This window comes from Flavobacterium pisciphilum (assembly GCF_020905345.1).
Classification (GTDB): domain Bacteria; phylum Bacteroidota; class Bacteroidia; order Flavobacteriales; family Flavobacteriaceae; genus Flavobacterium; species Flavobacterium pisciphilum.
The window spans coordinates 922,744-980,414 of sequence record NZ_JAJJMO010000001.1; the positions used below are offsets into that span (position 1 = coordinate 922,744).

The following is a 57,671-nucleotide window of genomic DNA, read 5'->3' on the forward strand; positions in this document are numbered from 1 at the left end:
GATCAAAACGTTTGGTAGATTATCTATGGGTATTACTTGCTGCAATAGGAATAGCACTTATTGCACCTTGGTCAGGTAACGGAATCGATATTGTTGGAGTTTTATTTGCATTATTAGCAGGTGTCTTCTGGGCTACTTATATTGTATTAGGCGGAAAAGTTTCAAAAGTAATGAAAGATGGTGATGCAGTATCAACCGGAATGTTGTTTGCTTCTATGCTTATTGTTCCTTTTGGAATTATGGAAAATGGATTAAGTAACCTAACACCAACTTATTTAGGAATGGGAATCGCACTTGCTCTATTGTCAAGCGCAATACCGTTTACATTAGAAATGAAAGCACTAGGACAACTTCCTCCACGCACCTTCAGTATTTTAATGAGTTTAGAACCTGCAGCAGCTTCAATTTGTGCTTTTCTATTTTTACAAGAACATCTAAAATTTAGCGAAATAATTGCCGTTGTTTTTGTCGTAATAGCATCAGCTGGATCAACAATGACCGCTAAGAAAGCAATTCAAATCAAGGACTAGAAATCTTCACTACACGTTTTTGAAGCATTCTCCAGCTATTCACTATATCTTTTCTTTGTTAAAGAAACAAACAAAAGGATGCCGTTTCTATCTGGGCTAGACTTAAGAATAACATTCAGGTTTTATGAGACACTTCCTTCGTCAGTGAGACAAGATTGGGGTTGTTTTGTGTAAACGAGTCCTTTGAGCCTTTGCAACTTTGTTCCTTTGAGCCTTTGTTCCTTTGCAACTTAGAACCTTCAAATCTGTATCGAATTACTTTATGAGACACTTCCTTCGTCAGCGAGACAAGATTGTGTTTGCTTTCTGTAAACAAGTCTTTTGTTCCTTTGAGCCTTTGCAACTTTGTTCCTTTGAACCTTTGTTCCTTTGAACCTTTGCAACTTAGACCCTTTGCAACTTAGACCCTTTACAACTTAGAACCTCAGCACCTCAGTAACTTAGAACCTTTGCTACTTAAAACCTTATTTCTTCAAAAAACAAAAAAGCAGCGATTCATAAGAGTCGCTGCTTTTTTACTTTTTTTTAGGAAAGATTCCTAGAATATTCCAATATAATATTGATCTGCACCAGCAGTTACTTTTGCACCTACAGTACCATTAGGGCTTGTAGAATTTACATCATATATATAGATGTTACCTTGTACTCCAACTGGAGTTAATGCAATATAGAATTTTCCGTCTCTTACAACTGAATTTTGGTATTGTTGCAACCATAATCCTTTAGGCACATTTAAATCAACAATTGTGTTTGTTTTAAAGTCTACTCTTGCTAATCCCCATGCAGCAGAATAAGTAGGCTCTCCACTTGGATTAACACCAATCTGAATTTTATCTTCACCTATTTTCTCATAAGGAATATAACCAATTCCGTTACCAGCATAAAACCAACCATTACTAGAAGCATCTCTACCTAATAATCCGCTTACACTATATTTATACGTTTCATTATATTTACCATCTTTAATTTTTACAATGTTTAACTCTTTTCCGTTACTTACCATTTGCATGATTTCACCCTCTTCGTTAAAGTGTTGCGTAGGAGTACGGTAACCATTTGTAGCTCCCTTAACATGTGAAGTACTAATTACAGTAGCGTTAGTTAAACTTGGATAATCAAGGACAAGGGTAAAAGTCTTATCTGTTTCCCCTGCTTTACCAGTTGCAGCATTAAACTTGCTAACAGATGCTCCATAATACAATTTATTTCCAGAAATAACAGGACAGTCAATACGAGAAATGTAATATCCTTCGCTAGCCAAAGTTCCAGGAAGAACTAAATCAATATCTTTTTTAAAGTTAGTACCAAAATTCATTGCTTCTAAGTCAAGAATACCGATAGCAACAGTCATTTTGTGTTTTAAATAATCTTTTTTATCAGCTCCACCATATTCAGCAACAGCAGCGATATTATGTACAGATCCTACTTTATCATTCATTTTTGTAAAACGAACAGCCTTTACTCCTAATGGAATAGAAGAATCAAAAGTAGTTATTTTTGTATAATTATCTCCACCAGTGTACGTTAACTTATCGATAGTACCAATTGTATAATTAAGACTATAAACGATAGAACCATCTGTAGATGTAAATACTCTAGCTGTACGAGATGAAGTCATCGAATATCCTTTTCCTGAATATGAAATTTCACCTTGAGAAAGATCAGTAATACCTTGAAGATAAGTACCCGATATACTACCTGAACCACTAGCAAATGCCAATTGGAAATCTTTTTTTACTCCAGTTGTTGGAGCAACATCCCCATCATTATCGTTATTACTACATGAGCTCAGTAATGCTATAGCAAAAGCTCCTGTTAGTAATGTGCTTTTTAAATTTCTAAATTTGATTTTCATTGCAATTATTTATTTTGAAGTTAATGAATATGTTAATTTGGCATAAAATGCCCTACCTGGTTTTTGCAAACCAAAATTGTCAAATATTTGTTGATCGAATATGTTTTTTGCATCCACACTAATTGTGAATTTATTAGAAGGAAAAGTATATGCAACCCCTATGCTATTAGAAAATTGTGTCGGAATATAGTCTAAGTTCTTACCACCCACATTGGCCCAATTCCTAAGAAATTCATCGACATAACTGATGTTATAATAAATAGAAGCTTTTGATTTTTTTGCAAATAAATCATCCTGATAATAAACTGCATTAATATTGAATTTAAACGAAGGCTCGTTTCTTATTTGCATACGATAAAATAAATATGGAGCACCATTAACATCATACTTCGTATTAAACAAAGCATCAAACTTTGAGACATTAAAAGAAAGATTAAACTTCTTCGCATAATCATAAATAATCTCAGCATCTATACCACGAGACATTACATTCTCAAGATTTTCAAATTGCGAATAAGTAAAACTTCCCGCTCTTATCGACTCTCTAATCATTCCTCTTGTATCTCTATAAAAAAGAGATGCATTTAATCGAATTGAATGCTCATTAAATCTTAATCCACTCCAGTTTACCCCAATATTTGCATTATAACTTGTCTCTGGTTTTAATTCACCAGCGGGAGCAAGTAAATTATCATTAACATTACCAAATAACTCGTTAGGACTAGGTAAGCGCATTGCTTTCTCAGCAGATCCTAACAAAAATAAATTAGGGTTTAACTCATAAGACAAAGTAATACCGTAACCGCTAAAATCAGATTTTTTAGTAAATACCCTCATTTCGTAATTAGGAACACCTGGAGTAATATCTTTTCTATAAGGCTCGTTTGAAGTAGCTTTTTGGAAATAATGTTTGTAAAAAATATTCGTTCTCAATTTTTGAGAAAAAGCGAGATTCTCATAAGTAAACGAAACGATATTTTTTTGTAGATCTCTTGTATTAGTTAATAATTGCATCCCCAAAGGCTCCAATTCATCCGATATACCACGTATAAAATTATTATACATATAATTAGCATATACTGTATTGTTGCTATTGATTTCATACCCAAAATTTGTACGAACGAACAACGTCTTATCAGTATTAATACCTAGTGTTTTAGCACTTGCTACCTCAGCACCACTAGTATACTTTACATAAGTTCCGTCAGGGTACATCAATGGTTTCCCCCTCCAATCATACATAACACCTACCGTATCAATTGCTTGTCTTTTTAAATAAGAATAACTACCATCTAACTTAAACGATAATCCTTTAGTAAATAAATCACTCTTACTATATGTTAATGTTGCTATATTAGAATTACGTCTGGTATGACGATCCCCATACACATTATCCATAGTAATACCATGTTGAACTTCTTTATAATCTCTTGATAAAATACCACCAATCATGAATCTATCAGCCCATTTAACATCAGTAAAACCAACTTCTACCTTAGTACCGTATGACTTATAGGCATCATGAAAACGCTTTGCACGTTGATCGGTTGTCGTCTTACCAGTATAATCCTTGAAAGCAATACTTTTACCCCAAACTTCATAATTGTTATCACTATAATTATAAAAAGCAGAAGCGTCAACTGTAAAACCATTCTCTTTTCTGTAATTACTTGCAATATTCCATTGATGCGTATTAAATGAACCAAGAGAATAAGATGTTACAAGAGAGTTTCTAGTTTTTTTCTTTAAAATAATATTTATCGCCCCACCCAATGCATCTTCAGAAAGATTAGCAGGAACTACTCCTTTATAAACTTCAATACGATCAATTAAAGCTGGTGGAATACTATTTAAAGAATATGAAGAACCAAAATTTGAAGCAGGAATACCATCAATAAAAACCTTTACTGCATTACCTGATAAACCATTAATATTATAATCAATTTTAGATCCTAATCCCCCATCTTGCCTGATACGAACCCCTGCTGAACGATCCAGTAATTCATTGGTTTGTATGGATTGCAAAGCCATCTTTTGAGTCTCGATAACATTTACAGCAAATCCCTTAGTCTCAACCTCTTTTTTCTCAGTCTTAACATTAATTATAACTTCCTTTAAGCCTAAACTTGCTGAAGGCTCAACGATTAGCAAAATCCTTTCGCTACTCCCTTTAAAATGTACATTAATGCTTTTTCTGGTAATTTCGATAGAACTTACTTCAATTTCATAATGTCCATGTGCAAGACCTTTAAACTCAAATTTTCCTTCATCATCAGTAATCATCTGATGATTGGTATTTTTAACAGCAACCGCTGCATAAGTAATTGGAGTTCCGTTTTCTAATTTTAAGATTCCAGAAAGAGTTCCATTTTGTGCTAATAATCCTGATGGTAAAAAAAACAGGCAAAGAAATAATAAACCAAATTTTAGAGATTGTGATAATGTACAATTCTTTTTAAAAACTAATATATTTTCATTAACCGAAGAATTAGTTCTTGTATTTAACCTAAAAACAAAAGCACAACTATTTATTATACAGATGGTTATTATATTTTTGATTGCTATAAAACAATCTATGTAGTTTTTGGAACCCATTACAAAGTAAAATTGGTATTATTAATTCAAGTGCAAACTTACCCCTAGTCAGTCAGGATAAGGGTTTCAAATACGGATTATAACTTACACAAAAAGGATTGTTTTTATTTAGACTCAATACATATATGAAATATATAGCGTATATTTGCACATAATAAAGTAAGAATTTCCATGCAACTTAAAACCACGATAAAAGATAAAAATTATAAACTCTGTGACCAGATGTTTTTTGGAGAAGAAAACCAGACTTATGATCTTATCGAAGAAATCAATACCTATAATGACCCTGAATATGGTACTATAAAAGACAGCCATACATTAGCTGGGCCATTTTTCATAAATTATATTGAGTTAGATTTACTTAAGCCTATCAAAATTGAATATTATACAGATGAACCTGTCATACAAATGTTCTTTTTTATGAAAGGGTGTTCTAATCTCATGCATCATCAAATACACCACTTACCTGCTGGAACAAAACTGGCAAAACTTCCTGCTACTACAGCAGTACTAGAATATCTTTCGATATTAATCCCGCAAGATGCCTATACCACACTTGTTGATTCATTAGATTTAGATTTCGAATTCATCTCGACTTGCTCTAATGAAAATCCTGCAAAGCAAATAAAATATAGCGAAATCATGTCGCCAGAAATTTTAACTGCTGTAAGAGATATTGTTTCTTGCGAAAGAACAGGGCATTTTCGTAGAATGTACATGGAAACAAAAGTTACAGAGTTAGTGTTACTACAACTAGAACAGTTAACGCAAACACTAAATACTTCTATTAACATTCCAAAAATTGACATAGAAAGAATGCATCATGCTAGAGAATTGGTTACACAAAATATTGTTACACCTTGCTCTCTAATTGACCTTGCTCGTAAAGTGGGAACCAATGAATTTAAGTTGAAGAAATACTTTAAAGAACTATTTGGTACAACCGTTTTTGGATACTTAAACGAACTAAAAATGAACGAGGCCAAACAAAAATTATTAAAGGAAGAACTTAATATATATCAAGTAGCCGAATCACTGGGATATAAAACTCCTAATCATTTTAGTACAGCATTCCGTAAATATTTTGGTTATTCGCCTAGTCAAATCAAGAGTCAGGCTAATCAAATAGGCACCAGCTTTGCAAAAGCAAAAGAAGTAATAATTGGTATCTTCTGCCCGCTTTTCACAGAAGTATCAGCCTTAGATGTATTACTTATTTATTAAAAAAACACCAACTCATTCATTTCAATCAAGTTGCATTTCTGAGTTATCTGCTATCTCTTTTCTTTATTTTATTAACAAAGAAAAGGATGTCACTATTATATATAGTAAGTTAGAAATTTAGCAACCAAACCTTTCTATCCTGATTTTTGCCTTTTAGAAAACCCTTACCCTTTTTTAGTAGAAAATAAATTTTCTACTACCCAAGCAGGGCCAATCATTAAAAACTGAAGGTCTTTTAAGAAAGATGGTTTTTTACCTTCAATATTATGTCCATAAAATTGACCAATCCATGCGATAACAAAAACACCAATAGAAAAAATCCATAATGGGAAAACCTGCCCGATATAATAATTCACAACTAGACAAATTGCAGATAAAATAGCAATCTTAAAAGCCATTGCAACTGACAATCGGATATAAAAAACAAGAACAAAAAGCAACACCACCGCAGCCCAATTCTCGATTATTGGAGCATTCAGTTTTAAAGTATTGGCAATAAAACCACTCGGAATACACATCAATAAACCTACAATCGAAAAGTAAATAGCCGGAACACATACATAATGTATTGCTTTGTTCTTCGGATTCTGATGACTTACTGCATATTCTTCAAACCATTGTTCTAACGTTCTCATATTTCAGGCTTTAGGCATACGTAAATCTAATAAAATTTCTTTTTAGTTTATCGATTTAGGAAATTTTATTCAGAAAGGTATTGTTCAGGGAGATTCAAAGAGACTAAGGCTATAAGTTATATAGTAACAAAGACTACTGTTTGTGTGTGAAATAATTACAATTACACCCAATACAATACAATACAATACAATACAATCTCAATCTTGTCTCTGCACAATCTTGTCATTCTGAGGAACGAAGAATCTCTACAATCTATTCCACACAAAGAAAATTATATTGGAGAGTTTCTCGTGGAGATTCCTCCTACGTCGGAAAGACAAGATTGTGCAGAGAAAGACTATACAAACCTAGTTTATGAAAAGTTAACAATTAAATAAATTGTAAGTTTTAACTTTCTTTATTTAAAATATCATATTAACTTAGCCTAATGCAAATACATGAAGGATATCACACATATTATATTTATATAATCACAAATAAAGCAAAAACAGTTTTATATATTGGTGTAACCAATAACTTAAAAATAAGACTAGGACAACATAAAAAAAACATATTAGTCGGTAATAAAACTTTTGCCTCAAAGTATAATGTCCAATTTTTGCTTTACTTCGAAAAATTCACATGGATTCAACTAGCTATTGCAAGAGAAAAAGAAATAAAAGGATGGAAAAGAGATAAAAAAATACAACTTATAAAATCAATCAACCCCGATCTAAATTTCTTAGATTTTCTATTTGAATAATCCAAAAAAACAATTACACCCAATACATTCTCAAACTTACTTCCCTATAAATACAAATTATCAATCACTTAACCAATAGAAACCTCAGCACCTTTCTGATTGTAGTCAAAAATAGTATCCCATAATTCATCAATTGTAACAAGAGCTTTCTCTAATGAGATGACTTCCCATTTTCCGTTTTTTTCTATACCTAGCCCAATACTTTTTAATTTCAACAAAGCATCATTTACATCAAAATCCAGTTCTGTATCTAACTTTGTTTTAAACCAAGATTCAATCTGATTATCGAGTTCTTCAGCTGTCAAAGGATTTTTACTTCTATTCAAAAATACATAAGCTAGAATAGTCTCCTTTAATATTTCTTCTTCTGAAGAGTTCAATAAAGAATAAAACACACCACTATTATTTCCTACATTCTTAAAATAAAGACTATCTGAAAGCATCTTAGAATACTTAATCTTTTTATTTACAAAATTACTGTACTGACGAAATAAGTAAGCAGACAATACTCCTAATGCAATTAAACCTTGATTAAGCGATGTTTTGCTATTTAATAAATCTATCGCTTCTCCCGATTGGTATGCTCCATACATACCTATTAATGCAGGAATAACAGTTGTACTCAATAACGAAACACCTCCAAAAATACCTGGAACCCATAATAATAATTTATCACTAGTCGACATCATAGGAATCGCATTAGGAAAAATCGTTTCGAGGTCATTTTTAGGAACACGCTTAAATATTTTTAAAACTACTGTTCCGGGATCAATAGGTCCTTTTCCTAATTTTACTTTTTTCTCACTAAGATAATCCGCATCATTATAATTTAGATAAATCATAACACGATCATAGTATTCTATCTCTATTTCTTTCTTCCAGAAAATAAATTTAGTTACCGTTTCTTTTGCCTTGTGATGTCCTCTAACATACAATTCATAATCTTTAAAAGCATTAAAATCTATAGCAAGATTCAAACCTATTAAATCCGATTCTTTAAAAGCTTCATCTAAAGTTTCCTTATCAATACGAGTATAATTACCATCGGCTAAAACTGTTTTAAGTGTTTCTTTAAAAACACCAAAGTCACTTTTACCGATAAATCCTTCTCGCTCTTTTGAGCTTAAATCAGGATCAAATAAAGCATAGTTTTGTTTTAGATTACGATTAAGATTAAAAGCTTCATAATGGTAATAATGTTCGATGATATCGAAGAGCTTATTAAAATCATTAACTCTTTTTTTGTCTTCTGGGAAAGAGTTTATTTGTTGCTCGAGTAAGAACTCCTTATTAAAAGGAATATAATGTTCTTGCTTCATATTGTATTCTGGGGGCTAAAATTTATTGATACTTTTGATTCTAAGGCACCAAAGATACAAGGCTTTTATTTAACCTAAAAGATTAGTAAGACAAAGGTTTAAAAGAATTTTGTTCACATAAAAACAATCATACTATTCTCTTTATAACACTAAAAAAGCAACCGTTATCTGATTTTAATGTCAAAAAATAAAAAATGCGCAAAAGTCAAAAGACTATTACGCATTACAAAACAATTAACTCATTACAAGTTAACTAAATAAAATCTTGCTTACTTCAAGAAGTAATCAGCATCAATTAAACGATTTCCTGTATCGTCATAAACTGCATAATTAAAACCACCCTGAATACAGTAAGAACCATACTCTCCTGCTTTGTTCAAGGCAATAAATCCTACCTGAATATCCTTTAGTTCTTTATTTCTGTTCTTGGTTAGCTTAACAATTCTAGCTACTGCTTCTTCGCAAGCGCTTTGAGGTGATTTTCCTTGTCGCATCAGTTCTACAACTAGATGACAACCTGAAATTCTAATTACTTCCTCGCCATGCCCTGTAGCCGTTGCCGCTCCTATTTCATTATCAACATACAAACCTGCTCCAATAATTGGTGAATCTCCAACACGTCCATGCATTTTAAAAGCCATTCCGCTTGTTGTACAGGCTCCCGAAAGATTTCCGTTGGCATCCAGAGCTATCATCCCTATCGTATCGTGATTTTCAATATTAGCAATGGGTTTATACTGACTGTCTTTTAACCATTCTTTCCATTCTTTCTCTGACTCAGCTGTTAATAGGTTTTCTTTTTTAAAACCTTGCTCTAAAGCAAATTGCAAAGCTCCATCTCCAACCAACATCACGTGTGGTGTTTTTTCCATTACTGCTCTTGCTACCGAAATTGGATGTTTTATATATTCTAAACATGCTACAGAGCCAATATTAGCATTTTCATCCATAATGCAAGCATCCAATGTTACACGTCCGTCTCTATCTGGGCGCCCTCCATATCCAACACTTCTTTCTTTTGGATCACCTTCAGGAATTTTAACTCCTGCCTCTACTGCATCTACAGCACTGCCTTTATTTTTTAAAACTTTCCAAGCAGCTTCATTAGCAGGAATCCCAAACTTCCATGTAGAAAGCACAATGGGCTTCTTTACTTTCTTGGATACAATTATTTTTTCTTCTTCAGAATCTGTATTAAAAGATTGCAATGCCACCGCTACCGAAGCGATTGCTGCCGTTTTTATAAAATTTCTACGATTGGAGTTTGTCATATTAAATAAAAATTAAACTACATAAGTGATATAAAGACATTTAAGTTAGACTATCAAAACCTCATGAGAGTCCTACTTTTTATTATTAACCATAAAATACATTTAAACTATAATAAGCAATCTAAAACATTAAAGTCTGTTGCTAAAAACTACGCTTTGTAAAGCAAACTTGTAGCTCCTAATAAAGCTGCTTTTTCATTATCTGTAGAAATAGAAACATCAACATTTCTTCCCGCTTCTTTTATTTTTTTGTTGAAAGACGGCAAGAAAAATTCACTGGCATTTGCAATCTTTCCTCCTATAATAAAACTATCTACTGAGAAATTCTCAAACCACGGACTAACTATTGTAGCCAAATCTTCACCCATTTCTTCAAACACTCTTACCGCCAATGTATCTCCAGCTTTAGCTAGATTAAAAAGTTCTAAACCATTGTTTAGTTTTTTTCCGCTTAAAGCGAAATAACCGGCTATAAGTCCACGTGCAGAAACATAATCTTCAGCTATCCCCTCTTTATATGGAAGATCATATATTTCACCATCTTTTGGTACTAAATCGCCTGTACTAATTGACTCTCCTTTATCAATAAAACAAGCGCCAAGGCCTGTGCCAAGTGTAATTGCCATTACTTTTTTAGAAAGGTTATCTACATCTTTAAAAACTTCCCCTTTTCCAAAACAAACCGCATCATTCTCAAACAAAATCGGGAAATCACTTGAAAGATTAAGTTTATCTTTAAATAAATCTCTAACGTTTAATCCATAAAAGTGTTCGTACTTGGATTGTCCTTTTATCCAACAAACTCCATTTGCATAATCAAACGGACCAGGCATACAAACCGCTAACCCAGTTGTTTTTTCCACCTTCGAACTTTCTATAGAGCTAGTAATTGCTTTTTCCCAAATAGACATAACTTCTTCCACCGGCATATTTGAATCAAATGATTCTTTATGCACAGAAAAGTCAATCACTTTCATACCTACTATATCTATGACTGCTGCGGTAATATGTGTGCCTCCAATGTCTAATCCAACGGCATATTCTTTATTCATTCTTTTATATTTTGAATCATTAAGGGAATTATCAAACAAGAAGATTTAATTCTAGTTCATACTCAACACGTTTTTAAAACGAGTTAGGCGTAATAGATAATTCTCTTAATGATGTATTTTTTAGTTTTTAGTTTTTTTATTTCTTGCAGAAAAATCAGCAGTGTTTTTTATTTAATTCTAGATGTTTTTATCTTTCAAAATTTGTGGATAATGAATACTTGTGTGTACTATCATTTCTCCAAAAAGTGTATTCGCCCAAGCAAACCATTTTCGAGTAAACTTAGTAACATCGTCTTTATGGAAAGACTCATGCATGAATCCTGTATCGGCATTTGTTTTTATCAAATTACTAATACACATTTTTATCTCTTTCTCATCAACACTCGTAATCGCTCTCAACACAATACTCATCGGCCAGATCGTATCTGTTCCAGTGTGTGGTCCTCCAATTCCTTCACCTGCTTTTCCTTTGTAAAAAAACGGATTATTATCAGATAGTACTACTTTTCGTGTATTAAGATAAAGTGAACTATCTGGTGCTATAGCTCCTAAATAAGGCAATGATAATAACGATGGTACGTTGGCATCATCCATCATATGAAAACTTCCATATCCGTTTACTTCAAAAGCAATAATTTTTCCAAATTTAGGGTGTTCTATGATTCCATTTTCTTCTAATCCTTTCTGAACCTGTTCTTGTAATTCTTTTGCTTTAGCAACCAAATCATTGTCTTTTAATGCTGGTAAAGAAAAGATTTCGATAAGATATCCTAGCACCTCTATAGCAAACATATTACTTGGAATCAAATATCCAAACAAAGTACTATCATCACTTGGTCTAAAAGTTGAAACAATTAATCCACATGGTTTTACTGGATAGCCATAACCTGACAATGGAACTCCATCGGTAGCCCAAGCTGTAACTCGCTGGAAGTTATATGGTCCTTTATCATGCATTCTTTGTTGCTCCTTGAATGTTTGCAACACCAAAAGCATCGCTTCTTTCCATTTGCTATCAAACAAGCTTATATCTCCCGTTTCTTTCCAATATCCATGTGCTAATCGGATTGGGTAGCATAAACTGTCTATTTCCCATTTGCGCTCGTGTATACCCGGTTGCATTTTGGTCATATCATTCTTCCACTCACTTACTTGTGCAAAATCTTTATAAAAAGCGTTTGCATAAGGATCTAGCAAAATACATTTTGTTTGGCGGTTGATTACTCCTTTTACCAATTCTGCCAGTTTTTTATCTTCTTTTACAAACGGAATATACGGCCATATTTGTGCTGTACTATCACGTAGCCACATTGCATCAATATCTCCTGTAATTACATATGTATCTGGTTTTCCATCAATGATTTCAAAATCAACTGTAGTATCTAATGTATTTGGGAAACAGTTCTCAAATAACCAAGCTAGTTCTGGATTTGCAATTTGTTTTTTGATTCTTACAATTGCTGCTTCGACCGCTTTACTAGTAAATTTTCTTTCGGTCAATGGCGGTCTTTTGGTAATAAAATCTTTCACAGTAAAATTAAAACCGTCTGATTGAAGTGCAAAAACATCCGTTTGAAGAGCCATTAATCCTGCTGATAAAATTCCTGTATTTTTTATAAATTTTCTACGTGATTGCATAGTATTATTTTGAGGTTGAATAAGAATATGGATAGGCACTTGTCGAAGTTCCTCTTTGTAAATTAGGTTGGTTGCTCATTTCAAAATTTAGTTCACCACCTTTTAACACATCAAAATGGTTAATATAATTTTTCGTATGAGTTGAGTTGTTCCATTTTAATTCCTGAACATATTTGTTGGTTTCTGAATTGTTTGGTGCATTTATAATAAGCTGTTTCCCATTTTCTAACTGCAATGTTACTTTCTTAAATAATGGTGCTCCAAGAACATATTCGTCTGTTCCAGGACAAACTGGATAGAATCCCATTGCCGAGAAAACATACCAAGCCGAAGTTTGCCCATTGTCCTCATCTCCACAATAACCATCTGGAGTTGGTTTATACAAACGATTCATTACTTCTCTTGACCAATATTGTGTTTTCCAAGGCTCACCCGCATAATTATATAAATAAATCATGTGCTGAATAGGCTGATTTCCGTGAGCATATTGCCCCATATTCATAATTTGCATTTCGCGTATTTCATGAATAACTGATCCGTAATAACTGTCATCAAAAATTGGAGGTGTTGTAAAAACAGCATCTAACTTAGCAGTGAATTTTTTCTCACCACCCATTAAATCTATCAAACCATTTATATCATGAAAAACACTCCAGCTGTAATGCCACGCATTTCCTTCGGTAAAAGCATCACCCCATTTAAACGGATTAAAATTTTTAGGAAAGCTTCCGTCTTTGTTTCTACCGCTCATCAAACCAATTTCTGGATTATAAAGATTCTTATAATTCATCATTCGTTTTTCGAATAAACTGATTTCTTTTTCTGGACGATTTAAAGCTTTTGCTAACTTCCAAATAGTAAAATCATCGTATGCATATTCTAATGTTCTAGCAGCATTCTCATTAATTCTTACATCATAAGGAACATAACCTAAAGTATTATAATATTCTACTCCTTTTCTTCCCACAGCATCCATTGGACCTTCATTATTCGCACCGTGTAACAAAGCTTCATACAATTTGTTGATGTCATATCCTCTCAATCCTTTTATATATGCATCAGACACTACTGATGCCGAATTATTTCCAACCATTACATTTCTAAACCCAGGACTTGACCACTCAGGCAAAAAACCACCTTCTTTGTAATCGTTGATCAATCCTTCTTGCATTTCTTTATTTATAGAAGGATACATTAAATTAAGTAAAGGATATAAGGCACGGAAAGTGTCCCAAAATCCTGTTCCTGCATACATATACCCTGGTAATACTTTGCCATTATAAGGACTATAATGTATAATTTTTCCTTTAGCATCTATTTCATATTGCTTTTGTGGAAAGCAAACAGTACGGTATAAACAAGAATAAAAAGTCTTTAACTGTTCTTCACTACCTCCGTCTACAATTAATTTTCCTAGAATTTTATTCCATTCTTGTTTTGATTCAGTTACAGTTTCATCAAAAGTTGCTGTTCCTAATTCATTCTTCAAATTCAATTCTGCCTGCTCTAAACTAATAAATGAAGAAGCAACTCTTACATTTATTTTTTCTCCTCTTTTTGTTTTAAAACCTACTACTGCACCTACATGATTGCCTTTTAACTCTATTTTAGCTTTTTCTAAAACTTTATCATGCCAAGTGTAATTTGTTTCAAATGGTTTATCAAATTGCAGTACAAAATAGTTTTTAAAATTATTCGGGACTCCACCGCTATTACGTGTAGTATATCCTATAATTTTATTCTCTGATGGAATTATTTTAACATAAGAACCTTTATCAAATGCGTCAATTACAATTGACGATTGCTCATTTTCTGGGAATGTAATCTGAAAATGCGCTGCTCTTTCTGTAGCCGTAATCTCTGTTGTAACATCATAATCGGCTAGATAAACACTATAATAATACGGTTTAGAAACCTCCGCTTTATGGCTAAACCAACTGCCTCTTTCGTTTTCTGTAAAAGTTAACTTTCCAGTTACTGGCATAATAGAAAACTGTCCGTAATCATTCATCCAAGGGGAAGGCTGATGTGTTTGTTTGAATCCTCTAATCTTTTCGGCTGTATAAACATACGCCCATCCATCGCCCATTTTTCCTGTTTGCGGTGTCCAGAAATTCATTCCCCAAGGCCTACAAATCGCAGGATAGGTGTTTCCGTTAGAAAGATTAGACAACGATTGTGTCCCCATTAATGGGTTAACATATTCTACAGGATCTAAAGTTTTAACTTGTGCATTTACAAAAACGCAGCATTGTAATAACCCTAAAAAAATTAAACTCTTTATTTTCATAACTTTTATGTAAAATGTATATTGTAATATGTGAAATGTAAAATGTAAACTGTGAGATGTAAACTGCAACTGAATACAGAATACAGACAACCTCCTTAAAGTGGTCTATCAGCTTTGCTTACTCCAAAAGTTGTTGATGGCTTACTTCCCATATACAATTTTAATTCACCTCCTTTTACAATCATATCATGTGTAATATATGATTTTGTATATGGTTTCCCATTATACTCTGCTTTCTGGATATAGATATTTGTTTTACTATTATCTATTGCTTTTAATGTAAATGAAATATCTTCTTTATGATGTATAGTAGCACTATTTACCAATGGACTTCCTAAAACATAAATTCCATTTGCTGGATTTACTGAATAGAATCCCATTGCTGAGAATATATACCAAGCCGACATTTGACCTAAATCTTCGTTTCCGCATAATCCATCTGGTTTTGTAGAATAAAACTTCTCATCGATTTCACGGATTAATTTTGCTGTTTTCCAAGGTTGTCCTGCGTATGCATACAGATATGGAATGTGGTGATTTGGCTCATTACCTTGTGCATATTGCCCTATCAATCCACTAATATCTGGAGAAATCTCTTCTCCTTCTACCTTATCAGTTATTAGAAATAATGAATCCAACTTAGCTAAAAATTTATCTTCACTTCCAAATAATTCTATTAAACCATAAGGATCTTGAGGAACCAGCCAAGTATATTGCCATGCATTTCCTTCTACATAATCATCTTTACGATGTGCAGATGAAAGTGGATTGAAAGGAGTTCTCCAATTTCCGTTTGTTAATTTCCCTCTCATGAATGTTGTTTCTTTATCAAAATAAAGTTTGTACAAATTGGCTCTTTTTGAAAAATACTCATAATCATCGGTCTTGCTCAATGCTTTAGCCATTAATGCGATACAATAATCATCAATAGCATATTCTAAAGCGTTACCAACTGACTCTAACAATTTATCAGCAGGAATATATTCTAATTTTTGAACATAATCCATTCCCTCACGGGTTTGCATTGCTGTTTTTTTGATCGCTTCATAAGCCAATGTTACATCGTAATCTCTATATCCTTTCATGTAGGCATCTACAATTACAGCGATAGAGTGATTTCCATTCATTGTGTTGGTTTCATTCCCCATTAAATGCCAAACTGGTAATCGCCCTTGTTGCTCATAGATTGCCAAAAATGATTTAACAATATCATTGATTTTATCAGGTTGTGTAATAGTGTACAAAGGATGTAATGCTCGGTAAGTATCCCAAAGTGAAAAAGTAGTGTAATTTGTAAAACCTGCTTTTTCATATACTTTTTTGTCTGTTCCTCTATAATCTCCGTTTACATCACTGAAGATTGAAGGTGCAAACATGGTATGATACAGTGCTGTATAAAAAACTTTCGTTGTTTTATCGTCTGCTTTTATTTGAATTTTATTTAATTCTTTATTCCATTTTGAAGTCGCTTCTTTTACTACCGCATTAAAATCCCAATGTGGAATTTCGGCTTTAATATTTGCTGCAGCATTTTCATAACTTACTGGAGAAATTCCCACTTTTACTAAGACTTGTTTGTTCTTTAGCGTTGCAAAATCCAAAACAGCTTTCATTCTCACTGCTTCACCTTCGCTTCCTGCAACTGCTGTCGTGTTATCATACAACGCCATGTTAGCAATTGGTTCTGAAAATTCCATTGTAAAATAAATACGTTGATCAGTAGCCCAACCTGCAGAATATCTATATCCTACTAGTGTATTATCATTTATTTTTTTTATAAACGTTTTTACTGGTTTGTCCCATCCCACACCATCAGCAAGGTCTAACAACACATGTGAATCGGTTGTAGAATTAAATGTGTATTTATGAAAACCAACTCTTTCGCTAGTAGTTAACTCCGCTTTAATTTTATATTTATCAAGAAAAACACTGTAATACCCCGGTTTACTTACTTCATTTTTATGAGAGAAATAAGAACCGTACCCTGTTACCATATCTTCTTTTGTTCCTTTCGTAAGTGGTACTTTTCCCGATACTGGCAATAACAGGATATCATTTAAATCTCCAATTCCAGTACCACTTAAATGCGTATGTGTAAATCCTAATATGGTATTACTTGCATAATTATATCCACTACACCAATCCCAACCTTCAAAAACATTTACTGGTCCTAACTGTACTGCTCCAAAAGGAACATTGGCACCCACAAATACGTGTCCGTGACCTGCAGATCCTATCAATGGATCTACATATTTTGTATAATCTAAATTACTTCCCTTTGTTTTCTTTCCTTGCGAAATTGCAGGTTGGCTAAAAAATATGCTTAAAGCGAAAATTCCGCTAAAAACTATTTTGTTATATTTTGTAATCATTTTTTTTGTTTTAGTTGCTAAGGTTCTGAGGTACTAAGGTTCTGAGATAATTTAAACATGAAAATCTTAGAACCTTAGCAACTTAGTCACTCAGAATCTTATTTGTATTTATTCAAGACATCATATAGAGAAAAAACGTTAATCTCTGGCTTGGTTATTTTACCTTCAAAAGAGATCGTTTTTTCTTCTCCCGACTCCAAGTCAATATAATTATCACTCCATTTTCCTGTATATCCTTTTATAGAAACATAAACATACTTAGCCGTTTTTGAAGCTTTTAAAGTCAATTTATTCCCTTTTACTTCCCAAGTAATTTTTGGATCTTCAAGTTTTAAATCTATTGGACGTTTAAGGTCTATTTTAGGTGTTACATCATCACGATAGGCTTCTTTCATTGCGTACCAAGCTGCTTTTGGCTGACGATCATAATAATCAGTAACACTCCAACTTGCTACTGGCCAACAATCATTAAGTTGCCAAACCAATGTTCCCATATTATAAGGTGCTTTGGAACGATGAATTCCGATAATATTTTTAAGCGAATAATATTGCAAACACTGAGTGAGATAGGTATAATCCTCAACATTCATTTTTTTTATTTTTGTCGAATCAATAAAATATCGATTTAGATAAGAATCTAATTTTATAAACCCTTTCCCTGCTTTTTGGTGCGCTTGTAAAATATCTGAATACAAGTATCGATCTTCTGGTAAAGTAATTTTTTCAATCGAAGAATAATTCGGCATAGCTTGCATTCCGTACTCACTAACAAAACGACCCGTTTTTTTCTGAACAGCCTCGATATCTTCTAATCCCCACCAAGTTCCCCAATAATGGCTATCTCCTTCTGTAAGGCTCTTTTCTTTTGACCAGTGAAATAAAGGTGAAGAACTTATATATGGGCGTTTGTTATCAACTTCTTTTACCCATTTTGGAATACTATCCTGAAACAAGCGAACGTAATCATGCCACAAACGTGTTGAATCTTGTTTTGACATTTTCATACTTTTTTGCCATCCCCAATTCTTGAATGCTTCGTCTGCTTCATTGTTACCACACCATAAAACAATACTTGGATGATGACGTAAGCGCTTTACTTGGTATTGAACTTCTTCTTTTACATTATCAAAAAAAGCTTTATCTCCTGGTACCATTGTTCCGGCAAACATAAAATCCTGCCAAACATTAATACCGTATTTATCGCATAGATCATAAAAATAATCATCTTCATAAATTCCTCCACCCCAAACACGCAGCATATTCATATTAGCATCCTTGGCCATACCAATTACCTTTTCGTACTCTTTTTTGGTAACTCTAGAAAGAAATGCATCCGAAGGAATATAATTAGCTCCTTTCATATACACTGGTTTTCCATCTATTTTAAAATAGAATGATTTACCTAGGCTATCAGGTTGTTGTACCAATTCAATCTTACGATTAAGTACATATGGTTTTTCAGGAGCTTTTTTATCGTAAGCTTCCAATCGTGGTATTTTCCATATCCCACAAGTAGTAAATTTTGGTCCCCAATCCCATCCAAAATGGTATTGCGCTTTACGTACATACGCACGCGGATTATCTGGAATTACAAATGGTAAATCTTTTTTTGCTAATGAGTCAACAACATTTTGTGCCGATTGAAAAACGATTACCAAATCATTACTTCCTGATTTGATGATTTTTTTCACATCTACTCGCCATTGACGGAACATATTATCTGCTTTTAAAACCAGTTGATTGTTCAAGTAGACAGTTGCATAGGTATCTAATCCGTCAAAAACCAGTTCTGTATTTTTTTTATTAAAAGTTGCTGGTGTTACCTGAAAAGTAGTTTTATATTCCCAATCTTTCTTTTCTATCCATTCTAGTTTTTTCTCATTGTCTCTATAAAATGGATCTGGTATTAATTTGTTATTCAACAAATCGGTATGTATTTCACCTGGAACTGTAGCTGGATACCATTTTGCAGTTTTTATTTCGCGGTATTGCCACCCCTTTTGTATATCAATATTTTGAGCACTTACTGCAAAAGAAAAATTTGCAAGACAAATACCGACAAACCAATAAAAGCTTTTTTTACATTTCATTTTTACTGAGTAATAAAATTATTATTTAGGCCTAATTTTTAAGTCTTTTTTGTAAAGAGCAATGAATTATTTATCGTTGGCAGTAGGAGAAGGAAAATTGTTTGTACAACTATTTCCTTCTCTTTTTTAGGTTTTTATATCCCAGAATAAGAGTAACTAACAAAAATATCTAGACATATTTTCCTTTTTACAGCTGCCGAACTTAAACTTGTTTGCACCATCTTTACAATATATTGCAAGAGAAGTTTTTTTATTTTAAGAAATCTATTTATTCAATACAAAAATCTACAACCAATGTCATTAGATTCTTAAGTTATACTGAAAGTAATTCCATTTTTTTCAGCAAAAGCAATTGTGCTGTTTGCGAAAAAAAAGGTACTAAAAAACAATATATTAACCTCTTTATAACAAATGTTTTTTTTTATAAAATCAAAATAGAAACTTAAAAATAAGCCGGGAGATTGCATCCTACCCGACTTATTTTAACTTACCTCACCAAAATTAATTATTGTTTATCCCACCAAATTCTAGTTGTCATTAAATCCAACCCTTGGCGTTGTATTGCTGCTTTATAATTAGCACCATTTGTTATCAATTCCGATTGATCGTATATTAATCTTCTTGGAATTGTACCATTTGTTTCTCCCAAAGGATCATCAACAGGAACTAAAACAGGATATCCAGTTCTTCTGTACTCTGAGAATGCCTCAAAACCATTAAACAATAAGACAATCCATTTTTGAGTTATAATTTGTTCGATTTTTTGTGCCTCTGTACCAGCAGTTTTAAATGGATAAGCAGTAATATAATTACTATATTCTGACGTTGAAACGGCAGGTACTTTATCTCCGAAAATAGTTAAAACTTGCATTGCTGCTTTTACACCATCTTCATAATGTTGCTGTGCTGAACCTGAAACATTCCATCCTTTTACAGCTGCTTCTGCCAATAAAAATTGCACTTCAGCATAAGACATAATTAATGTAGGTGCATCTAAACGCAATACTGTTGAAGTATTTGGGTCTGAGAACAATTTTTTATCTCCACCTGGGAATTCTTTTGCATCATTTGCAAGTCCTTGTTGACTAGCAGGATTATTATCTCCTGAAGCTTCAAGTTTTGCATAAATTCTTAAACGTGGATCATTAGTATTTTTCAATAAATCTATAAAAGTTTTACTGTATTTAATATTAGCTTCTCCTCCATTTAGGTCATTTCTAACCCAAGAAGATGTAATAGGATTTGTTCTAACTCCTTGTGGACTTGGATCATGTTTTAATACTGTACTATCATCATTAGAGCTAAAAACTCCTTTAGCAGCAGCTTTTTCAACAAATTCTTTCGATTTTGCAGGATCTACTTTAGACAAACGCATCGCTACTCTTAACATTAATGAGTTTGCAAACTTCTTCCATTTTGCTACATCACTTTGATAAAATAAATCGGCAGCACCTACAAAAGGTTTACTAGCATCTAATGCATTACCAGCCTCATCCAACTCTTTTAATAAATCATTGTAAATAGCTTGTTGTGTGTCATATCTTGGAGCAAAAACATTTCCGTTATATCCTTTACCAGCTTCAAAATATGGAATCTCTCCATAGGTATCTGTCAGTTTCTGAAACATAAAAACTTTCATGATTCTACAAGCCTGAATCATATTCGAATTTTCTGGAGTGTCTGGTAAAACTGACATCAACTGAAAAATCTGATTCAATCCCTTGCCATATGATTCTCCAAATAAAGAACCTGAATACTCTGATGAGTATGTATATTTTGAACCTGGTCCACCTAATGAAGAAAATTGTTGTACTATTTGAGCAGCATATCCATTGTTCCCTCTTGTGTTAGAATAATCTTGTCCGTCGATATAAATCTCAGCAAGGGTAAACATTGATTTTGGTGCTGGATCTGTTAAAGCATTAGGATTCTTATTCAATTCTTCGAATCCGTTATCGCATGCAGTTAATGTCATTGCACTAACAATTGCGATACAAAATATTTTGATATATTTATTTTTCATCTTTCGATTTTTATTATTAGAATTTGACATTAAGAGTTACTCCATAGTTTCTTGTCAAAGGCATAGATGCTCTCTCAAGTCCTTGCGCATTGCTATTAGAATAATTCGACTCTGGGTCAATATTTGGTGTTTTGCTATAAATTGTCCATAAATTATGAGCAGAAAATGCCAAACTAACAGATTGAAATGGCGAATGTGCTAAATATGATTTCGGTAGGTTATAACTTAAAGATACCGATCTAAGTTTAATAAAGTCTGCATCATAAACAAAGTTTGATGTTACATCGCTATAACTTCTCCAATAATCGTAAGCTGAAACATTTTCATTTACTGGATTTCCTAAAAGATCTTTACCAGATACTGCAATTCCTCCTTCACGACCTTCAAGTGTCTTATCTGATAATCCATAACGTGTTCCTAACTGGTTTGTAGCTGAATAGATTTCACCTCCAAATTTAGCATCTACAAAAACAGAAAGTGTTAAGTTTTTATATGTAAAATCATTTGAAAGTCCCATTGATGTAGGAGCGACTCCCTGTCCAGCAATAATTAAATCACCTCTCATAAACTTACCATCTGAACCAATCACGATGTTTCCTTTAGCGTCTCTCAAATAATCGTATGCTTTGATTACACCAAATGGTTGTCCTTTTTCTAAAACTACTGATGCTCTTGAATCTCTATTCCCTTCTAATGTTTTTGTATTTATTTTATCAGAAAGACTAACTACTTCACTGTTATTGTAAGCAAAGTTATAACCAACGCTCCAACTGAAGTTCTCCGTTTTTACAGCTTTTACATTCACTGCAAACTCCACTCCTTTATTTACAATTTCTCCTACGTTAATTTTCGTAGTTCTATAACCTGAAGATTGTGAAATATCAGCATCAGTAATATCATTAGTTGTTCTTTTTTGATAAAAAGTCAAATCTGTGCTAATTCTATTATTGAAGAAAGTATTTTCGAAACCAAATTCGATTGTACTTACATTATACGGTTTCAAGAATTTATTTGGAACTGTTTCTCCATTAACTCCAAGAATTGGTTGCCCTTGTGCTTCAGTTTGTCCATCTGGCGCAGTATAAGTTAAAGCTAATGCATAAGCATCTGGTAATGCTCCCCCTACGTTACCCCAACCTGCTCTAATTTTACCATATGACAACCACTCTGGTAAAGTGAATAACTCTGAATAAACAAAACTTGTACTTACAGATGGATAAAAAGTACTGTTATTTGCTGGATTTAAAGTTGAGAACCAATCTTCACGACCTGTTACATTTAAATATAAGAAGTTTTTATAGCCTAAATCCGCAGAATAGAAAAGAGAGTTTACTTCACTTTCAGAATACAATTTCTCAGTTTTATCAGGCATTGTATTTCCATAAAAATATTTAAATGGTACAATAAAGTTGTTTCCTTTCATTTTGATACCGCTAAATCTGTTATGCTGACGGTTTCCTCCAATAAAAGCATCCAATGAAAAATCTTTACCTAAATCTCCTTTATATCCTAAATAACCAGAAGCGTTTACCTCTGTACGATTCTCAATTCTATTTTCAAAAGATCCACCCGGATTATAATTAATTCCAGTAGGTTCAATTTCAGTATACTCATAATTAATATCATCAATACCAATTACTGCCTTAGCGTAAATTTTATCTGTAATGTTATAATTTACTTTGGCAGAACCAATAAAACGTTTTCTAAGATCCTCATTTAATGTTTCTTGTGTAGCAAAATATGGATTAGTTTGGTATGTATTTGCTCCAAAATAATCTGCTTCACCTCCATTTGCATCATATCCATTATTTAACCATCTAATATCACTTCCTGGAGTTAAAAATGTAGTAGGAAATGAAGCATTTCTAGGTGAATCATTTAAATAAGGTCTGTTACGACTTTTTTCAGAGATATATTGTGCATTAGTCTCAATACTTATTTTTTCGTTTACAGCTGAATTCAAACTTAAAGCAACATTACTTCTTCCGAATTTTGTACCAGGTAAGATTGACTCATCTTTAGTATTACCAAATGACAATCTGAAATTTGTATTCTCATTTCCTCCTGATATTGCCAAAGTATTACTGAAAGAAAATCCTGTTCTATAAAAATTATCCACATTGTCTTTACCATAAGCTTGGTAAGGTCGCGTTTGCCCATCCAAAGAAAGAGAAGGTGTTCCATCATATTTATCTCCCCAAGCAAAGTAGTAACTATCTCTAAGTTCTTGTAAATTGCCAAATCTTGTTGCAACGCCACCTACTGGTGCTCCTGCTCCATATTGATCTTGCCATTTTAAAAGACTTACTGGAGTATTAAATGTAGAGTTTGTACTAAAATCAACTCCAATTCCTTTTCCTGCTTTACCTTTTTTAGTTGTAATTAAGATAACTCCATTTGAGCCTCTATATCCATAAAGTGCCGATGCAGCACTACCTTTTAATACTGACATAGATGCAATATCATCTGGGTTGAATGAAGACATACCGTCTCCTTTATCTGCTCCACCCCACATATTAGCATTTCCTTGTTGGCTATTATCAATAGGAATACCGTCTACTACATACAAAGGTTGGTTAAGTCCTGATGCCGAAGTTGCCCCACGAATTACTACACGGCTAGATCCTGATGGTCCTGTAACCGGTGCAGACACATTTACCCCTGCAATTTTCCCTTGAAGTGCATTCCCAAGGTTAATTTCTTTGGTTTTTGTTAGGTCATCTCCTTTTATTTCTCCAACTGCATATCCCAAGCTTTTCTTTTGTTTTTTTACTCCAAATGAAGTAATCACAACATCTTTTAACTCTTCTACGCTTGAAGATAATACTATAGTGATATTCTTTTCATTCTCACTAACTTCAATATATTTTGTAATAAATCCAATAGAAGATACAGTTAAACTAACTTTCCCTTCTGGAATTGTCATAGAGAAACGCCCCTCAGAATCGGTTATAGTACTAATAGATTTTCCTTTTACCTTAATAGTTGCAGAAACTATTCCTTTGTTATCTGCATCTGCTGCTACTATGCCTGTTAATGGTCGATTTTGTGCCACAGCCCCTAAACTGCATAACATTATCATCCCTAACACTGCTAAAATTTGTTTCATAAGCTTTTGTTTTTGGTTTATTTGTTTTGATTTTTGTTTGTGTTTGACTTGTTTGTTTTTAAAATATTAATAAAAAATATGAACTCAATTTTAATACAACACACATTGACTTAGTCATGAATGTCAGCTATTTCCGAAAAAACAATCCTTCTCGGATATTTTAAGAAATCGATATAGTCAACTATTTAAAAAAAACTAATTAATCTTCTATTTCATCAATTAAAACTCACTAAAACGTTTTAGTAAAAAGAGTTAAAAAACGTAACAGAATATCAATTTCACCAAATAATCCTTACTAAAACGATTTAGTAAAAAGAATAAAAAAAAACTAAAGTTTCCCTTCATTCTTTTCTTTCAATGGCATTCTTATATTACACCGATTCTCTTATTATTAAATTTCCTTTTTTAAGTATCCCCTCTACAGTAAAAGGCTTAATCCCTGTCATTTGACTCATTAATAATTTTATTGCATTTTCGGCTATGTCTTTTATTGGCTGAGCAATTACAGATATGGTTGGTGTATGCAATCTAAAGCTATCATGATCATCAAAACTAATAATCGAAATATCTTCTGGAATTCTAAACTTCAAACCTCTAAAAGCTTGAAGACCTGCTAACCCCATATAATTTGCCAAAAATAAAACCGCATCAATCTTTGGGTTCTTTTTAACAAAATCTAATATATCAGCAATTTTGCTCTCCTCGCTACTATTATAATCCATATGAAGCACAAGTGAATCGTCATAAATCCCCACTTCTTTTAAAGCGTCTCTATATCCGTCTTCTCTGAGTTTCATCTGAATCATTCCTGAATTAGTATTCACTACAGCAATATTCTTTCGGCCTTTATTTAGCAAAAATTTGGTTGCTGAATGTGAGCCTTCGTAATTATCCATAACAACATGACTCACTTTTTGACCTGGAAAATACCTATCTATTAATACAACTGGTTTTTGTAATTTTAATAGTAGGTCAATACTTTTTTCCAGTTTTTCAGTTGGCGTAATTATAAACCCATCAACATTTGCCTGCAAAAGACTATGAATTAATTCTTCAGAACGTTCATCGTCACCACCCGTACTACAATAAAAAACTCTATAATCAATACGCTTAGCTTCATCCTCAATAACTCTGGCAAGATCAGCAAAGAACTGATTCGATATATCTTCAACAATAAGTCCAATAGATCTAGTCTTTCCTGTTCTAAGACTTGTAGCAATCATGCTTGGTCGATAATTAAGCTTTTCAGCAACGTCTTGCACTTTTTTAATTACTGCAGGACTAATTCCCATTTTTTCGCCTTTATCATTAATGACAAAAGATACAGTAGATATAGACACTTGCGCCTCTGTGGCAATATCCTTAATAGTAATCTTTTTCATTTAGCGAGTTAATTGTTTATTAAGTTGTTATTAATTATATCACAAATATATATAAAAATAGTTACTAAAACGATTTTGTAATTATTTTTTTGAATATATCATTATTTTAGAGCCAATTACAAGTATTATTATCAGTAATTACTGGTGTTTTACTATTAATCATTTATCCTATTTTAATGATTTCGAAAATTTGATATAAATAATCGATATTAAATTATGGTATTTATAGTTTATTCTAGATTTCTCTCAAAAAGTCGCAGAAGTGCAAAGAAAACAAATTTAAAAAATTAAAAATTACATCTTTACGTCTTTTTGAGGAAATAAAAGTCTAAAAACTATGATATAAACACTTCTAAAATAGATGCTGTACCATTTAATACAAATTCTTCCATACCAGCAGGAATTAAAACAGTATCTCCTTTTTTATATTGATAGATTACATTTTCATATCTAATTTCAAAAGCCCCTTCAATGCACATATATACTGTAAAAGTATCTCCTTTTCTAGTCACTTTAAAAACTCCATCTAACGGAATAAAATTAGTTGTAAAATAAGGGCAATCTACTACTACATTAGACTCATTTTTAATTGTTTCGTATTTCTTGTATGTGTCAACTTTATTATAATTAATAGCATCCAACGCCAAATCAACATGCAATTCTCTTTTATTTCCTTGTGCATCAACTCTATCAAAGTCATATAAACGATACGTAATATCAGATGTTTGCTGAATCTCGGCAACAACTAATCCTGCCCCAATAGCATGAACTGTTCCTGTTTCTAAAAAGAAAACGTCACCCGCTTTAACTGTTACATCGTCAAGAATAGAGATTAATGTATTATTATTTAAATGCTCAACATATTCGTCTTTACTCGAATCTTCTTTGAATCCTACAATAATCCTAGCATCAGGATCTGCTTGCATTACGTACCACATTTCGGTTTTACCAAAAGAATTATGACGCTCTTTAGCTAATGCATCATTAGGGTGCACTTGTATGGATAAATCTTCACGTGCATCCAAATATTTAAACAACAAAGGAAATTGATTCCCAAATCGATTATAAACACGGGTACCTAAAATTTCATTTGGCAATTCATCTATTAACTCCGTTAAAGATTTTCCTTTGTGCTCTCCATTTGCAACAACACTTACATCCCCTTCTACAGTAGATAATTCCCAACTCTCTCCTGTAATTTCAGAAACGATAGGTTTATTAAGAACAGTTTTTAATTTTTCGCCACCCCAAATTCTTTCTTTCAAGATAGGTTCAAATTGTAAAGGATACATTTTTGTACTCATTTTTATTGATTATTAAATATTATTAATATTGTTTTTTGCTACTATTTTTTATTGCCATAGATTAAAATGATTTTTAAAACATCCGCTCAATCTGCAAAATCTACGTGAAACTTTTTCAAGATATATTCTCGAAAAGCCACAAGCATTGCCTAAAATAGTACACGGATAAAACGGATTTTTCACTTAGGTTACTTTAGTAAATCTACATCATCTGCGTTCCATTCCACAACGAGTATTTATTTTATAGAAATAGCAACCCCTCCACTGGCTGCCAACTTTTGTTTTAATTTCGTTTTACTGTTTACAACAACTTTACGAATGTTATATGATTGTGGATTCGTTTTATAATCAGCTGTTTTTCCATCTTCATAAATAATTGCTTCATACGATTTTCCTTTAGGTAGAAAACTAAAATCAATTATAGCAGTACGTGGGTTTTCATCTGTAATTCCACCAACAAACCATTCTTGTTTTCCTTTCGTTTTTCTTGCAATCGTAATATAATCTCCTGGTTCAGCTTCAAGAACATAGGTATCATCCCAATCTAGCGCCACATCTTTAATAAACTGAAACGCATCTTTAAAACGCAGGTAGTTTTCGGGTAAATCGGCTGCCATTTGCAACGGACTATACATCGTAACATATAATGCTAATTGCTTTGCAAGTGTTGTGCTAAGTTTATTTTTTTTGGATCCATATACTGATAAATCACCTTGAAAGATTCCTGGCGTATAATCCATCGGACCTCCCATTAAACGTGTAAAAGGCAAAATTGTAGTATGATCTGGATGAATTCCTTCCATAGATTCAAACTCAGTTCCTCTAGCCGATTCTTGAGCAAACCAGTTAGGATAAGTACGATTCAAACCAGTAGGGCGAACTGCCTCATGTGAATTCACCATAATTTTATGTTTTGCAGCTTCACGAGCCACATACGTATAATGATTGACCATTACTTGCCCATCATGATGCTCTCCTCTTGGAATAATAGGTCCAACATATCCAGTCTTTACAGCATTATAATTATTATCTACCATAAAGTTTAATGCATCGTTTAATTGACGTTCATATTCAGCAGTCGAAGAAGTGGTCTCATGATGCATTACGATTTTTACATTCTTTTTACTTGCATAATCACTCAGCTCTTTTACATCAAAGTCAGGATAGGCTTTTGAGAAACTGTAAATGCGTTCTTTCTTAAAGGCAGTATTGTCTTCCCAACCTTCGTTCCATCCTTCAACCAAAACAGCATCGAAGCCATTTGCTGAAGCAAAATCAATATATTCTTTTACATGCTTAGTATTAGCACCATGCGTGTTATTAGGCTTTAATTTAGAAAAATCAGTAGTCCCAATAACTACATCTTGATTGTTTGAATAGGCCCAAGTCGATCCACCTCCTGTAAAATATTCCCACCAAACACCAATATATTTAACTGGTTTAATCCAAGAAGTATCTTCAAAACTACATGGCTCATTAAGATTTAAAATCATCTTTGAAGCCAAAATGTCTTTTGGTTGATCACTCACAACAATAGTTCGCCAAGGCGTAAAACTCCCTGTTTGAATGTATCCTTTGTTTCCTAATGCATCAGGAACAAGATGGGAACTCAGTGAATATGTTTTATCATCAACATTAAGACACATTGCAGGATAATTTTTCAAAGCTGCTTCATGAATATTTATATAAAGCCCTTCATTGGTCTTTATCATTAAAGGAGTTTGTGTTGCTAGATTTTTAATTGGTGCTTGCGCAGCTAAAGGAACGTGAATTGCATCATATACTAGAGATTGCATCTCCGATATTTTGGATGTAGTGTAACTATACTCATTAGTATCATAATCTCCCGGAATCCAAAAAAGTTTATGATCCCCTGTAAGATTAAATTCAGTTGTTTCCTCTTGAATAATAAAATGACGCAAATTATCTTGAACAGGAAATTCATATCTAAATCCCAAACCATCATTAAACAAACGGAAATAAATCGATATTTTACGCTTGCTTTTATCTTGAATCAGCTCTGCTTTTAATTCAGTATATTGATTCAGTATTACTTTTTGTTCACCTAAGACAGGGTTCCAATTACTGTTTTCTGATTGGAACTTGGTAGCAACAATTTCAAATCCCTTATTCAGCATTATATCTGATCTTAAAACAAAGCCTAATTTACTTTCTTTTATCACTTCTTTATTCTTATAATTTAAAGAATAAATAGGAGTTCCTGCTGCATTTAAAGAGAACATTAAAGTTAAATTTCCATTGGGAGATTTTAGTACTTGTGCATTTAAAAACGTATTTGAAACAACAATAAAAAAACAGATAAAGAATATTTTTTTCATAAACTAAGAATATTAGAAGAATTGCTAAATCGATTTAGTAAAAATAATAAAAAATGTTACACCTGCACACTTAATCTAAAATTTATGATTTTTAAACAAACATAAAGCTGAATAATCCCGAATATCACATTAAAAAACAACAACTTAACAACTATTCTTATATCAAAACAAAAGCATGAATTCAATAAAAATGAAATCAATGCTAAATGTTTACAAAAAAATTAACAACTACAAAAGCCAAGAAAAAGTATCTTTGCCATCAACTATGACAAAAAAGTTTTACATATTGCTACTCCTAACGTTTGGTTTCCTAATGGGACCAACGCTTACTTATGCACATGGAACAAAAAAAGAAATGTCATGTTGTAAAAAAGAATCTACAGTAAAAGACTGTTGCAAGAAAAAAGATTCTAATAAAAAAGAACACAACTGCGATACTAGTTGTATGAGTAACTCTTGTGGTTGCCCAACAGCATATTGTGGTTTTACTTCTTTGGCTTATTTCGAAACAGAAAACAACTCTCTTTTTAGTTTTTCTGATAGAAAGCAAAATTATTTTTATTCAGAAATCTTTATTTCTTCAGATTTCCGTTCTATCTGGCTTCCACCTAAAATAAGCTAGATTCATTTCCTGACAGCCATAAGTCAGTCTCATTCAAAGCCCATTTAAGGCTTTAAATCAAAAAAAAAAAAACAATCCTATTCTATTGCAAAAATAGCTGTATTTGCTATGTTTTGTGGTGTGCTTTAGGGTTACTACATCCAAAAAAAATTACATACAATGAACTCAATAAAAAATTTATTGATGGTAATGACGCTATTACTATCAGTTACTTTCGCCAGCGCGCAAATAAAAAATAAGACTACTGAAACTGTAAAAATTAGTGGTAACTGTGCTATGTGTAAAAAAGTTATCGAGACTGCAGCAAACGTTAATAAAGAAGCTAAAGCAACTTGGAACGAAACTACACAAATAGCTACTATTACTTACGATACTAAGAAAACCAATCTTGATACTATACTTAAACGTGTGGCAAATGCAGGATATGATAATGAAAAATTTAAGGCTCCAAATGCTGTTTATGATGAATTGCATGGATGTTGCCAATATGATAGAGAAGCAAACAGTAAAAAAACTGAGTAATCATAATCTAATCATTTAAAAATATCATGTTCAAAATAAAAAACATAATCACGTTATTCTCCCTTATAGCAACTGTTTCAATAGCAAGCGCTCAAATAAAAGTAGGAGATAGTTTTCCAGACGTACAACTTCAAAACAACAAGAATGCTACAGTTAAACTAAACTCCTTTAAAGGAAAAACAGTTTTAGTAGATTTTTGGGCATCATGGTGTGCTCCTTGCCGAATGGCAAATAAAAAGTTAGTAAAAATGTATGATCAATATAAAGGTCAGAATTTTGAAATCGTCGGAATATCAATAGACATCGATAAATCGAAATGGCTAAAAGCTATCGAAAAAGATAAAATGAAACACCAGCAATTAATTGACCCAAAAGGTTTTGATGCCAAAACGGCTGTTACTTTTGGAGTTGACGCCTTGCCTGCAACCTATCTTTTTGATGCATCAGGAAAACTGATTGCCATAAACCCAACTGAAGCACAAATTATTGCTCAAATCAAAAAAAATAAAAAATAAAATGAAAACCTTACATATAAAATTCTTAGCTACAGCACTTGTATTATTATTAACTGGTGCAAAATCATATTCTCAAATCACTAAAGCCGAAATAATGGCAACTGGATTAACTTGTTCTATGTGCTCTAATGCAATAAACAAACAGTTAAAATCATATACCGAAGTAGATAGTATTGGAACAGATTTAAATACAAATACATTTACTGTTTACTTTAAAAAAGACAATTCATTAGAGCCTAAAGTTTTAAGAAAGGCAGTTGAAAAAGCAGGTTTCTTTGTAGGCTCAATGGTCTTAACTGCAAAGTTTCATACACCAACAATTGAAGAAAATACAACTCTAAAAGTTGATGATGCTACTTATACTTTTATCGATATTAAAAAACCAGTAGCTCATGAAGAAACAAAATTCAGAGTTCTAGATAAAGGGTTTGTAACTCAAAAAGAATACAAGAAACTAGTAAAATCATATTCAAAATACCCTGGTTATGCTACAGAAAATGAAAATGATTATTATTTAAAAACACTATAAAAATGAAATATTTATCAATAGTATTCCTATTCCTAGTTTCACTCCAAATAGAGGCACAAGAATTATTTGTAGTAACCGAACCCGCAAGTAATGCTCCAGCGGGTTCAATCGGGGTTCGTGTTGGACAATCATTCATGAAAAACCAACTAGAAAGCGGTTCTATGTATAATTTAACTCCAGAAGTTACTTGGGGAATAAATAAAAACCTAATGGTTCGTACTTCAGGATTTTTAAGCAACCAAGAAAATGGATTGGGAATTAAAGGTGGTGGTTTATATGCCAAATACAGATTTTTATCTGTAGATGATTTACAGAGTCATTTTAGGATGGCGGCCTTTGGACGATATAGTTACAATAACTCTATTATAAATCAGGAAGCCATAGATTTAATGGGAGGGAATTCTGGCTACGAAGCTGGTATAGTAGCTACCCAGCTAATCCATAAAGTCGCATTAAGCTCATCTGTAAGTTACGCACGAGCACTTAACAACAGTGATTATAGCTTCCCTGATTTATTAGGTAACAGTGCTGTAAACTATACTTTTTCAGTAGGTAAACTAATGTATCCAAAAAAATATACTAGTTTTAAACAAACTAATATTAATGCAATGTTGGAGTTTACTGGTCAAACAATTACTGAAAACGGGAAATCATATTTAGATGTAGTTCCTTCTATTCAGTTTATAATTAACAGTCAGGCAAGAATTGATCTTGCTTACAAAAAAGAATTGTATAGTTCGATGCAACGCGCTACATCTGATGGAGTTTTCTTAAAACTAGAATATACTTTTTTCAATGTAACCAAGTAAATTACTTTTCTACGATTTTAATAAGTGATTATTTTTTTTCACGCAGATTCCAAAAAAATTCAAGCTGATAGATGCAGATGTGTTTTTAAATTAATTTTAAATCTGCCTTAATCTGTAAAATCTGCGTGAAACAAAAATCGTTATTAATCTCACATCAGAAAATAATTCAACAAATCGAGACTATTTTAATTGTATAGAAGGTCGTTTTATACAAAATGTGTCTCATTCCAAACCTAACAGGTTTTACAATCTGTTAGGTTTATTTCAATAAAAGTCTAATTACCAACATAACAAGTCATTATGATTAAACACATGACATTTACATCAAAATTAACATCCATCTAATAATTAAATTTTATTTTCGTCTTTCTTATGGCAAAAAAATTCTACATACTATTAATTATAACGTTTGGTTTCTTTATGGGACCTACGCTTAATTTTGCACGTGGAATTAAAATAGAAAAGATATGTTTAAAAAACAAAACATTCTTAAAAGCCTCTTGTAAAGAAGCCGATTTTAAAGCAAAAGAACACAGATGTGCTAATGGTTGTATAGAAAATGCTGCCGATTGCCCTATAATTTACTGTAGTTATTATTCTCCAATGATTTCTTTTCAAATAGACAATCATTCTTTTTTTAATTTTTCAGAAAGAAAGCAAAACTATTATTATTGCGAAATCTTTATTTCTTCAGGTTTCCGTTCCATTTGGCTACCGCCAAAAATAAGCTAGATTGTTTTTATGACAGCCATAGATGCGTTTTATTCAAAACCATTTTAAAGCTGTAAATCATTAAAAAAATCCAATTCTATTCAGGATATAACAGTATTGTTATGTTTTGTGTCATGCCTTGGAATTAACTCTTTCAAATTACAAAAAACAATGAATTCAATAAAAAATGTATTGATAGCAATACCCTTATTACTATCTATCACTTTCGTTAATGCACAAATTAAGAAAGGGGACTCTTTCCCTAATATCCAATTGCAGAATAACAAGAATAAAATAACCAAACTAAATTCTTATACGGGAAAAACAGTTTTAGTAGACTTTTGGGCATCTTGGTGTCCGTATTGCCGAATAGCCAACAAAGATTTGGTGAAACTATATGACAAATACAAAAACCAAAATTTTGAGATTGTTGGGATATCTGTAGATATTGATAAAGGAAAATGGTTGCAAGCCATTGAAAAAGACAAACTTAAAAACCCCCAATTAATTGACCCAAAAGGATTTGATGCTAAATCTGTAGCAATTTTTGGAGTAAAAGGGATACCAAGCACCTATCTTTTTAATAGTTCCGGAAAATTAATTGCAATCAATCCAACGGAAGCACAAATTATTGCTCAAATCAAAAAAGAAATAAGTTTTTCGTTAAAAAATACTATCTAAAATCAAATTATCACCAGAACAATTGTTCTGATTAAACTTATAAAATGAAAAAAATCTTATATATATTATTTCTGGTTTTTGCTTTTGTCAAAGTCCAGGCACAGATTATAAATCCAGTGAAATGGGAAGCTTCTATTGAGAAGAAATCCAACTCTGAATTTGTTCTTTCCTTCAAAGGGGCTATCGAATCAGGTTGGCATGTATACTCCCAATTCACCCCAGAAGACGGTCCCCTTCCGGCCGAATTCCTCTATCATGATAATAAAAACAATTATGAACTTATTGGAAAAGCAACTGAAAGTGAAACAAAAAGAGAGTTTAATGAAATCTTTGGCGTAGATGAAATATTCTTCTCTGATAAAGTGGTTTTTACTCAATTAATCAAACAAACCAATCTAGAAAAAGAAACAATTCAAGTAGAGCTCTCTTATCAAGTATGCAAAGAAAACTGTATTAGCGAAACAAAATACTTTGAGTTTAATCTTAAAACGCTTACTGCCAAAGAAATTCAGGCTGCCGATATAGTCAATGAGAAAACTACAAAAACAGCTGTAAATACTACAATAGAAAAACAACCGAAATCTGACAAAGCTGACTCTAGTTTGTACATGATATTCTTTATTGCATTCTTATCTGGTTTTGCAGCATTGCTTACTCCGTGCGTATTCCCAATGATTCCTATGACAGTAAGTTTCTTTACAAAACAAAGTAAAACCAAAGCCAAAGGAATTAAAAATGCAATTATTTATGGTGTTTCAATCATCTTAATTTATGTATTTCTTGGAACAGTAATTACACTTGTTTTTGGCGCCGATGCACTAAATGCATTATCAACCAATGTGTGGTTTAATGTAATTTTCTTTATTCTATTAGTGGTATTCGCAGTATCCTTTTTAGGTGCTTTCGAAATTATGCTACCTAATTCTTGGGCTAATAAAGTAGACCGTCAAGCTGATAAAGGAGGAATAATAGGAATCGTATTTATGGCATTGGCTCTAGCAATAGTTTCTTTTTCTTGTACTGGACCTATTATCGGGACTTTACTGGTTGAAGCAGCTTCTAAAGGTGGAATTGCGCCAATTGTTGGAATGCTAGGTTTTTCTTTTGCTTTAGCCTTACCATTTATGCTATTTGCCATGTTCCCAGGTTGGTTAAATACATTACCAAAATCTGGCGGGTGGCTAAATACAGTAAAAGTATTTTTAGGTTTTATAGAATTGGCTTTAGCATTTAAATTCTTGTCTAATGCTGATTTAGTATTGCAATTACATTGGTTTGAAAGAGAGTTATTCTTAGCTATTTGGATAGCTATATTCGGTACTTTGGCTTTCTACTTATTCGGAAAAATAACTTTACCACATGATTCCCCTGCGTCTTCAATTTCAGTAGGTCGATTATCTATTGGATTAGTAGTATTGGTATTTACAATATATCTTATTCCTGGTTTATGGGGTGCACCTTTAAAGTTAATTAGTGGTTTCCCACCGCCAATGACTTATAGCGAATCTCCTTATGGTGTAGGAGGTTCAAACAAAGGTTCTGCCACTGCAATAGCTTTACCAGATGGAGCACATAAAGGGCCACATGATATCATAGCATTTACCGATTATGAAAAAGGATTGGCCTATGCCAAAAGCGTAAACAAACCAATTCTCTTAGACTTTACAGGATTTGCATGTGTCAATTGTCGAAAAATGGAGGATTATGTGTGGTCAGATCCACGTATTTTATCAATCTTAAATAATGAAGTTGTTTTAATTTCTTTATATGTTGATGATAAAAGAGAACTCCCTATCGAGGAACAATACATCTCGAAAGAAACAGGGAAAAATATAAAATCGATAGGAAATAAATGGAGTGATTTTCAAATTACCCGTTATAAAGCAAATGCCCAACCCTATTATATCGTATTAGATACTAATGAGCAAAGCTTAAACAAACCTACTGGATACACACCAGACATTGCCGAATATGAGCAATGGTTAAAATCTGGAATTCAAGGGTTTAAAAAATAAATAAAAAGGCTGTCCAAAAAAATTTGGACAGCCTTTTTTACATTATAACTACTGTCTTAAAATCGTGAATCATAAAAAAAATCTTATTTTGTGCATTTGGGGGTAATCTACAAAATGAAATAGTAACTTTATAGCGATGAAAATTTTAATAATAGAAGACGATCAAAGAGTAGCCGAATTAATCCAAAGAGGGTTAGACGAGCATGGTTTTACACCTACACTTGCTTACGATGGTATCTCTGGAAAAAAGCTAGCCCTTAATAATCAATATGATTTGGTTATTACCGACATTGTTTTACCTAAACTTGACGGTTTGGATTTATGCAGAGAAATACGCCAAGTAAAACCCGATCTGCCAATCATAATGCTAACAGCATTGGGGACAACTGATGATAAAGTAGAAGGTTTTGATGCTGGAGCAGATGATTACCTGACAAAGCCATTTGAAATGAGAGAACTTTTGGTTCGCATAAGAGCACTATTAAAACGAAGTAGTGGTGCAATAAACAATACTGGATTCATTTTAAAATATGACAATCTTGAAATGAATTTACAGACAAAAAATGTAAAAAGAAATCATACAGAAATAAACCTTACTCCCAAAGAATTTAAACTCTTAGAGTATATGATCCAAAATTCAGAACGTGTTTTATCCCGAACAGAAATTGCCGAAAAGGTATGGGATACCCATTTTGATACTGGAACAAACTTTATTGATGTATATATTAATTACCTAAGGAAAAAAGTTGATAAAGATTTTGATAAAAAACTTATTCATACCCGATCTGGAATGGGATTTATTTTGAAAGTAGAATGAAAATTAGAACTCGATTAACCATATTATTTACTTTTACAACTGCTACAATTTTATTGGTATTTGCTGCTATTATCTTGATTTCTGCAAAAGAAAACAGAGAAAAAGAATTTTATGCACTACTAAAAAAAGAAGCTGTTACTAAGGCAAATTTGTTTTTTAATGCCAAAGTAGATAGTAAAACATTACAAAATATTTATAGAAACAATCGAACTACATTAAATGAAGTCGAGGTTGCTATTTATACCCCTTCTTTTCAATTATTATATCACGATGCCGTTGATATAGACGTTGTTAAAGAAACGAAGCCAATGATTCAAAAAATAGTTCAAAAAAATCAAATCCAATTTTATCAGAATGATTGGCAAGTTATAGGAATCAAATACCAATTTCAAGGAAAAGAATATATCATTACGGCAGCTGCATATGATGAATTTGGATATCTAAAATTAGAAAACTTACTTGAAACCTGTATTATTGTTTTTATCGTATCTATTTTACTCCTCTATATGGTAGGACGTTTTTTTTCTAAGAAAGCATTCGAACCTATTGTTGAAATGACAGATAAAGCAAAAACTATTTCTGCAACAAATCTTCATTTGCGACTACACACCAATGAAAGTAAAGATGAAGTTTCTGAATTAGCAACTACTTTTAACAAAATGCTAAATCGTTTAGAAAACTCCTTTGATTCTCAAAAACAATTCGTCTCTAATATTTCACACGAATTGCGAACACCTCTTTCGGCTATTATTGCTGAACTAGAACTCTCAACCAATAAGGAACGTCAAAATGACGAATATAAAATTGTAATTCTTAACACATTACAAGACGCTAAAAAACTAGCAAAACTATCTAATAGTTTACTGGATTTTGCCAAGGCAAATTATGATCCCTCCGAAATTGCATTCAGACAAGTTCGTATTGACGAAATTTTATTAGATGCAAGACAACAGGTTCAAAAATCAAATCCAAATTATAATATTGCCATTCATTTTGAAGACGATTTTGAAGATGACGATCAAATTACAGTTAATGGGAATGAATATTTGTTGAAAGTATCATTTGTAAACTTACTAGAGAATGGTTGTAAATTCTCAGAAAACAATCAAAGTAAAGTTGTTGTATCCCTTAAAAAAGAAAAGATTATTTTACAATTTACGGATAATGGTATTGGTATTTTAGAAGATGATTTAAAACATATTTTTAAACCATTCTATCGAGGATTAAATAAAATCTATGCGGATGGAAATGGTATTGGCTTGTCTTTAACTCAAAAAATTATCATACTTCATAAAGGAACTATCTCTGTTACATCTGATAAAAATTCGGGTACAATATTTACCGTTGAGCTGTACCATGGTATAAAAAACACTGTAGATTAATCTTTTATAAAATATACTTTTAGACATTCTTAGTATACTGTTTTTAACCATTAAGGCATTAAGAGTAACACCTTAATGGTTTAAACATTTTTATTTAGAATAACGAAATACTAGTATGACATTTCTTCTTCTAACTTTTTAGGCGCAATTACTCTTTTTGTAACTACTTTAGGAGTCGTTGCTGTGCTTTTTTTGCTGAACTTTTGTTTTCCCCACCAAATTAAGAATCCGGTAATAGGCAAACTTGCAGAAATTAAACTTGCAAAAAAGGCTAAAATTTTTCCAGTGAGCCCTAATACAGCACCTACGTGAATATCATAATTCATTCGGCGAATTTTATCTGGCACACTAGCCTCTTCATACTTTCCAGAAAATGGGGTCTTGATTGTAATATCTTTGAGCGATTGCTGATCGAAACTATAACGATCCATATTATAAAAGGTATTGCTTGTTTTATAAACAAAAGCACCAATAGGATCTGCTGGTTTTTCAGGTATTGATACCAAAATACCTGCTGCTTGAGGGTTTTCTTTTGCCAATTTAAGCAATACTTTGTCTACTGTAGAAACATGAAAAGCTTTAACATTTGTTGTATCTGACTTAGGTGATTCTCTACTTTCTACTAATGGTTTTCCTCCTGAGGTTACCCAATATAATGATTTGCTAAACCAGCCAAAACTCCAAACTAAACCAGTAAGAGAAATAAATAGTAAAAAAATCATGTTATAAAATCCAAGTACATTATGCATATCATAATTTACACGTTTAAAACTAGCCGACCATTTGATTTTAAAACTCTTATCACGAATAGACTTAATCCATTTGGTTGGCCACCATAAAACCATCCCTGTAAGCAATATTACTACGAAGATTAAAATTGCAACTCCTACGATTGGACGACCAATATCATAAGGCAACCATAAAGCTCTATGTCCATTAAGCATAAATCTAAAAAAATCAGGATCATCTCTAGAAAATGATTTAACATTAAGGACTTGTCCAGTATAAGGATTCATATATACATTGACAGTAGTACCACTTCGTCTTTTTTTACGTTTGGGTTCTTTGTCTTTAGGCTTGTTATTTGAAGCTAGATTACCTGCTTTTACTCCTTTTTCCTCTTTTTGAACTTCTTCTTTCTTAACTGTTTGTTCTCCTTCTTTTTTTTCTTTTTTAGGAATAAAATACCCTACAATTGCTGCCTCATCTTTATCACCAAAAGTAACACTTGTGGCTTTTTTGCCTTTCATTTCTTTGTCGGCAATACTTATCAATTGAGAGGGTAGCAAATAGTTTTTTTCCTGAGGAGTAACAAAACGCCAGTCCTCTATAAAATCTTTAATTTCATTCTCAAAAACATACATGCAGCCGGTAAGACTCACAATTACCACAATGATACCTGAAGCTAGTCCTAACCACAAATGCAGCCATGCTGCAGTGCGCTTGAAAAGCGATTTTTTACTTTTTTTCTTTTTTTGGATAGAAGTAGACATAGTAATGAAACTCGTAAAATTAAATAATAAAAACCGTGAGCCCCTAAAGGCTCACGGTCAACAAAAACAACAATTTTAATATTTTAATTTAGCAATAGCTGTAATTTCTCCACCTTCTACCTTCATACCTTTAGTAGCCAATCCGGTAGTACCATTAATTGTATAAACCCAGTTACCTTCAGGTGTATTGATACCAAGTATAATAGAATTATTATCTTCTGTAGCGATATTATATTTTGTAGTAGTTGAATTAATTACTTTAGGTGCATTAGTAACCCAAGTAAATGTTTGATTGTACACATCAGCTACAGCCAATTTAGGCGCTCCATCATTTGTACCAGCAACACCATACATTTGTAATAATACTTTCCCCTTACCAATATAACTGTTTGAAGAGATTTTATATCCACCAGATTTTTGTTGTACATTGAAGAAATAACTCTTGTCAAATTCTGTAGTTCCTTTTTTAATTTTTACAACAGCAGATGGATTAGTTGAAGTTACAACTGAATTGTTTGTCGCAGTTGCACCAGAAAAACCATAAGCATCACCATTCTCATCCTGAATTAATCCATTAGAAAAATAATCTCCTAAGTAACTAGTACGGTTATCTTTAATTACTTTTTCTAATTTTAATTCTGGATAGTTATATACTGCAACCCAAGTACTATCAGGATATTTAGTTCCAAAACTATCTACACCGTCTCCTTTAATACTCATATATGGCATATATACCTTATCTCCCACTTGTGTTGCCCAAGTATAAAATGCTCTTTCACCGTTTTTAGCTAGAAGTTTAGTATCCTGTTGTGTTTGACCAACTATAAGAGATGTTGTAGCATCCACTTTATACATATTAGCAAGAGATGCTGCTCCACTTCTTGGAACTTTAACCAATAAGATATCCTTATTTATTGCTGCAAAAACCTGTACCGTTTCAGTTTGAAAATTAGAAGTTTTAGCCAACTTGCCTTCTCCAGTTAATGCATAAGTAGTTACAGCTCCAGGGTTTCCTTGTCCGTAAAGCATACTAAAGAATTTGTTTTGCGTTGTAATATAATAGCGGTATGAACCGTCTTGCTCTAATCCATTACCTTGAGTTGTAATAGATCCTTTAGTCACATCATCTGTAGTTAATAAATAATCTGCTACTCCAGATGCTCCTGTAGTAACGGTAACAATATATTTTGTTTTATCGGTTCCTGTACTTGGTGTTCCCCCATTTGGTGAGTCAGAATCACTGCTACAAGAGAATGATGTAAAAGCTATTAAAGCTGCGAATATCGCTAATGTGCCATTTTTCTTCATGATAGTTATTGTTTGATTTAATTAAAATTATTTATTTGATTTGGTAAAAAAATACCTGAATTTTATATTGAAAGAGCGACTTGGTTTTTGCAATGAAAAGTTGTCGTAGAGTTTATTATCTAATACATTTTTACACTCTAGAGCGATATTATATTTCCCATCTGCAAAAGTGTAAACTGCATTTAAATCGTGATTAAACTGTGCTGGAATATCGAATTTACCCACTTTACCACCACTACTTGGCCAATACAAATAATAGTCATGTACGTATAATAAATTGTAACCAACTGATAGGTTATTACCTTTTTTTATGAAGTCATTAAAAAATACTGTCGCATCGGCGTTACCAAAAAGAAAAGGGATATTAGGTACTCTATCTTTATAATTTAGGGACACTATTTCCTTGCCTGGTTCATATTTTATATTATTACGAAGATTTTGATACGTCATATTTATACCAGCTGTAAATCTGTTCTTATAAGAATATCTTATCTCAGTATCAATGCCGTAATTAGAAACTCCTTTTTGGTTGACATTTATTATCATCGTTTGATTTAAATTCAGCTCAGGTCGAATAAAATCAGCAGCTTCACGATACATAAGATTTACATCAAATGTCATTGCATTTACTTTCTTAAAGCTAGTTTGGTAGCTAAAACCAAGATTAAAATTCTCACTCTGTTCTGGTTTCAAACCAATGTTTCCAAATAAATTATCATTTACACTCCCAAAAACTTCCTCTGGAGCTGGCAGTCTGTAACTTTTTTCAAAAGATGCTTTTACTTGTAAATTTTGCTTTAAGTAATAACTAGTTGCAGCACCATATCCCCAATAACTTTTATTATCAACATGTTTTATATAGGCAATATCACCCCAATTACCTGAAGGATTATAACTCTCTGAATAGGTGTTTTTTAAAATGTAATTTTTAATAAATACTGAAGTACTCCATTTTTCGTTATAATCAAATTTATAACCTGCTCCTAAAATATTCTTTTGTGATTTTTTAGGCTGCTTATATAACAATGATTCAGGAACCAGTTCATCACTTTCTTTACGATCAAAAGTATTAAACGTATTATTCAACATAAACGAATGTCTCTCGCCTAAACTATAAGTAAGGTTTGCAGTAGCGATTCCATTATTATTTTTAAACTTACGTAATGTGCGACTACGTTCCCCTCCTAAACCATCTAATTGTATATAATCACCAAACCAATTGTATCTTCTGTAAACAGTATCAATATTTTGTTCTTCGCCAAAATTATAATTACCAGTCACACTAAAATCCAATCCTTTTGTAAAGAAATCTTTTACTTGATATTTTACTGTTGGCATCAAAATATTTCCTTTTCTATGAACCTGTCCAAACACACTAACCATTCGGGCTCCGGTCTGTATATCTGCTTTATTTTGACCTGCAGTAAAACCAAATAGTAATTTATCAGCATATTTTTTACCTGTCACACCGATATTAAAAATTACAGTTTCATTACGGTATTTATCATGAAATCTTCTTACACGTTGATTTGGATAATACTGTCCTGTCTTTAAATCTGCTACATCTACATTTACCCAATAATTATTATCCGAATAATTTTGGAATGCATTGATTTCGGTAGTAAAACCACTCTTGGCAGTATAACCTGCATTTAGAGTAGAACGATGTGTATTAAATGAACCAAAAGAATAAGATGCGTCCAAATAGGTACGAGGTTTAGAATTGGTGACGATATTAATTGCTCCTCCAAGAGCATCACCACCTAACCAAATAGGCACGACTCCTTTGTAAACCTCTATTCTATCAGCAAGATTTACTGGAATATTATTCAATTGAAAAGATGAACCAAAATTATCCATAGGAACTCCATCGATAAAAAGTTTTATCTGATTTCCAGAGAACCCATTAATAGAAAGTTCAGATCTAGATCCTACTCCACCCGCTTCACGAACACGGACACCAGAAACTCTATCCAAAGCATGCGATAAATCAAGTGTAGAGTTATGTAACTTTTTAGCATCAATGGCTGTTACACTATACGATTGTTTGTTTATTTTTTCGGTTTGGGTACGTCCCATTACCGTTATATTATCTAGTTCATTTAATTCATTTTCTAAACGAACTGCAACAGTTATTTCATTTGTTCCTGTAACTTCTATGTGTTTTTTTGAAGTTGAAAATCCTATTGCAGAAACTTTTAAAATATATTTTCCTTCTTTAACATTTTTAAAATTATACTTTCCGTTTTCATCGGACATAATAATTAAATCTGTTTTTTCTAGACTTACTGTTGCGAATGGAATACTTTGTCCAGAACTCTCCGTAATCTGTCCTGAGACTACTATCCCCCTATTTTGTTGGGCAAACGAAAAGAACGACACTAAAAAAATTATACTGAAAAATAAAAATTTATGAGTTGACATATGTTTAATTAGACTAATTATAAATAACTTTGTCGCAAAAGTACCATCAACAGCACGATTATATATAGGGAAAAACGGATTATTATTTTGTAAAAAAGGATTATTATTTTGAAAATTAAATCGAAACTTCAAAGCCACGAACAACCAATAATTTCTATTGGGATTCGTGATGGTCATGACCCAAAAAGTCAGTTGATAGAAGAAAATATATGTATAGAAAATGAAGCTATAGAAGAAATAAAAAGTCACCATCTACTAACTGATGGACTTGCTATTCTCGACACACAAATGTATTTCTATGAACCACAAACAATTTTATTTGAGATTAGCTGCGAATCAATTATAATGAATTTTATATATTCTAATAATGTCGAAACCTATATTGATCAACTAGAAACTGAAAAATTCCCAAGAGAAAATACTCACAATATTTTCTACACATCAAATTATAAAGCAACTTTTAAGATTCCGCCATTTGAGCAAATAAACTACTTTTCAATTATTTTATCCAAAGATTTCTATTACTACATTATCAATGAAGATTGGGAACTTCATGAAAAATTCTCAAAAAGTATCCTTTTAAAAAAATCTAGTTATTTAACCTCTAGTTATATCCCTCTTACACCATCTATACAATGGGTAATTCATGAAATTAAAAATTGTAATCGAAAAGGGGCATTAAAAAGAATGTATATCGAAACAAAAATTAAAGAACTATTGATTTTACAATTGGAAGCCCTAATTGAGAAAACAGCTCCCAATGATTCAATAGACGAAGAGGATTATATCAAGCTGCGAGAAGCAAAATCAATCTTGGATAAAGATTATGTAGATGCTCCAACTCTTCCTGAATTATCAAGAATGATTTCTCTCAATGAATTTAAATTAAAAAAAGGATTCAAAGCATGTTTTGGAATCACAGTAAGAAGCTATATTATTGAACTGCGCATGAAACATGCTAAAGAATTATTTCAATCTAAATCCATAAGTGTAACAGAAGTAGCATACAAATGTGGTTACAAAGATGTCTCCCACTTCTCTGCTGCTTTTAAAACTTTTTACGGTTATTCACCTCAAAAGTTTAAAATCAATTGGAACAGTATTAATGCATGGCTAACTAGCTTTTTAATACTTGGTTAGCATAAACAAAAAAGGCTATCTTTTCAGATAGCCTTTCTAAATTTATAAATTAATTATTTTGAGATATAATTCTTTTTGCACAATCAGATGCGCATAACAATCCTCCTGCCATCATTATAATATCTTTAATAACCAGACGTCCTGCCCCAGATAAATACGGAAATCCATGTGTACTACTTCCCAAATCTGGCACCCATGTTTCTGGTGTTGTAATCAAAAAAGTGAGAGTTACCAATGCCATACAAGCTGTAAGCACTCCACCAACAAGTCCAATCTTAGCATTAAAAATCCCAAATAAAGTTAGCAACCCAATAATTACAATTACTCCTCCTAGCATATAAGAAAAGATATAAGTTCCATTTTCAACATGCCATTTAATATTCTCTTCAACTACTTCTCCCTCTTTATTTTTATGGTCTTTATAGTCATTTGGATTGTTATAAAAGAAACTCATTAACGGACTATTAGCAACAAATGGTACTATTCCATCTGCTTCATATTGAAAAGCTTTGAGCCCTCCAATCCATACCACTACAATAAAAATGGCAATTCGCATTAGATTAAAAAACTGATTCTGTAATTTAGATAAGGCTGCTATTATATTCATATTTTAATTTTTTTAGGATAATATTAAAAAACAAAATTAACAACTCGATACGCTGCTTACAATGGACAAATATGGATATTACCTAGACAAATCTGCCACGATAGATATACCTACATCCTCTCTAAATGCTGTTGGTGTAATACCAGTATGCTTTTTAAAATATCGGCTAAAGTAATTTTCATCATCAAAATTTAATTCAGCAGCTATTTGCTTCATACTCTTATAAGTAAGATGAATGAGTTTTTTTGCCTCAAGAATAACCCTTTCATGAATTAATGTAGAAGGTGTTTTTAAAAAATACTGCTTACATAATTTTGAAAAACTATTAGGACTAATCCCCATTTGGGCGGCATAAAAAGAAGGTTGCCTTTCTTCACGAAAATTATTCTCCAATAATTCTTTAAATTGCATTAATGGATGGTGTATGTTTCTTTCTTCATCAACAAGGTTATCTTCATATTTTATTTTGCTGCATAAGGCAAGTATCAATTGCAAATAAGCTCGTACAACTGCCATAGCATAACTAGTGCTATTGTCTAACTCAATAATTAGTTTTCCTAAAATATAATCTAATTCAATGAAGTCTTTATCTTCAAGATTTACATACGGTTGCTGGTATATATTATTAAATAACAAACCATTACAAGCAACTTCTTTTTTATGATATTCTATACAATAAAAATCCCCATGAAACTGTAATCTTGTTGTTTTGAGAGACTTTATTACATTAAAATGAATGATTTGATAAGGTGATGTAAACAACATAATTTTCCCTTCAAAGGAATATTCTACCAAATCTACACTTACCTTTCCACTTCCTTCTAAAAGAAAAATACTATACATGGGAGAACTTCCATGCAGATTGATATAATCAGTACTACATTCTTGAACGGTACAATCTTTATAAACTATTTCATTTTCTTTCATCTATTTTTTCTTTTATTCACTGTACCACTTTATCTCAAAATATTTTTCAATAACATCATGTTCTAACGAGCCACTTTTTCGGAGCTTCTCTCCTATTGCAACTTGATTCCAAAATAAAGTTAAGTCTTTGGGATATGGAACTTCAAGTGATCCGTCATTAAAAAAATTAATGTTTTCAATCCCCTTTGATTGATAAATAATAGCGTTGATATAATCTAAGACATGAAATATAGTAAAGCTTTGCCTAAAATCTGGTCGAACTTCATCATTATTTGCAAAACAAACAGCACCATCCTCATAGAAAGTCTTCACGAAAGGAATTCCAATTATTTTTTCGATTGTATTCAAAACTTCTTTATCAAAGATAGGTATCATGTCGCTTCATTATGACTATTTAAAACAAAAACAGTTACAAGAATCTTCTTGCAACTGTTAATTTAACCATTTTTTCTAATACTATATATTTTAAAATATGCTTAACAAATAATAGGTGGTGCAAAATCGTCTAAAGGATCTGGACACAGTGTAGGTAATGTAGTTGGATCATCGCATGGATAATTAGGATATATACAAGATCTTTTTAAATTGAAATAATAAACCAGTACAAAATACTGGTTTATTATTATTTTATAGTCTTAACAAATATAAAGTTCATTTGTATCGAAATTTAAACAAAGTGTAGGTAATGTAGTTGGATCATCACATGGATAATTAGGATATAGTGCAGGTGAAGCATCTGCAGGCGCATAAATAGTACATTTAGGAAATATTGGGCCACCTATTCCCTTACCTATAACATTTTTTTGTTGGTTTTTGCTAAGCAATTCAACTCCTTTTAAACTTAAAATTGTTTTTAACATAATAAATTAAATAATTAGATTTTTAAATTTTACCAATCCTTTTAAGTCCATTGATTTTCAGACTTTTAAACAATTAAATATAAGAAATTACTTTTAATTTAAAACAATATTATCCTTCAAATAATTTAATAAAAGATGAGTCAACTATTTTAAGATATAGCTCAACTTTTATAAAATAAAAAACCGTTTCGAATTACGAAACGGTATTTAAAATCAACTTTTTCAGGACGTTACTTATTCCTTTTTATTTAACACTCAATTATAGTACCATCCGCTAAAAAAAGTGGCAAACAAGGTACAGGACCTTCTATATGAGCACATGGATAATTAGGATAATTTGCACTACTAGAACCTGGAGGCGCCCAATTACCGTCGGCACATTTAGGCTGAATCTGTGGTCCATTTTGTCCTTTACCACTAATGTTTTTTAGCTGATTTTTGCTAAGCAATTCAACTCCATTTAAACTTAAGATTGTTTTTAACATAATAAATTAAATAATTAGATTTAAAATTCATCAATCTTTTTAAGTCCATTGATTTTTAGACTTTTAAACAATTAAACATAGAAAATTACATTTAATTCAAAACAACTTTATTATTCAAGTAATCTAAAAAAAACTGCAATAGTTAATCTTAGAATATTTAAATTCCAGATATTAATGGGCATTTGTTTATAATGCTTTAAAATATTTTGATAGCCCAAAAATGATTAAAATTAAAATTATGGAAAGGAATACTGAACTTGGATTTGCAAATTAATTGTCCATCCCAGCTCTTTTACCCTCTTTGTGGGAAATAGTCTTTTGTCTTCTTTATTAAAATAAAAAATTCCCCATACCCAATTTGAAGGATCCTTTCGCCAATTTTCTTTGACTACTTTACTTGGCTCCATAATTTATAGGTTTTACTTTTTATTTGAATCACTAAAACGAATATCTCACTTATTAAATAAAAAAGACTGCTTTAAAAAGCAGTCTTTTATTATTTTTTGTTTGACTATTGAAAAGCGAAAGTCGCTAATCTAAAGTTGCTTGAAGCAGATGTAAAAGTATAAACTGTGTTAGGTACTCCTGCTAGTTTGAAAGCTTCTCTCTTAACATATAACCCGTTTGGATTTGTTAATTCTTGATCAAATTTTTTCAACAACACTGGCTCAGCAATAAGTGCTGTAGCAGTTTGCCAAGAAATATGTTTAAGCGTAATTGTTTTCTTAACTGGATCCTCAACAACTTCTACGTTATGATATAAAGTAGCTTTTCCACCTGTAAAAGTATACGTTATATAAGTATCACCTCCATCGTTAAATTGTAATTGAACTCTATTAACCTTTTGCGCAGCTGGTAAACTAGCATTAATTTCATTCAGTAATGTATTACATAAAGTAGAATTTGCTGGTGTATTAATCAAAATTGATGCAATGTATCCAAATGCAGTTGCTGGTTGTCCAGGCAAAAGAATTTTATAGTCATCTGTTAAAACTAAAGGTTTTAAACTGTACTTAATGGCAACTGATACACCATCTTTTCCAGTAGCTGTAAAACTACCATCCGCATCATTATAAACAAATTCAGATAATGCTTGATCTTTAATTACAATAGCAGGACTTATTATTATCCCAGTAGGCGTATAACCTATACCAATATTATAACTTTCAGAAAAACCTGCAGAAACAGGATTTGCAGTAGCAAAACGAGTGTCATAATCAAAATTAAAATCAAATTGACGCGTAGTTGTTCCGTCATTAGTTTCTAATAATCTAAAAAGTGGACGGCTAGGTGCTCCAATTACATTATCTTCCATTATAATGTTTTCCTTCAAATTATCCCAATCTGCTGCAGTAGCTTTTACAAAACGTAATTCTCTGAAATTTCTGTTAGTTCTAAATACTATATCCCCTTTATCTTCTCCTTGAAACAAAAACTGAAAATCACCTAGATATCCTTGTCCCTTAAAATCATCGTTTGGGTAAGAATTAGAGTCAGATAAAAGGTGTATTCTGTTGGCAGTAGTAAAAACTACACTTACTGTACTCCCTAGCTGAATCTCATATTGACTATCAAACTTTTTTGTATCACTATCAAAATCAGATGCCATTGTTACTTTCCCTCCAGGAGAAAATTTAAACAAATGAGTATACCCTCCTAATTGTTGATTATCAGTAAAATAAACTGCTTTCCATCCATACTCTGAAGATAGTAATAACTTATCTAATTTTTCTGACTGAGCATTTATTCTACCCGTAGGCGTTTCGTCAAATTTTTGCTCTGTATCATTGTTACTGCAAGCAACTAATTGGATTGCTACAAAAGCAACAATTAGAAGCTTATATAAATATTTTATTTTCATAATGTTTTTTTAAATTAATGTTTTCGAACTTAATTTTTTAATTACTAATTGCCATTAATTACAATTGTAGTATTTTTTTCAGCCTCATCTCTTAATGCATAGAAATCCATATCAAAAGCATCTTTATAATATTTAACTACAATAGCTTCTTTCTTTTTGATATCTTCTCGTGCTTTTACACTAGTTATACCCGCCAAAATAGCTGCATATTCAGCTTTAGTACTAATCAAAATTATAGAAGCTGTCTCAGCAAAATCTTCAACAATATTAGATCTCGCATAACTAGTTATAAAACCTAATTCTCTCGAATTTTTTTCAGTTTCTAAATGCCAATTTGCTGTATATCCAGAAGGAGTTATTTTCCCCCATGCTTGCTCATCAAAAGGCTTATTTTGATTTAAAATATGTACATACTCATGTTGAATTGTATGAATAAATTCAGAAACAATTGCACGATTTTTTTTATTGACATAGTCTACTTCAAAAAGCGTAATTCTCTGTCCCCCTTCAGCAATACCTAAGGTTCTAGTACCGTTATCATTTGAATTTACTCCACCAACCAAAACAATTTCTCTTGGTGCTATTTTCTTCACAAAATCAGCACCTCCAATAGTTGCATAACTAGTTAACCATATTTGTTTAACAATTTCTAAAGCAGGCTTCACTTTATCGATAGTAGGAGGAAATAAAAACCTACTATTATCAACAGTATTCTGATTCCATTTATATTGTGCATTAATATTGTATGGGCTAAGATAATTCGTAGCAATCCATTTATCTAGCTCTGTTTTTTCAGGTTGAGTAAAATCTAATTGACTTTCCTTAGGTTGGTCTTCTTGAGCACAACTAGAGAAAATTAGAACTACTCCAGCAATTAATGCTATCTTTTTATATTGGTTTATTATTTTCATAATACTTTATATTAAATTTTTATCTAGGATTTTTTTCTACTCCGTTACTAGATGCACTAAGAGGTATTTGTAATGCTCTTCGTTTATCATTTTTTACTAAAATGTTTGTAGGACGATTAAAAATTTCATGTTTTACCTCGATATTAAAACGTTTCACATCAAACCATCTGATCCCTTCATGAAGAAAATCTCTTCTTTTTGTCTCAGCAATAGCTTTTATATAAGAAGTCTGTACTGGAGTCATAGCATAAAATGGAGTATACTCATCTGCAATTACTGGATATTTAGCTACAATTTTTGCTTCTGTCAACTTATCAGTTGCTGCATTGTAACCTGCTGTTCTTGTTCCTAAAAAGAATTCTAACTCTGTATTAGCTTCAGCTATTCTATTAGACATTACAAGTGCTTCAATTCTATTTAAATAAAACTCATCATTAGATAAAAGTACTGTCCCTAAAAATGGTTCTCCAATATTAGCAGTTAGATTTGTATACTTGAAATATTCTTTGAACTTAGGAACAAAATTAGTCTTACTGTTGTAAGAGTAAACCGAGTAATACCAAGCTTTATTATATATATTGGTTGCATTTCCCATAACTTCAGCAACTTTATTTCCTCCAAAATAAAATCTACTTAATTGATTCGCTCTAGAATATATTGAATAAGACGAAACTATTAATAAATTCGTAGGATGTTCTGCTCTTGCATAATCAATAAACTGAATGTTTGGATCTAAACTTGTTAAAGCTAAATAATCTCTAATTTTACCAACTGGTTTTGATCCGATTCCTTCAGTAACTTCAAGTACTTTAGCCCAATCCCCTTTTATTAGATAAAAACGACTTGCAAATGCTTTTCCAGCCTCTTTGTTGAAGTGAAATTTTGGCTCTTTATACTCATTTGTTACATATTTCAATCCTTCCTCTAAGTCTTTCTGAATGTAATTAAAAACTTCTTCAACTGTATTTCTAGTATATTTTTTAATTAATACTGTTTCTGGTTCAGTTACATATGGAATACCTAAATCTGTTGCAGCAGTTGCTGGGTTGTATCGATTACTCCAAAAGGATACTAACATAAAATGTGAATAAGCTCTAGCTAATAATGCTTCTCCTCTTTGTGCATTCATATTAGCAGGAAACCCTTGTTCTTCAATAGCTTCCAATGCTTTATTAGCATGTGCGATAGCTCTGTAACATGCTTCCCAATAGCCGGCCTGAGTGTCTATATCTGTTTCATCTTCCATCTCCCAGTTATAATTCTGCTCATTTTTAGCCAATGTTGATCCTAATCTTCCGTCAGTAACGTTATCAGTCATTGTTTCTGCAAAATCCATATAAGTTCCACCTGATGGATATGCATTTACCAATAATTCTGATATTTTTTCTGGAGTATCTATTTGTGTTCTATTATCAGGGGTTTCTGAAAGAAACTCATCGCAACTACTAATACTAATTAGTAATAATAATGATAGCGCTATTTTTATATTTTTCATAATTGAATGATATTATAATGAAATATTTAAAGTAAATGTATACTGAGAAGTTATAGGAAATGCTACTCCACCAGTATTACGGAATTCAGGATCCTGACCGTTTAATCTCTTATCAGAATAAATTAACCAAGGGTTAACTGCAGATCCTTTTAAGGTAAAAGTATTTAGACCTAACTTTCTCTTAAATTCTTTAGGAAATTCCCAGCTTAATGAAATGTTTTTCAATCTCACAAAATCACCATCAGCAATTCTAACATCTGAATAATTATAAGTGTTGTATGCTCTAGCAAGCGTACGTGCACCATCATAATTAGTATTTAATCTCTTATCTGCAATAACTGGAACATTAGTTATATTTTCATCTCCTGGATTAATCCATCTGTTTGTAAAGTCTTTTGTGAAAACAGTTAAATCATCATATTCACTATCATAAATAGGATTCAAACGAACTTTGTTTCCTGCAGATCCTACGAAAAACACGTATAATGACCAATTTTTATAAGTGAAAGTATTCGCTAAACCAAATGATTTATTTGGTTCAATTGAACCTTCGTATTTTAAATAATCAGTTACTTTATCATTATCCTGAAAATTAGCTCCAGTAATTTTATCATTCTGACCATTTTGCATTACAAATGTTGGAAGTCCTTGGTTATTTAAACCTGTAAATTGGTAAGAATAGATAGAGTTTCTAGGGCGACCTATAGCGTTCCCTCCATTTCCGTCAATTAAATCAAAAGCGGTTGGTTGGTTTTCTAACTTTGTAATTTCTTGGTTATAAACAGAAAAATTAAATGTTGTTGACCATTTAAAGTCTTTATTTACGATATTTTGCGTTGTTAAACCAATCTCTAAACCTTTGGTTTCCATGTTCGCATTATTACCTTGTTTAATTTTTTGACCACCAATACCTGATGTTACTACAAAATCAACTAAATCAAAAGCTTTACGTCTATAAATATCCGTTACTAATTGTACTCTGTTGTTAAACAAGCCTAAATCTAAACCAATATTAGTTTCAAATTGTTTTTCCCAAGTTAAATCCCCATTTTGTAATTGGTCAATTTCAATACCAGTTTCTCTGTCGTTTAAGTTCAAACGATTAGCCACAAAACTTTTGTATATAGCTAAAGAGTTGGTTGCTGGACCAGCTGTTGCTGTTAAACCATATGAAGCTCTTAATGCTAAATTATTTATTGATTTAAAATTTTGCATGAACTTTTCTTCAGAAGCATTCCATTTACCACTAAAAGTATATGTTGGCAACCATCTTGATGAACCACTATTTCCTTGTCTATTAGAACCATCATAACGTCCTGTAACAGACGCAGTATAACGACGATCATAAGTATATCCTACCTTTCCGAAGAAACCAACAGTACGCTCTCTTTCGCTATCAAATGCAAAATATGAGTTCCCTTCATTGATTATTTTTTCGATAATTCTAGGATCTGTAAAAGCTGTAAGACCTCTGTCATACTGAATTCCTGCAGCTGTAAAATTATCACTGTTTCTATCTAAAGATCGTAACTCTGTACCAAAGAAACCTTCAACTTCATGTTTATCATTGAATGTATTTCTATAATTCACACTATTTCTAATGTTGTAAGAAGTCATATCATTTGTAAACTTTCTTAAGAACCCTCCATTAGGTAAAACCGATACTGGTGGTGTAGATAAGTCATTTGGATCTTTGTATAAAAAGATATTTGCATCTCTAACAATAGTTGTTTCCATTGCATTATAAGCTCCAACAACGTTTGATGTTTCTAAAATCTTGTGCTCTCTTGTTGTATTTGCGTAACGTGCAGATCCAGTAAGATTATACGTTAAATGAGGAGTTATTTTATAATCTAAATCCAACTGAAAACGGATATCTTTTACATTAATATCTAAATAATTACTTTTCAACTCATTAACAATATTCATAGGAGCCCAGTTGTTACGGTAGTACTCTAGGTTTCCATTTTCATCGTAAGGTCTTAAAGTTCTACTTGTATTTAAAACATAGCTAAATGGGTTAATATCAAAATCTCTGGTAACTTTTCCAAAAACTTGATCTTTTTGACTTTCATATGTACCAGGTGCTTGTTGATCTCTAACAGAAGCCATTGTAGATAGCGTAATGTTCAATTTGTCATTTATAAAAAATGTACCTTTAATGTTTGATGATAATTGTTTTACATTATCAGCAATAGTCCATCCTGGATCTGTATAATATCCTAAAGAAGCATAAAATGTATTATTCTTTCCTCCACCAGAGAAACTCAAAGAGTGACTTTGTGTTATAGATGGTCTGAATAAAACTTTAAACCAATTTGTATTAGCTAACTCATACTTTTTCAAGAAATTATTACGACTAACTGGATCATTGTCTACTAAATAACCCCCAGTTTCTGGTACATAAGTATTAATTGCTTTTCCTAAAATATTATATACTCCACCGTATCTTCCTTGAACTGTTGAAGGTAAATCAAGATAACCTTTAGATTCCATTTCTTTAAAAATACTCATAGATTCCTGAGAATTCAAGATATCATATTGATCGTAACTTGGTACAGCTCTAACGCTTTGCTCCAAAGAGTAACTTACTTTTAAAGGAGAATCTCTACGCCCTTGTTTAGTGGTTACAACTACAACTCCATTTAAAGATCTTGATCCGTAGATAGATGTAGCCGAAGCATCTTTTAATATTTCTATACTTTGAATATCATTTGAGTTTAAACCTGCAACTGATGAACTTAATAATGTTTCTGAATTTCCAGAAGCTAAATCTGCAAATGAAATATTGATAATGTCTTCTTGTACAACACCATCAATAACCCATAAAGGTTTAGTATCTCCAAAAATTGAAGATGATCCACGTACAGTAATTTTAGGTGCAGTACCGAATGTTCCTGTAACGTTCTGAACTGTAACCCCTGCCGCTTTACCCTCAATCATTCTACTGATATCAGCAACACCATCAACTTTTAACTCTGCTCCAGAAATTTTACTAATAGCTCCAGTAAAAGTTCTTTTTGAGGTTTTTTCATAACCAGTTGTAATTACAACTTCTTTTAAGTTTTGTCCCAACTCACTTAAACTAATAGTAAGTGGAGAGTTTACAATATCAACTTCTCTAGTTTCCATACCTACATATGAAACTATCAATTTTGTACTATTTGCTGGCATATCAATTGTAAAATTCCCATCAAAATCAGTAAGCACTGCAACTTTGCTCCCTTTTGCAAGTACAGTAGCCCCCGGTAAAGGATCCCCTCTTTGATCAATTACTTTTCCTTTTACAATAGGAATAAACAAGCTTTCAAACAATGAGCTTGAAACATTTATATCTTCAAAGTTAGCTGCTTGTGAGCTATCCTTCTGTAATATAATTTGATTACTTACCTCAGAGTAAGTAATATTGAACGGTTTTAGCACTCGGTTAAGAATACTTGATAAAGTTTCATCATTAGCTTCGATACTCACTTTTTGATTCAATTGAGTCATTCTTGAGTTATACGAAAACTTAACTTTTGCTGATTTTTCAAGCTTAGATAACGCATTATCTAAACTCAAATTAACAACGTCAATTGTTACTTTCGTGTCCAATTTCCTTTGTCCTTTCACACTATTTGCCATAGTGACACTTGAAAAGACAAACGCCAAGACAAACTGAAATAATGTTATTTTCATGATTCGAAAGAGTAATCGTTGTTTAACAACAGGTTTTTTCATAATTTTGGTTTGTTTAATTAATACTATTTACTGGGTATTGAGGAACATAACAAACTACTCTTTACAGAGAGTAATTTGATTTTATCTAAGCGTCGAGAATGTTACAGCATCTTCGGCGCTTTTTTTATATCATTTTTTACATAAGCAATAGGTTTTATTCACATCCATTGGATGTAATGATGATTTGATTTCCATTCATCTCATAACTTGTATTGTTACCAAGGCTTTTACAAATAATCTTAAGTTTTTCAGGCAATGGCTGATCACTTAATGAAGTAGTAAGATGGCAATCTTTAAGTTTTGAATGGGGAAAATCAATCTTAACCAAATACGCTTGTTCAATTGTCTTGAATATTTGCGTAACTGGAATGTCAGTAAACTCGAAGCTTAACTGTTCTATATTACCTACTGAGTGCGCTAAAGACTCATCTAGTGTAATATCTGTAATTTTATTAAAAGTAAAACCTTGTCGTACAAAGCGTAAGGCTTGGTTAGGTAATAAAACAACTTCTTTTCTTTTTGAATCCGAATTCGTAAGTAGTTCATTAGATCTAACTGTTACTTTTCCTGTGCGTACAAGCACCTCAACGTTAGGTTGATCTGAATAAGCTTTGATCCTGAAACTTGTTCCTACTACTCGGGTAACTATCTCATTGGCGAAGACAAAAAATGGTTTTCTCGGATTCTTACTAATTTCAAAAAAGCCTTCGCCAGATAGATAGACTTTTCTCTCGTTTCCGATGAAAATTTTAGGATAACTTAGCTTACTGTTTGGTTTTAATAAAACAGAACTGCCATCAGATAAAGTTATAATCTGTGATTTATTTGTGTTGTTAGTTTGTTCTACAAGACCTTCGTAGTTTTCATTTACAAGTTCTTTATAGGTAACAACTTTTGCATCTATATTTGTATCACTCTTATAATACCAACTAGCTACAAGTCCGAAAAATAAAACAGCAGCAGCTCCTTTAAGCCAATAGCTATTCCAAAGTTTAAATCCAGAATAATTTGCTCCTTTTAGTTCAATTTCTCTTCTCTCAATCTTGTTCCATGTAGATTCTAATCCTGATTGAATATCTGCTTCAGAAAAAGTAATCTCAGGAACATACATTGCCAATAGCCATAGACGAGCTTCTTCAACTAATTTGGCACGTTTAGGATTCTCAAGAGTCCATTCTTCCCAGCGATCCAAGTCTTCTTCAGATTGCACCCATGTTCGGAATGATTTATCAGCTAAAAAATCTTCTACTTCTTTATAATCGTTACGTTCTTGCATCTTAAAATAAGGGTTACAAAAACATAGAGGACAGTTTTTATTTTATATACTCACTTATTTATGATTTTTTTTACATTTAATTAAAAAAAACTAAAAAAGGCTTGATGATAAGAGCAATAAAAGAGAAATATTGCCTTTCCATTCTTTACGAAGATTTAATAAAGCACGATGCAATAAGTTGTTTGCTGATTGGTAATTAACATTGAGCATGTCTGCAATTTGTTCTACACTAAGTCCTTCATTATATCTTAGATATAAGGCTTCTTTTTGCCTGCCTGGTAAACTATTTAATAATTTATTAAGATGAGAAACTTTACCTAAAGTTTCTTCATCAACAATAAGCTTATGTTCTACAGAGAAATCAAATAAGAATTCAATCGAATCTATTGAAGTTGTTTTGCGAAATATATGATCACGTTCATGAAGTCTAGCAATTCTCTTGCGCACACTAGATAACAAATACGCTTTTACAACAACCGAATCATCTAATTTTTCTCTATATACCCAAATATCTGTAAATACATCTTGCACACAGTCCTGCACTTTTTCGGCAAAAGGTGAAAGCGAATTTCCATAACGAACCAAATGCACATAATGCTTTTCAAAAAGTGACGAAAAAGCCTTTTCATCACCAGCCTTCATATTATTCCAGAGTATAGAATCATCAAGAACATCTACCTTTGTTATTGTTTGGATTTTCATAATATAGTTAGGATTAGTTGGCTATTTCAATTTGAACACGCTGATACACATACTGGTAAATTTTTTATTTAAGTTTTCTTGATTTTAA

43 protein-coding genes (1 of these 43 running past the window's edge) are annotated in these 57,671 nt (G+C 32.0%); 14 read left to right on the forward strand and 29 right to left on the reverse strand.

Translation table 11 applies throughout. From position 1 onward, the window contains the following. Positions 1-530, forward strand: partial view of an EamA family transporter gene (locus tag LNQ49_RS03455; protein ID WP_229987326.1) — the 3' portion only. 334 nt of this gene lie to the left of the window's left edge; only the last 530 of its 864 coding nucleotides appear in the window; its start codon lies beyond the left edge, outside the window; the stop codon is at positions 528-530. A 538-nt stretch (positions 531-1,068) separates the two neighbouring features. On the opposite strand, the gene LNQ49_RS03460 is transcribed toward LNQ49_RS03455, so the two are convergent. Beyond that, a complete protein-coding gene (locus tag LNQ49_RS03460; protein ID WP_229987327.1) occupies positions 1,069-2,385 on the reverse strand; it encodes a hypothetical protein in 1,317 nt (438 codons plus the stop codon). A 9-nt stretch (positions 2,386-2,394) separates the two neighbouring features. Continuing rightward, positions 2,395-4,980, reverse strand: a complete 2,586-nt coding sequence (locus LNQ49_RS03465; protein WP_229987328.1) for a TonB-dependent receptor — start codon at positions 4,978-4,980, stop codon at positions 2,395-2,397. Positions 4,981-5,202: 222 nt separating this feature from the next. Here LNQ49_RS03465 and LNQ49_RS03470 point away from each other — a divergent pair, with 222 nt between their 5' ends. Then, positions 5,203-6,204, forward strand: coding sequence for a helix-turn-helix transcriptional regulator (locus LNQ49_RS03470; RefSeq protein ID WP_229987329.1), 1,002 nt, complete (start codon positions 5,203-5,205; stop codon positions 6,202-6,204). 164 nt (positions 6,205-6,368) lie between these two features. Here LNQ49_RS03470 and LNQ49_RS03475 read toward each other — a convergent pair whose 3' ends face one another. Beyond that, the gene (locus LNQ49_RS03475) at positions 6,369-6,839 is read right to left on the reverse strand and encodes an Mpo1 family 2-hydroxy fatty acid dioxygenase (protein ID WP_229987330.1); all 471 of its coding nucleotides are present in this window, start codon (positions 6,837-6,839) and stop codon (positions 6,369-6,371) included. Positions 6,840-7,267: 428 nt separating this feature from the next. Between LNQ49_RS03475 and LNQ49_RS03480 the strand changes: the two genes are divergently transcribed. Continuing rightward, a complete protein-coding gene (locus tag LNQ49_RS03480) occupies positions 7,268-7,582 on the forward strand; it encodes a GIY-YIG nuclease family protein (protein ID WP_229987331.1) in 315 nt (104 codons plus the stop codon). A 68-nt stretch (positions 7,583-7,650) separates the two neighbouring features. Here LNQ49_RS03480 and LNQ49_RS03485 read toward each other — a convergent pair whose 3' ends face one another. From LNQ49_RS03485 to LNQ49_RS03540, 12 genes are all read right to left on the reverse strand, one after another. After that, positions 7,651-8,901 carry a DUF3754 domain-containing protein gene (locus LNQ49_RS03485; RefSeq protein ID WP_229987332.1) on the reverse strand — a complete coding sequence of 417 codons (1,251 nt, stop codon included), beginning with the start codon at positions 8,899-8,901 and terminating at the stop codon, positions 7,651-7,653. Between the two features lie 269 nt (positions 8,902-9,170). Then, entirely contained in the window at positions 9,171-10,172 is a 1,002-nt protein-coding gene (locus LNQ49_RS03490) for an isoaspartyl peptidase/L-asparaginase family protein (RefSeq protein WP_229987333.1), read from the reverse strand. Positions 10,173-10,321: 149 nt separating this feature from the next. Continuing rightward, positions 10,322-11,224 (reverse strand): ROK family protein, encoded by a 903-nt coding sequence (locus tag LNQ49_RS03495; RefSeq protein ID WP_229987334.1) that lies wholly within the window; start codon positions 11,222-11,224, stop codon positions 10,322-10,324. 177 nt (positions 11,225-11,401) lie between these two features. After that, entirely contained in the window at positions 11,402-12,862 is a 1,461-nt protein-coding gene (locus LNQ49_RS03500) for a glycoside hydrolase family 125 protein (RefSeq protein ID WP_229987335.1), read from the reverse strand. 4 nt (positions 12,863-12,866) lie between these two features. Continuing rightward, a complete protein-coding gene (locus tag LNQ49_RS03505; protein ID WP_229987336.1) occupies positions 12,867-15,152 on the reverse strand; it encodes a GH92 family glycosyl hydrolase in 2,286 nt (761 codons plus the stop codon). Positions 15,153-15,247: 95 nt separating this feature from the next. Beyond that, on the reverse strand, positions 15,248-17,524 hold the full coding sequence (locus tag LNQ49_RS03510) for a GH92 family glycosyl hydrolase (protein ID WP_229987337.1): 2,277 nt from the start codon (positions 17,522-17,524) through the stop codon (positions 15,248-15,250). A 98-nt stretch (positions 17,525-17,622) separates the two neighbouring features. Next, positions 17,623-19,614, reverse strand: a complete 1,992-nt coding sequence (locus tag LNQ49_RS03515) for a beta-mannosidase (protein WP_229987338.1) — start codon at positions 19,612-19,614, stop codon at positions 17,623-17,625. Positions 19,615-20,119: 505 nt separating this feature from the next. Then, the gene (locus LNQ49_RS03520; protein ID WP_229987339.1) at positions 20,120-21,637 is read right to left on the reverse strand and encodes a SusD/RagB family nutrient-binding outer membrane lipoprotein; all 1,518 of its coding nucleotides are present in this window, start codon (positions 21,635-21,637) and stop codon (positions 20,120-20,122) included. Between the two features lie 16 nt (positions 21,638-21,653). Then, entirely contained in the window at positions 21,654-24,746 is a 3,093-nt protein-coding gene (locus LNQ49_RS03525) for a SusC/RagA family TonB-linked outer membrane protein (protein ID WP_229987340.1), read from the reverse strand. A gap of 371 nt (positions 24,747-25,117) precedes the next feature. Then, positions 25,118-26,128 (reverse strand): LacI family DNA-binding transcriptional regulator, encoded by a 1,011-nt coding sequence (locus LNQ49_RS03530; protein WP_229987341.1) that lies wholly within the window; start codon positions 26,126-26,128, stop codon positions 25,118-25,120. Positions 26,129-26,463: 335 nt separating this feature from the next. Then, a complete protein-coding gene (locus LNQ49_RS03535) occupies positions 26,464-27,432 on the reverse strand; it encodes a type I phosphomannose isomerase catalytic subunit (RefSeq protein WP_229987342.1) in 969 nt (322 codons plus the stop codon). 236 nt (positions 27,433-27,668) lie between these two features. After that, a complete protein-coding gene (locus LNQ49_RS03540; protein WP_229987343.1) occupies positions 27,669-29,771 on the reverse strand; it encodes a glycoside hydrolase family 97 protein in 2,103 nt (700 codons plus the stop codon). Positions 29,772-29,946: 175 nt separating this feature from the next. Between LNQ49_RS03540 and LNQ49_RS03545 the strand changes: the two genes are divergently transcribed. The 10 genes from LNQ49_RS03545 (at position 29,947) to LNQ49_RS03590 (ending at position 38,374) form a co-directional block, all read left to right on the forward strand. Continuing rightward, a complete protein-coding gene (locus tag LNQ49_RS03545; protein ID WP_229987344.1) occupies positions 29,947-30,393 on the forward strand; it encodes a DUF6769 family protein in 447 nt (148 codons plus the stop codon). A 159-nt stretch (positions 30,394-30,552) separates the two neighbouring features. Beyond that, positions 30,553-30,915 carry a heavy-metal-associated domain-containing protein gene (locus tag LNQ49_RS03550; RefSeq protein ID WP_229987345.1) on the forward strand — a complete coding sequence of 121 codons (363 nt, stop codon included), beginning with the start codon at positions 30,553-30,555 and terminating at the stop codon, positions 30,913-30,915. A gap of 26 nt (positions 30,916-30,941) precedes the next feature. After that, positions 30,942-31,430: a TlpA family protein disulfide reductase gene (locus LNQ49_RS03555; RefSeq protein ID WP_229987346.1), complete on the forward strand. Its 489-nt coding sequence runs from the start codon at positions 30,942-30,944 to the stop codon at positions 31,428-31,430. A gap of 1 nt (position 31,431) precedes the next feature. After that, the gene (locus LNQ49_RS03560) at positions 31,432-31,959 is read left to right on the forward strand and encodes a heavy-metal-associated domain-containing protein (RefSeq protein WP_229987347.1); all 528 of its coding nucleotides are present in this window, start codon (positions 31,432-31,434) and stop codon (positions 31,957-31,959) included. 2 nt (positions 31,960-31,961) lie between these two features. Then, positions 31,962-32,768: a hypothetical protein gene (locus LNQ49_RS03565; protein WP_229987348.1), complete on the forward strand. Its 807-nt coding sequence runs from the start codon at positions 31,962-31,964 to the stop codon at positions 32,766-32,768. Positions 32,769-33,140: 372 nt separating this feature from the next. Beyond that, complete coding sequence (locus LNQ49_RS03570; RefSeq protein WP_229987349.1) at positions 33,141-33,500, forward strand: hypothetical protein; 360 nt, start codon at positions 33,141-33,143, stop codon at positions 33,498-33,500. 150 nt (positions 33,501-33,650) lie between these two features. Continuing rightward, positions 33,651-34,160, forward strand: coding sequence for a TlpA family protein disulfide reductase (locus tag LNQ49_RS03575; protein ID WP_229987350.1), 510 nt, complete (start codon positions 33,651-33,653; stop codon positions 34,158-34,160). 44 nt (positions 34,161-34,204) lie between these two features. Next, positions 34,205-36,175, forward strand: coding sequence for a protein-disulfide reductase DsbD family protein (locus tag LNQ49_RS03580; RefSeq protein WP_229987351.1), 1,971 nt, complete (start codon positions 34,205-34,207; stop codon positions 36,173-36,175). A 136-nt stretch (positions 36,176-36,311) separates the two neighbouring features. Continuing rightward, entirely contained in the window at positions 36,312-36,992 is a 681-nt protein-coding gene (locus tag LNQ49_RS03585) for a response regulator transcription factor (RefSeq protein ID WP_229987352.1), read from the forward strand. Then, positions 36,989-38,374, forward strand: a complete 1,386-nt coding sequence (locus LNQ49_RS03590; protein ID WP_229987353.1) for a HAMP domain-containing sensor histidine kinase — start codon at positions 36,989-36,991, stop codon at positions 38,372-38,374. The genes LNQ49_RS03585 and LNQ49_RS03590 overlap by 4 nt, the downstream gene beginning before the upstream one ends. Positions 38,375-38,484: 110 nt before the next feature. Here LNQ49_RS03590 and LNQ49_RS03595 read toward each other — a convergent pair whose 3' ends face one another. The 3 genes from LNQ49_RS03595 to LNQ49_RS03605 form a co-directional block, all read right to left on the reverse strand. Further along, the gene (locus LNQ49_RS03595; protein ID WP_229987354.1) at positions 38,485-39,867 is read right to left on the reverse strand and encodes a PepSY-associated TM helix domain-containing protein; all 1,383 of its coding nucleotides are present in this window, start codon (positions 39,865-39,867) and stop codon (positions 38,485-38,487) included. 75 nt (positions 39,868-39,942) lie between these two features. Continuing rightward, positions 39,943-41,175 (reverse strand): DUF4374 domain-containing protein, encoded by a 1,233-nt coding sequence (locus tag LNQ49_RS03600; RefSeq protein WP_229987355.1) that lies wholly within the window; start codon positions 41,173-41,175, stop codon positions 39,943-39,945. 27 nt (positions 41,176-41,202) lie between these two features. Next, positions 41,203-43,599, reverse strand: coding sequence for a TonB-dependent receptor (locus LNQ49_RS03605; RefSeq protein ID WP_229987356.1), 2,397 nt, complete (start codon positions 43,597-43,599; stop codon positions 41,203-41,205). 108 nt (positions 43,600-43,707) lie between these two features. Between LNQ49_RS03605 and LNQ49_RS03610 the strand changes: the two genes are divergently transcribed. Then, complete coding sequence (locus LNQ49_RS03610; RefSeq protein WP_229987357.1) at positions 43,708-44,739, forward strand: helix-turn-helix domain-containing protein; 1,032 nt, start codon at positions 43,708-43,710, stop codon at positions 44,737-44,739. 49 nt (positions 44,740-44,788) lie between these two features. On the opposite strand, the gene rclC is transcribed toward LNQ49_RS03610, so the two are convergent. The 11 genes from rclC to LNQ49_RS03665 form a co-directional block, all read right to left on the reverse strand. Further along, entirely contained in the window at positions 44,789-45,346 is a 558-nt protein-coding gene (gene rclC / locus LNQ49_RS03615) for a reactive chlorine resistance membrane protein RclC (RefSeq protein ID WP_229987358.1), read from the reverse strand. A gap of 78 nt (positions 45,347-45,424) precedes the next feature. Then, positions 45,425-46,273: a helix-turn-helix domain-containing protein gene (locus LNQ49_RS03620; protein WP_229987359.1), complete on the reverse strand. Its 849-nt coding sequence runs from the start codon at positions 46,271-46,273 to the stop codon at positions 45,425-45,427. A 12-nt stretch (positions 46,274-46,285) separates the two neighbouring features. Continuing rightward, positions 46,286-46,648: a hypothetical protein gene (locus LNQ49_RS03625; protein ID WP_229987360.1), complete on the reverse strand. Its 363-nt coding sequence runs from the start codon at positions 46,646-46,648 to the stop codon at positions 46,286-46,288. A gap of 260 nt (positions 46,649-46,908) precedes the next feature. Then, on the reverse strand, positions 46,909-47,133 hold the full coding sequence (locus tag LNQ49_RS03630) for a hypothetical protein (RefSeq protein ID WP_229987361.1): 225 nt from the start codon (positions 47,131-47,133) through the stop codon (positions 46,909-46,911). 248 nt (positions 47,134-47,381) lie between these two features. Next, entirely contained in the window at positions 47,382-47,618 is a 237-nt protein-coding gene (locus LNQ49_RS03635) for a hypothetical protein (RefSeq protein WP_229987362.1), read from the reverse strand. 511 nt (positions 47,619-48,129) lie between these two features. After that, a complete protein-coding gene (locus tag LNQ49_RS03640; protein WP_229987363.1) occupies positions 48,130-49,479 on the reverse strand; it encodes a DUF4302 domain-containing protein in 1,350 nt (449 codons plus the stop codon). 44 nt (positions 49,480-49,523) lie between these two features. Further along, positions 49,524-50,390 (reverse strand): zinc-binding metallopeptidase, encoded by an 867-nt coding sequence (locus LNQ49_RS03645; protein ID WP_229987364.1) that lies wholly within the window; start codon positions 50,388-50,390, stop codon positions 49,524-49,526. Between the two features lie 19 nt (positions 50,391-50,409). After that, positions 50,410-51,885 carry a RagB/SusD family nutrient uptake outer membrane protein gene (locus LNQ49_RS03650; RefSeq protein WP_229987365.1) on the reverse strand — a complete coding sequence of 492 codons (1,476 nt, stop codon included), beginning with the start codon at positions 51,883-51,885 and terminating at the stop codon, positions 50,410-50,412. Positions 51,886-51,897: 12 nt separating this feature from the next. Next, a complete protein-coding gene (locus tag LNQ49_RS03655) occupies positions 51,898-55,605 on the reverse strand; it encodes a SusC/RagA family TonB-linked outer membrane protein (protein ID WP_229987366.1) in 3,708 nt (1,235 codons plus the stop codon). 154 nt (positions 55,606-55,759) lie between these two features. Further along, complete coding sequence (locus LNQ49_RS03660) at positions 55,760-56,881, reverse strand: FecR family protein (RefSeq protein WP_229987367.1); 1,122 nt, start codon at positions 56,879-56,881, stop codon at positions 55,760-55,762. Positions 56,882-56,971: 90 nt separating this feature from the next. Next, positions 56,972-57,583 carry an RNA polymerase sigma factor gene (locus LNQ49_RS03665; RefSeq protein ID WP_229987368.1) on the reverse strand — a complete coding sequence of 204 codons (612 nt, stop codon included), beginning with the start codon at positions 57,581-57,583 and terminating at the stop codon, positions 56,972-56,974. Between the last annotated feature and the right edge of the window lie 88 nt (positions 57,584-57,671).

What these genes read in the sequence shown, in the direction of transcription:
- LNQ49_RS03560 (WP_229987347.1), top strand. Translation starts at nt 31,432, where the DNA reads ATGAAAACCTTACATATAAAATTCTTAGCTACAGCACTTGTATTATTA.
- LNQ49_RS03525 (WP_229987340.1), bottom strand. Translation starts at nt 24,746, where the DNA reads ATGAAACAAATTTTAGCAGTGTTAGGGATGATAATGTTATGCAGTTTA.
- LNQ49_RS03505 (WP_229987336.1), bottom strand. Translation starts at nt 15,152, where the DNA reads ATGAAAATAAAGAGTTTAATTTTTTTAGGGTTATTACAATGCTGCGTT.
- LNQ49_RS03480 (WP_229987331.1), top strand. Translation starts at nt 7,268, where the DNA reads ATGCAAATACATGAAGGATATCACACATATTATATTTATATAATCACA.
- LNQ49_RS03475 (WP_229987330.1), bottom strand. Translation starts at nt 6,839, where the DNA reads ATGAGAACGTTAGAACAATGGTTTGAAGAATATGCAGTAAGTCATCAG.
- LNQ49_RS03630 (WP_229987361.1), bottom strand. Translation starts at nt 47,133, where the DNA reads ATGTTAAAAACAATTTTAAGTTTAAAAGGAGTTGAATTGCTTAGCAAA.
- LNQ49_RS03660 (WP_229987367.1), bottom strand. Translation starts at nt 56,881, where the DNA reads ATGCAAGAACGTAACGATTATAAAGAAGTAGAAGATTTTTTAGCTGAT.
- LNQ49_RS03665 (WP_229987368.1), bottom strand. Translation starts at nt 57,583, where the DNA reads ATGAAAATCCAAACAATAACAAAGGTAGATGTTCTTGATGATTCTATA.
- LNQ49_RS03575 (WP_229987350.1), top strand. Translation starts at nt 33,651, where the DNA reads ATGAATTCAATAAAAAATGTATTGATAGCAATACCCTTATTACTATCT.
- LNQ49_RS03510 (WP_229987337.1), bottom strand. Translation starts at nt 17,524, where the DNA reads ATGATTACAAAATATAACAAAATAGTTTTTAGCGGAATTTTCGCTTTA.
- LNQ49_RS03590 (WP_229987353.1), top strand. Translation starts at nt 36,989, where the DNA reads ATGAAAATTAGAACTCGATTAACCATATTATTTACTTTTACAACTGCT.
- LNQ49_RS03540 (WP_229987343.1), bottom strand. Translation starts at nt 29,771, where the DNA reads ATGAAAAAAATATTCTTTATCTGTTTTTTTATTGTTGTTTCAAATACG.
- rclC (WP_229987358.1), bottom strand. Translation starts at nt 45,346, where the DNA reads ATGAATATAATAGCAGCCTTATCTAAATTACAGAATCAGTTTTTTAAT.
- LNQ49_RS03600 (WP_229987355.1), bottom strand. Translation starts at nt 41,175, where the DNA reads ATGAAGAAAAATGGCACATTAGCGATATTCGCAGCTTTAATAGCTTTT.
- LNQ49_RS03620 (WP_229987359.1), bottom strand. Translation starts at nt 46,273, where the DNA reads ATGAAAGAAAATGAAATAGTTTATAAAGATTGTACCGTTCAAGAATGT.
- LNQ49_RS03500 (WP_229987335.1), bottom strand. Translation starts at nt 12,862, where the DNA reads ATGCAATCACGTAGAAAATTTATAAAAAATACAGGAATTTTATCAGCA.
- LNQ49_RS03470 (WP_229987329.1), top strand. Translation starts at nt 5,203, where the DNA reads ATGTTTTTTGGAGAAGAAAACCAGACTTATGATCTTATCGAAGAAATC.
- LNQ49_RS03570 (WP_229987349.1), top strand. Translation starts at nt 33,141, where the DNA reads ATGGCAAAAAAATTCTACATACTATTAATTATAACGTTTGGTTTCTTT.
- LNQ49_RS03545 (WP_229987344.1), top strand. Translation starts at nt 29,947, where the DNA reads ATGAATTCAATAAAAATGAAATCAATGCTAAATGTTTACAAAAAAATT.
- LNQ49_RS03605 (WP_229987356.1), bottom strand. Translation starts at nt 43,599, where the DNA reads ATGTCAACTCATAAATTTTTATTTTTCAGTATAATTTTTTTAGTGTCG.
- LNQ49_RS03530 (WP_229987341.1), bottom strand. Translation starts at nt 26,128, where the DNA reads ATGAAAAAGATTACTATTAAGGATATTGCCACAGAGGCGCAAGTGTCT.
- LNQ49_RS03625 (WP_229987360.1), bottom strand. Translation starts at nt 46,648, where the DNA reads ATGATACCTATCTTTGATAAAGAAGTTTTGAATACAATCGAAAAAATA.
- LNQ49_RS03485 (WP_229987332.1), bottom strand. Translation starts at nt 8,901, where the DNA reads ATGAAGCAAGAACATTATATTCCTTTTAATAAGGAGTTCTTACTCGAG.
- LNQ49_RS03565 (WP_229987348.1), top strand. Translation starts at nt 31,962, where the DNA reads ATGAAATATTTATCAATAGTATTCCTATTCCTAGTTTCACTCCAAATA.
- LNQ49_RS03580 (WP_229987351.1), top strand. Translation starts at nt 34,205, where the DNA reads ATGAAAAAAATCTTATATATATTATTTCTGGTTTTTGCTTTTGTCAAA.
- LNQ49_RS03515 (WP_229987338.1), bottom strand. Translation starts at nt 19,614, where the DNA reads ATGAAATGTAAAAAAAGCTTTTATTGGTTTGTCGGTATTTGTCTTGCA.
- LNQ49_RS03595 (WP_229987354.1), bottom strand. Translation starts at nt 39,867, where the DNA reads ATGTCTACTTCTATCCAAAAAAAGAAAAAAAGTAAAAAATCGCTTTTC.
- LNQ49_RS03650 (WP_229987365.1), bottom strand. Translation starts at nt 51,885, where the DNA reads ATGAAAAATATAAAAATAGCGCTATCATTATTATTACTAATTAGTATT.
- LNQ49_RS03520 (WP_229987339.1), bottom strand. Translation starts at nt 21,637, where the DNA reads ATGAAAAATAAATATATCAAAATATTTTGTATCGCAATTGTTAGTGCA.
- LNQ49_RS03495 (WP_229987334.1), bottom strand. Translation starts at nt 11,224, where the DNA reads ATGAATAAAGAATATGCCGTTGGATTAGACATTGGAGGCACACATATT.
- LNQ49_RS03465 (WP_229987328.1), bottom strand. Translation starts at nt 4,980, where the DNA reads ATGGGTTCCAAAAACTACATAGATTGTTTTATAGCAATCAAAAATATA.
- LNQ49_RS03640 (WP_229987363.1), bottom strand. Translation starts at nt 49,479, where the DNA reads ATGAAAATAAAATATTTATATAAGCTTCTAATTGTTGCTTTTGTAGCA.
- LNQ49_RS03535 (WP_229987342.1), bottom strand. Translation starts at nt 27,432, where the DNA reads ATGAGTACAAAAATGTATCCTTTACAATTTGAACCTATCTTGAAAGAA.
- LNQ49_RS03550 (WP_229987345.1), top strand. Translation starts at nt 30,553, where the DNA reads ATGAACTCAATAAAAAATTTATTGATGGTAATGACGCTATTACTATCA.
- LNQ49_RS03635 (WP_229987362.1), bottom strand. Translation starts at nt 47,618, where the DNA reads ATGTTAAAAACAATCTTAAGTTTAAATGGAGTTGAATTGCTTAGCAAA.
- LNQ49_RS03490 (WP_229987333.1), bottom strand. Translation starts at nt 10,172, where the DNA reads ATGACAAACTCCAATCGTAGAAATTTTATAAAAACGGCAGCAATCGCT.
- LNQ49_RS03655 (WP_229987366.1), bottom strand. Translation starts at nt 55,605, where the DNA reads ATGAAAAAACCTGTTGTTAAACAACGATTACTCTTTCGAATCATGAAA.
- LNQ49_RS03585 (WP_229987352.1), top strand. Translation starts at nt 36,312, where the DNA reads ATGAAAATTTTAATAATAGAAGACGATCAAAGAGTAGCCGAATTAATC.
- LNQ49_RS03645 (WP_229987364.1), bottom strand. Translation starts at nt 50,390, where the DNA reads ATGAAAATAATAAACCAATATAAAAAGATAGCATTAATTGCTGGAGTA.
- LNQ49_RS03460 (WP_229987327.1), bottom strand. Translation starts at nt 2,385, where the DNA reads ATGAAAATCAAATTTAGAAATTTAAAAAGCACATTACTAACAGGAGCT.
- LNQ49_RS03555 (WP_229987346.1), top strand. Translation starts at nt 30,942, where the DNA reads ATGTTCAAAATAAAAAACATAATCACGTTATTCTCCCTTATAGCAACT.